We start from the raw sequence: 57,671 nt of genomic DNA, 5'->3' as shown, positions 1-57,671 counted from the left end.
GTGCTGCTGGGCGCCGGTGTCGCCGCCTGCCTGGTGGCCGTGATCGCCAAGTGGGCGCTCGTGGGCCGGTTCCGCGTCCGTGAGTACCCGCTGTGGTCGGCGTTCGTGTGGCGCAACGAGCTGGCGGACACGTTCGTCGAGGTGCTCGCGGTGCCGTGGCTGGTCGGCTTCTCCGGCGGCACGCCGATCATGAACCTGTGGCTGCGCTCGCTGGGCGCGTCCGTCGGCCGTGGCGTGTGGTGCGACTCGTACTGGCTGCCAGAGGCCGACCTGGTGACGCTGGGCGCCGGCGCGTCGGTGAACCGCGGCTGCGTCGTGCAGACGCACCTGTTCCACGACCGCATCCTGCGCATGGACCGGGTGTCCTTGGGTGCCGGCGCCACTTTGGGCCCGCACGGCATCGTCCTGCCGGGCACGTCCGTCGGCTCGAACACGACCATCGGACCCGCGTCGCTGGTGATGCGCGGAGAGGATGTACCGTCGGGAACCCGTTGGCTGGGCAACCCGATCTCCGCGTGGACATGAGCTTCTCCGTACATCACTACGCACTAGAGCTTGACTACAAGCCGCACTCCGCACGTCTCTCAGGGCGTGCGGTGCTGCAGGCTTCATGCACGTCGCTGTCGTCGTTCTCGTTGTCCTTCGGCTCTTTGCGGGTCTCGAAGGTGCTGGTGAACGGCAAACCCGCGCGTTACGGCCATGCGGGCGGCGTGCTGAACATCCGCGCCGCCGTGCGCGGTTCCTTCTCGGTCGAGGTCCGCTACTCGGGGATGCCGGTGCCGGTGTCCACACCGGAATGGGGCGACCTCGGCTGGGACCAGCTCACGGACGGCTCGATCGTCGCCTCCCAGCCCATCGGGGCCCCTTCCTGGTTCCCGTGCCTGGACGAGCCGTCGTCCAAGGCCTCGTACCTGCTGGACGTGACCGCGCCGTCGTCGTACACGGTGGTGTGCAACGGGGTTCTGGTGGACGGCAAGGTGTCCGGCAGCACCACCCGCTGGACGTACTCGATGGCCGCGCCGATGGCCACGTACCTGGCGACCGTCCAGATCGGCCAGTACGTCGAGGCACTGCCCGGCGTCTGGGCACCGGCCCGCCTGCGCCGTCTGGTGGCGCACGACTTCGCCCGGCAGCACCAGATGATCTCGCTGTTCTCGTCGCTGTTCGGCCCCTATCCGTTCGCCACCTATTCGGTCGTGGTGACCGACGACGAGCTGGACGTTCCCGTTGAGGCACAGGGCTTGTCGACGTTCGGCGCGAACCACGTGGACGGCCGGCGCGGGTCCGAGCGGCTGGTCGCGCACGAGCTGGCGCACCAGTGGTTCGGCAACTCGGTGGGCATCGCCGCCTGGGAGCACATCTGGCTCAACGAGGGCTTCGCGTGCTACTCGGAATGGCTGTGGTCCGAGGCTTCCGGTGGCCGGTCCGCGGACGCCTGTGCCGCCGGGGCCCGGGATCTGTTGCGGCGGTCGCCCCAGGACCTGGTGATCGGGGCGCCCGCGCGGGCTGACTGGTTCGACGATCGGGTTTACAAGCGCGGGGCTTTGACGTTGCACGCGCTGCGCCGCGAGATGGGTGACGACTCGTTCTTCGCGCTGCTGCGGGAGTGGTGTGCGCGCAACCGGCACGGGCTGGTGACCACGGAGGACTTCCTGGCGCTGGCCGGGCACCGGGAGTTGCTCGCACGTTGGCTGTTCGAGCCCGCCCTACCTGTTTAGACGACGTCTGCAAGTACCACCAAGTCTTGATCGAATCGCCCTCAACCGCACCCAACCTGCCCGCCCCGGTGCCAGGGCCTGCGCGGGCGGGCCGTCAGTTGGTAGTGGTTACAGGCCTGTTGATGTCGAGTTGGTAGTAGAAAACTGTCGACGCAAGCGTTTGCTGATCACGTCAGCTACTACCAACTTCCCTCGCCAACACCATGAGAGCAAGGGCCTTTCGCGTGACCTGATTCATGGTGTTCCCCTCCCCAGACACCGGGTACCCCGCCTCGATACGGGAGGAGGAACGACGTGCTGTTCGTGGTGCTCGGCTGTTCGATCGCGTTCGCGTTGCTGGTGGTGGAAGTGGTCCATCGGCTGGTGCGGCGCTTCACCCACAGCGGCAAGATGTACCGGCCAGGTCAGGTGTTCGGAGCCCTGCTGGCGACCCAGACAAGCCTGAGCGTGTACCCGATGGACGCGCCGATCACCCTGCACGTGCTGGGCATCGCGCTGATCCTGGCCGGTGCGTGGCTGCTGTCGGCTCTCATCAGCACGCTGGTGGACATCTCGCTTTCGCGGATTCGCACGGACGTCACGGACAACCGGCACGCACGGCGCGTGCACACGCAGGTCACGTTGGTGCGCCGGTTGGCGTTGGTGATCATCGGTGTGTTGGCGGTGGGCGCGATTCTGATGACGTTCCCGGGGGCGCGCGCGGTCGGGTCGACGGTTCTGGCGTCCGCGGCTGTTATTGGTGCGGTGGCGGCGTTGGCGGCGCAGTCGTTGCTGGGCAACGTGATTTCGGGGATGCAGATCGCGTTCAGCGACGCGGTGCGGCTGGATGACGTTGTGGTGGTTGAAGGTGAGTGGGGTCGGGTCGAGGACATCACGCTGACGTACGTGGTGCTGCACCTGTGGGACGACCGGCGGCTGGTGTTGCCCACCTCGTACTTCCTGAAGACTCCCTTCGAGAACTGGACGCGCACGCAGTCGGCGTTGCTGGGAACCGTCGAGCTGGATCTGGACTGGACGGTGCCGGTGGACGCCATGCGGCAGGAGATGCGGTCCATGCTGGAGGGCAACGACCTGTGGGACGGGCGGGTGTCCGTGTTGCAGGTCACGGCCGCCACTCAGGGTTTCGTGCGGCTCAGGGCACTGGTGAGTGCGGCCGACGCCGGGAAGTTGTGGGATCTGCGGTGTCTGGTTCGCGAGCACCTGGTGGATTGGGTGCAGCGCCAGCACAACGGCGCATTGCCGCAGGTCAGGACGCGTGCGGTCACGGGGACCAAGCGGCAGTTGCCCACCGGCGACCAGCACACCGACGCGCGGGTGTTCGGCGAGAGCCTGGACGGGGCTCTGCGCGAGCAAGCGTTTGCGGGGCCCAAGAACTAGCGGCGTGACCCGTTGCCGGGTCACGCCGCCGATGGTCAGATCCTGGCCCAGCGGTGCTTTTTCAGCTCGCAGTATCCGCCGGCACACTGCCCGGCCTGTCGCTCCCAGAAATTCAGGCCCCCCGGCTGGAAGATCTCCGTGATGCCGTAGTAGACGGGGAAATGCAAGCCGAAGATCCCCCACTGGGTCGCGTGCACCGACTCGTGCCTGGCCACCGGGCCGCTCACCCTCGCGGACGGGGTGAGGTACGTGTTGCCGATGGTCACGCCCCCACGTGTCCCGTAGCCCCACCGCATCCGGGTGCAGTGGATCATCAGGCCGGGCGCCCTGGAGCAGCGCCCGCCCCACAGCTTCGCCCATCCCACGGACAACGCGGTGAACGGGAGGTTCCGCGCGAAACGAGCGGCGTAGAAGAGGCGCCTGCCGACGTTGCGGATGGAGGGCACGCGCCACCGCCACTTCAGCGACCACTGGCCGTCGAGGTCGGTGTCGTTCACCGGGTTCGCGCCCACGTAGTCGTAGTCGTTGGCGGAACCGCCCTCCACCGGGTCCATCGCGAGGAACCGACCGAGGACCGGGCTGTACGGCCGGGCACCCATCTGCACGAGCGCGAGCGAACCCGCGTGCTCGTACGGACGCTGGTGCTGCCCGAGCCAGCCGTAGTCCATCTTGCCCGGCTGGTTGTCCGGCACGTCGTTCAACGGCTCACCGAACGGCGCGTAGGAACGCAGGCCGCCGCTCTGCTTGCCGCCCGCGTCCGTGGTGAGGACGAGGTCGCCGCGCACGGACGGGTGGTCCCAGGTCATCTGGGCCGCCGCCGTGTACAGCACGCCACCGGGCAGGCTGATCGTCGTGGAGAGCAGCTTCTTGTTCGCGTCCAGCGCCAGGTCGCTCGAGTCGCCTGCCGCCGTGTAGCTGTAGAGCACGGACGCGATCGTGTCGCCCTGCGTCGTGTCACGACGGACGATCCGGTTGGTCGCGTCGCGCAGGTACGCGACGCTCGCCGGGTCGGTACCGGTGTTGCGCGCCTTGGTGTTGCGGCCCGCACCGTCGAAGTCGAGGTACGTGGTCGTCGCTCCCGCCGTGAACTGGGTCGTGTTGCCCTGCTTGTCGTAGGTGAACCCGGTCATCGGGTTCGTACCGGTGGTGGCGAGCAACCGGTCCTGCGCGTCGTAGCAGTAGCCGGTCAGCACCGGGCCCGCCGCGGTCTCGTCCTGCAACCGCACGCGGTTGGTGTTCAGGCCGGCGTTGCCCACCGTCCCGGATGGACAGCCAGACGGCGCCGACGACGTGAAGTCGTAGGTGTAGTGGTGACCGGGCACCCAGGCCTGGGTCATCCGGCCCGTCGCGTCGTAGACGTAGTTGGCGCCGTTCGGGTTCGGGTCCGCCCCGCCGAGCGACTCGTCGACGATCGTTCCTCTCTTCGTCCGGGTCACCGCCGACACCACCTGCTTGCCGTCCGAGGTCAGCCAGGTGAGCGACGTCGCCCGGCCCGCCTCGTCCTTGCCGATGGCGCTCAGCTTCGAGCCGTTGGCGTAGTCGACGGACGCGAGCTCGCCCGCCGCGTCGTACGTGCTGGTGGCCAGCACGGTCGTGCCCACCTTGGTGGTGAGCAGCCGGTCCGCGTCGTCGTAGGTGAACGAGCTGACGATCGGGCTGTCGGCCGGGTTCGGCGGCGTCGTCGTGGTGCTGACGACCCGTCCGTTCTGGTCGTACTCGATCACGGTCTTCGTGCCGTGCACGTCCGTGTGGCGGACGGTCCGGCCGAGCAGGTCGACCGACGCGGTGACCGTGCCGTTGTGGTCGGCCGTCGTCGACGTCAGCGGGTCACCGTTCACGCCGTACGTGTGGTTGACGGTCCTGGCGCCATCGGTCGAACTCGCCGGGAAGGTCTGCTTGACCACCCGGTCCCTGGCGTCGTACTCCGTGCACTGCCAGTCTCCGGCGACCGCCTTGGCCACCACACGGCCCGAGGCGTCGTAGATCTGCTCGTCGGTGCGCGCCGAGGTCGTCTGCTTCAGCGCACCCGCCTGGTTGACGGCGGGGCTGCCGGGGACACAGGGATTGGCCCTGGTCTCGTTGTCCCCGTAGTAGGTGTTGGTCGTCTGCGCGCCGGTGGGCTGGGACTTGGTGGTGACGCGCAGGTAGCCGCTGCCGGGCGCCTCATACCCGGTGCTCTGCGCCAGTGCCTGCCCGTTCGGGTCGGCGACGTTCGACGTGGCGAGCCCGTAGACCGGGTCGAGGCCGCCGTCGTACCGGACCGCGCCGACCTTGTCCGGCACCCCTGCCGACTCCGCACCGGTCGTCGTGGTGGCGAGGCCGTAGCGAGGACGCAGCAGGTGGCCCGGGACGATCTCCTGCGTGCCGAACGGGGTGGTCCAGTGCAGCTCGATCCTCGAGTAGCCCACGTCGTTGAGGTAGTCGATCCGGATGCGCTTCACCGCGCCCACCGTCGGGCTGGTGGTCTTGGCCTCCCGCCAGGTGGCCGTGTCGACGTGCTTCCAGTCGTCGATCACCAACGCGTCGTCGATCCACATCCGGATGCCGTCGTCCACGAACGCGCGCAGCGTGTACTCGCCGCCCGCCGGGAAGACGATCTCTCCGGTGAACCGGGCGGAGAACACGTCGTTCGGCATGTTCGGCGGATGCCCGCGTTCCCAGCCCCAGTTGGCCGCCAGCGTTCCGTCCGCGGTGCCGACGCCGGTCATGACGACCTTCGGCACCCCGGCCAGCGTGGTGTTGTCGTAGAACGACGCGCTGAGCCCCTTCATGCCCTCGTCGTACTTCGTGGTCGTGGCGGGCACCTTGTCCCAGCACGCACCGGTCGGGATCTGACCGGCGAAGCAGGAGGCGGGTGCGGGGCCGTACTGGCCGACCGGCCGGTCCGCGTAGTCGTACTCCGTGGTCGACATGCGACCGGCGGAGTCCGTGGACGAGAGCATCTTGTCCTTGGCGTTCCAGCTCTGCCGCGTCGTCCGGCCGGTGCCGTCGGTCGAGGTCAGCAACCGGTCGGCGTCGTCGTAGGTGACGCGGCTGGGCTGGGCGTGCCCAGCGGCGGCGATGGACGTCTGCCGGTTCGCCGGGTCGTAGCCGTAGGTGTGCGTCGCGCGCGGCTTGCCAGGTGCCGCTGCCGGCGCGGTCACCTTGGTGGCCTTGGCCTTGCCGGTCGACTGGTCGTACTCGATCTTCGCGGCGATGTCGGTGAGACCGGCTCGCCCAGCCGGGTCGGCCGCGATCCAGTCGTTGATCAGCGAGGGCCGCACCTGGTCGAGCAGGTCGCCGGTGTAGCCGTAGTCGGTGACCTGCGAGCCCGGGTCCTCGATCCGCGACAGGTGGCCGCCGTTGTACCAGATCCGCGTCTCCGTACCGTCCCAATAGGACACTCGGCAGAGCATCTGGGCCGGCGGGGCGGGATCGGCACCGGACGGTGGCGTGGCACCGCCGTAGCAGTCGTCACCGGACCTGTTGTAGTGCAACACGTGCGCGCGGCCGCTGACCGGGTCCTTGATCTGCGTGAGCCGCGCGGGGGTGCCGCCGTCGTAGACGTTCTGCAGCGTGGCGGGTTTGCGCGAGTCCGCGACCGAGTACTGGGTGTCGAGCTTGCCGTCCGCGCGGAACGTGAAGATGGTGCCGCCCTCGTTCAACGTGACCAGACCGGCCGTGTCGAGCGAAAGCACGCCGTCCTCACCCTCGGGTGCGGTGTAGCCACCCGAACTCTTCTTCGTCCACGTGTGCTTGCCGCCCGAGGCGTCGGTCAGCACCACGTTCTGGTCGGTGACCTGTGCCGTGGTGTAGTTGACGCCGCTGCCGTCGAGATCCGCGGACAACGTCCAGCCCTGCGGCAACGCGGGCAGGTCGCTGCTGAACAGCCAGTCGGCCGGCACGATCTGCGGCGGCACGGCCTCGGCGTCGGTGGTGCGGACGAACAGGCGCATCTGCGACCCGCTGGTGATCTCCTGCAGTTCCACCTTGATCGGCACGCGCTGGCCGGCGGTCAGCGCGACCTCGGTGCCCGCGGCCCAGTTCACGTCGCTGGCGCCGTCACCGTCGTAGATCTTGGTGTTGTTGATGAACACCTCGGCGCCGTCGTCGTGCAGGCCGGCGAACTTGTACTTGGCCGTGAAGGGCGCCTGGAAGAAACCCTCCCAGCGCACGACGAACCAGTCGGCGCCCAGCGCGGGCGCGAACGGGGAGTCCGTGCCCCACGAGACGTTGACCTGCGGCTCGGTCCGCACCAGCACGGGCTGCTGGCCGGGGTTGATGATGCCGTTGTGGCTCAGGTCGTTGAAGTACTGCGCGCGCAGCCCCTTGACGTCGCGCTGCTGCGAGTTGTAACTGAACGTCAAGCCCGCGTTGCCGCCGACCGTGACGAACGTCGGCGTGGTCTCGGACGTCTGGACGTTGCCGTTGGCGAGGTTCACCGCGATCGGGCCGACGGTGTCCACAGGGGACGGTCCGTGGTTGCCGATCCGCTGGTCCACCTTGACGTGGCCGACCCAGGTCGGCGTGACCATGGTCGAACCGGAGTAGGCGGACGCGCGCCAGGTGTAGGCGACACCGTCCTGCAGCACGCCCGCGGGCACCTGCCAGTCCGGAGTCGGGAGGCAGCCGGAGTCGACCACGACGCCGGACTGCGCGTCCGAACCGGTGGCGATCTTGAAGCAGTACTTGACCGCGTCGCCGTCCGGGTCGGTCACCGGGCTGACCGAGAGCGTCGGCGTGAGCCCGGTCAGCACGCTGCCGTCCGCGGGCGCGACGAGCGCGGGCGCGGGTGGCGCGGTGCCGGTGTCGACGACCAGGGTGGCGTTGAGGTGCTTGTAGGTCCAGGTACCCGCCTGCTCGGTGCCGGTCATCATGAACGCGACGTTGAGGTCGCGCGCGTTGACCCTGGTGCGCAGGAAGTTCGTGAAGTCGTTGCTGCTGAAGGAACCTTCGTCACCGACGAGCGCGCCCGCGAGGTACTGGCCGAGTCCGTTGATGTTGCGGTCACTCGCGTGGTAGAGCCCGGCGCCCCAGGTCTTGATCGACCCGGTGGTGCTGGTGTCACGGGTGACGTCGAGCCGCGCGCCCACGACGTTCTTGCCGAAGAGCGGCGAGTAGTCGATGAAGAACCAGCTGCGGTTGTACGTGTCGCCCTTGGCCTGGCTGTTGCCGATGCGCAGGCCGCAGTTGTCGCAGGTGTAGCCGTCGGAGCGGTAGGTGTGCGACTCCTTGACGCCGTAGGTGAAGGTCGGGTCGACGCTCACCGGGTACACGCGCTTCGGGTCGTTGAGCCACTTCTCGTCGACGCCGACGGTCAACGACCAGGCGTTCCCGTCCCGTTCGACGGCGTAGGTGCCACCGGTCGTCGCGGGCGCCTGCCCGTCCTTGCCGGAGGAGTCCCAGGTCTCGACCGGCGGGATCACCAGCTTGACCGCGCCCGCGCCGTCGGCGAGCAGCACCGCGCCGTTCTCGACGCGCGGGGTCAGGCCGCCGGTGTCGAGCCGGAACCGCCACGACGACCGGCCCGGCCGCTTGACCTTGATCGTCTCCTTGACCTGGCCGGACTCGACCTCGTAGTCCAGGTCGGTGTCCGGTGCGACGTCGGCGTAGCTCACCCGGTCGCCGTCGACCTTCGCGGTGGCCGGCTTGGCCTGGTCCAGCGCCAGCGCGACCTTGTGCTCGTCGACCTGCACGGACAGCACGGCGCCATCGTTCGCCCTGCCCGCGAACGAGGGGTCGAGCGGATGCCGCTTGGCCTTGGCGCGCTGCGACTTCCCGTCCACCTGCAGACCGGTGTCCACCGGCTGCCACGCGCCGGCGGCGTCGCGCACGTTCAGCGGCGCGGTCGACTGCTTGACGGTCCGGGTGCCGTCCGGGTTCTCGTACTCCTCGGTGAACATCGACCGCGAGACCAGTTTCGACCGCTTGGCGTCGAAATGGCTTGCCTTCGACGTGGCCAGCGGCGTGAAATCGCCCACCTGTTTCGCGGCGGGCTCGTTCCGGCCGGTGGCGCTTTTGAGCAGCGCCACCTCACGCGGATTCTTGGCGATCGGGGCGGCGGATGCACCAGATGGCACCAACACCACCTCGACGGAGGAGAGCAACACGGCCGCCACCACGGCGACCACGACTCTTTTTCCCATGAAGTCCCCCTCTTCAAGGCACACACGTGCGAGCACACGCGGGTGCCGAGGCCCTGTTCAGAGCTCACGCGGGAACATAAAATGACGATCTTGAACAAACATTGAACGGGGATGGGCGTGCAATTCGGTCTCCTGGGCGAGATCAGAGCCCTAAATCAGGATGTAAACGTCGAAATCGGGCACGCGCGGCAGCGGTGGGTGCTTGCCGTGCTGCTGATGCACGTGAACACACCGGTGACCGCGGACCAGCTGGTCGACCGGGTGTGGGGCGACCACCCGCCGCTGACCGCGCGCGGCACGCTGTTCTCCTACCTGACCCGGATCCGCAAGGCCGGCATCGAGATCGGCAGGCAGTCGGGCGGTTACCTCCTCGCGGTCGATCCCGACGACGTCGACGTGCACCGGTTCACCCGGCTGATCGGCGAGGCCAGGGCCGCCTCTGACGACCGGGCGGCCGAACTGTTCCGGCAGGCGTTCGGCCTGTGGCGCGGGGAACCGCTCTCCGGGCAGGACACGCCGTGGGCGCAAGGCGTGCGGGAGTCGTTGCGACGGCAGCGGTTCGCGGCCGAAATGGACCACGCCGACGTGCTGCTGAGGCTGGGTGAGCACGCGGAGCTGCTGACCGATCTGCCCGCCCGTGCGGCCGAGCACCCGTTCGACGAGCGGGTGGCGGGCCAGCTGATGACCGCCCTGCACCTCGCCGGGCGGTCCAGCGACGCGATGGCGCACTACCGGGCGTTCCGCACGCGGCTCGCCGATGAGCTGGGCACCGATCCCGGCCAGCCGTTGCGCGAGCTGCACCAGCGGATCCTGTCCGGCGACCAGCTCACCGCGAGCAACGTGCCCCGGCAGCTGCCCCCGCGCCCCGGCCTGTTCGCCGGCCGCTCCGACGAGTTGGAAGCGTTGTCCGCCAGGCGTTCCGGCACCGCCGTGATCTCGGCTATCGGCGGCGGTGGCGGAATCGGCAAGACGTGGCTCGCCCTGCAGTGGGCGCACGACAACGCCACGGAGTTCCCGGACGGCCAGCTGTACGTGAACCTGCGCGGCTTCGACCCGAAGACGGACCCGCTGCCGCCGACCGCCGCGCTGCGCGGCTTCCTCGGCGCGCTCGGCGTCGCGGCCGACGACATCCCCGGTTCGGTCGACGACCAGGCCGCGCTGTACCGCAGCCGGATCGCGGGCAGGCGGATGCTGGTGCTGCTGGACAACGCGGCGGAGACCGCGCAGGTGACTCCGCTGCTGCCCGGCAGTCCCAGCTGCACCACGCTGATCACCAGCCGCCGCCCGCTGACCGGGCTGGTCGCGACGCACGGCGCGTTGTCGGTGCCGCTGGACGTGCTGTCCGACGACGACGCGGTCGCGTTGCTCGTCGGCCACCTGGGCGAGGCGCGCGTCGCCGCCGAACCCGCCGCCGTCAAGGAGCTGCTGACGCTGTGCGCCGGCCTGCCGCTGGCACTGGGCATCGTCGCCGCGCGCGCCGCCGTGCACCCGTCGTTGTCCCTCGGGTCGATGGCCACCGAGCTGCGGTCCCACCGCCTGGACGGGCTGGACGCGGGCGAGACCGACCTCAACCTGCGCGCGGTGCTCTCCTGGTCGTATCGCGCCCTGCCGCCCGAGGCGGTCACCCTGGTCGGCCTCATCGCCCTCGCGCCGGGTGACGACATCGGCGAGGAGGCCCTGGCGGCGTTGTTCCCGCAGCCCGCGGACGACCTCGTGGCCGCGAACCTGGTGACCCGGTCGGCCGACGCCCGCTACCGCATGCACGACCTGGTCCGCCTGTACGCGGCCGAACGCGCGACCCGCGAGCTCGACGCGGACGTGCGCACCACCGCGTTGCGCCGCGTGGTCGACCACTACCTGAGGACCGCGCACGCCGCGGACAAGCTGCTCGACCCCGACCGCCCGGCCGTCGAGATCGGCCCGCCCGTCGAAGGCAGCCGCCCGGTCGCACTGACGGACGCGCTCGGCTGGCTGACCGCGGAACACCGCGCGGTGCTCGCGTCCCAGCGGCTGGCGGCCGACCAGGGCTGGCACGCGCAGGCGTGGCAGCTCGCCGCCGTGCTGGACACGTTCCACTTCCGCTGGTGCGACTCGGACACGCACATCGCCGCCTTGCAAATCGGTCTGCGTTCCGCACGGGCCATCGGCGACCTGGCGATCGGTGTGCGCGCGCTGCGCAACCTCGGCCACACCTGCGCGTCAGCGGGCCGCACGGACGAGGCCAAGGGCTACCTGCGGCAGGCCGTCGAGCTCGCCGGAGAGCTCGGTGACACCGTCAGCCAGGCGCACGCCAACATGACGCTCGCCCAGGCCGTGGGCAGGGAGGGCGACCTCGTCGGGGCCCACGAGCTCGCCACCGCCGCACTGGAGCTGTACCGCGCCGGCACCGAACCGCACTGGGCGGCCAGCGCGCTCAACCAGCTCGGGTGGATCTCCGCGCTGCTCGGCCGGTTCGACGAGGCACGCGCCCACTGCCTGGAAGCGCTGGCGCTGCACCGCCACCACGACAACCGCAACGGCGAAGGCGAGACGCTGGACAGTCTCGGCTACATCCACCACCACAGCGGTCAGTTCGCCGAGGCGGTCAGCTACTACCGCGAGGCCGTGGCCCTGTTCGACGAGCTGGGCCACAACAACCACGTGGCGCTCAGCCTCGAACGGCTCGGCGCGGCCCACTCGGAGGCGGGTGACCGAGGCCAGGCCGAGAACGCGTGGCGCGAGGCGCTGCGGCTGCACCGCGTCCACGGGCGTACCGCGGAGGCCGACCGGCTGGAAGCGCTGCTGGCGCGTTAGCCGGAGCGGGCAACCGCTGGCCGCGACGATCCGCGCGGGATCCACCACACTGAGCGGATGAGAACCGGGGACCAGGTCGTCCAGAGCCTGCCGTGGCGGTGGCGCGCACAGGGCACGATCTTCGTCATCGGCGGGCTCGGATTCCTGTTCGACGCGTGGGACGTCACGCTCAACGCGTTCCTGATCCCGCTGGTCAGCGCCGAGTGGGGGCTGAGCCTCGGCGAACGCGGGTGGGTCGGCACGGCGAACCTGATCGGGATGGCGGCCGGGGCCTTCCTGTGGGGCTCGATCGCGGACACCATCGGGCGCAAGAAGGCGTTCAGCCTCACGATCCTGATGTTCTCGGTGTTCACGGTGGCCGGGGCGGCGTCACCGGACTTCGTGACGTTCTGCGTGTTCCGGTTCCTGGCCGGGGTCGGCCTCGGCGGATGCATCCCGGTCGACTTCGCGCTGGTCAGCGAGTTCACGCCGACCAGGGTGCGCGGGCGGGTGCTGGCCGCGATGGACGGGTTCTGGCCGCTCGGCGCCACGCTGTGCGGGCTGACCGCCGCCTTCCTCGCCGACCTGGGCAGCTGGCGGGTGCTGATGCTCACGATGGTGCTGCCGGCGCTGCTGCTGTTCTGGATTCGCCGGGGCGTGCCGGAGTCGCCGATCTTCCTGGTCGCCAAGGGCCGTGCCGACGAGGCCAGACAGGTCGTGGACGGGCTGATCGCCCGTACCGGGGCGCCACCGGAGCAATGGCGGCTGCCTGACCCGCAGCAGGCCCAGCGGCTGTCTGCCAGGGCGATGTTCACGCAGCTCAAGGACATCTGGCGGTTCGACCCGCGGCGCACGGGCGCGATGTGGTTGATGTTCCTCGCCGTGTTCCTGCTGTACTACGGCGCCGTCACGTGGCTGCCGAGCATCCTCAAGGCGCAGGGGTACGGCACGTACGCGGCGTTCATGGTCACGACCGGGACCGTGGCGGTGGGCATCGTGGCGGCGTTGATCAGCGCCTGGCTCGTGGACGTGTTCGGGCGCAAGTGGGTCATCGCGGTGACCGCGCCGCTCGCGTCGGTGGCCCTGGTCATGTTCGCCGTGCAGATCAACGTCGACACGGCCGCGAAAGTGTGGATCACGCTCTACGGGGCGTTGATCCAGATCGCGATCCCCGCGCTGTACGCGTTCGCGCCGGAGCTGTACCCGACGCACCTGCGGGCCAGCGGGTTCGGCTGGGCGTCGACGATCAGCCGGATCGGGGCGGGATTCGTGCCGGTGCTGTTCGGGGCGATCCTGTGGCCGCTTCTCGGGCTGCCGCTGACCTTCGCGGCGATCGGTGTCGTGGTGGTGGGCGGCGTGCTCGTGATGATGTTCGTGGTGCCGGAAACCCGGATGCAACCGCTCGCGGAGAGCGTTCCGTCCTAGACGCATGAGAAGACCGCTCGCCGTCGCGTTTTGCGCGCTGGCTCTCGGCAGCTGTGGTACGAACGGGACCTCTGTGCCGACCGTGTTGTCCTCGGAGGTTCCAGTCGTGTCTTCAGCGAAACCGGACGACAACCGGATCGAGCAGGCGAAGCGCGACGGCCACCTCACCGTGCCACTGATGATCTCCGTGCAGCCGGGACGCGACGAGGAGGTCGAGCAGGCACTGACGAAGCTGGGCGCGACCGTCGAGTCGCGGGATCCCAGAATCGGTTACCTGCGGGCCGAGATGCCGGTCGACAAGGTGGAGGACGCTCGTCTCATCAGCGGTGTGTCCAAAGTGGATGTGGACGAACCGCTCGGCAACAGGCTCCCGGAACCATGAACGGCGCTTTTGTGGACCTGAGGTCTACAAAAGCGCCGTTCATGGTTTGACAGGCTGGCTAGCTGACGGACTGGACGATCACGGCACCGCGGCCGACGACGTTCTCGTCCGCCGTGCGCACCTCGAGCTCACCGCGCAGCACGCGACCGGCACCCGGCGCGCCCAGCGCAGTGATGACGCCCGGCACGTCCCACGACGTACCGGCGGCGTGGTCGGCGTTGCTGTCGTTCACGGTCAGCGTGCCGAGACCGGCCGAGATGTAGGCGTCGAAGTAGTCGTACGCCGTGGTACCCGACGGAATCGCGTAGCCGAGCACCTCGACCTGCCACTTGCCGGCGGCCGGGTTGGCGACCGTCACCGACTCCTCGGAGTCACCGTCCGCCGACGAACCCGCCGACACGCAGGTGCCCGTCGAGCAGTTGAACAGTTCCAGGTCGAGGTCGGCACCCGCGTCGGACGGGTTGCCGATCGTCGCGGTGAGCCGCGACGCCCCGGCCGGAACCTGGATGTCGAACCGCTTGGCCTCAAGGCCGATCGACGGGCGGTCCGTCTTGGCGCTGCCGACCGCACCGGCCACGAGCCGGCCGTTGAACGCGGCCTGCGTGTTCGTGACGGTGTAGGTGCGGTTGAGCGGGGTGCCCAGCGTCGCGGACGCGATGGTGTCCGGGTTCGGGCTGATCGACGTGCCGAGCACCGACGCGGTCACCGAGTACGGCGCCTCGGCGGCGTCGGAGGTGCGGCGCGCCTCGACCACGATCTCCCACACACCGGCCAGCGGGCTGGTCACCGTGCGGCTGGTCGGCGTGCCGAGGCCACAACCGGCACCCGCGTCCGGGTTGTAGCAGTTGGTGGACGAGTTCACGTCGAAGCCGACGCCCTGCGGGGTGTAGCGCAGGAAGCGGACCTGACCCTTGCCGGCCTCGGCGCCACCGGCGGTCATGTCGACCTTCAGCGCGGTCGTGCCCTTGGGCACGTTCACGAAGAGGCTGGTCGACTGGTTGCGCGCGATCGTGCCGGACTTGGTGACCGAGAACTTGTTGGCGGCGTTGAAGTTCTCCGCCGCGAACACGGTGTTCAGGGTCTGCACGTCGACACCGGGGGTCTCGACGTCGTCCAGCTGCAGGACGGCGCTGTGCGCACCGGCCGTCGTCGCCTTGATCTTCACCGGGAACTGGACCGGCGTGTTCAGCGGCAGGTCCACGGTCTTGGCGGCCTTGAACGTGCCGTCGTTGCCCTTCCAGGAGACCTTCCAGGTCTCCAGGTGGTCGTGACCGGTCGTGCGGGTCAGCGTGTAGGTCCGGGTGTACTCCTGGCCCGGGGTCACGCCTTCACGGTCGTGGATGCCGACACCGGTGTTCGGGGTGGCCAGCAGTCCACTGAGGACGGTGTTGACCGGAACCGACGCCGTGACCTTGTTCGGCACGCCGTGCTTGTCCAGCAACGACCACGCGGCGTTGGTGTTGAACAGACCGGCGCCCTGCTCGTAGGCACCCAGGGTGCTCACGAAGTTCGCGCTGCGCTGGATCGCGTAACGCAGCTCGGCGCTGGTCGGACGCTGGCCGTCGTGCTCGGCCTTGAACGCGCTCACGAGCAGCGCGGCGGCACCGGTCGCCTGCGGGGCGGCCATCGAGGTGCCGTTGAACATGGCGTAGCCGGCCGGGAGGGTGTAGGTGCCGGCCACCGGGCCGGGAGCCTGCCACCGCGGCGTGGTGGAGATCGCCGAACCCGGCGCGATGATGTTCGGCTTGAAGCCGCCGTCCTCAGCCGGGCCGCGCGACGAGAAGCCGTGCAGGCTCTGCTTCTGCGCGGTCGTCGAGCCGTAGTTGGACAGCCAGGTCGCGCTGGTGATGTACGAACCGACGCTCACCGCGTCCGTGGCGACCGACGGGTCACCGACGGTGTTGGCGCCCGCGCCCGAGTTGCCCGCCGAGATGAACAGCTGGACGTTGTACTCGTTGATCGTGCGGTTGTAGAGCTCCGCACGGGCGTTGTTGCCGTCGTTGAGCGCCGGGAGGCCACCGATGGAGATGTTCACGACGTCGGCGCCGTTGCGCGCGGCGTAGAGGACACCGTCGATGAGGCCGGAGCTGGTGCAGGACGGCGTGGAGAGGCAGGCCTTGATTGCCATCAGCTTCGCGCCGGGGGCCGCACCGGCCATCTTGCCGTCGAACAGCTTGTAGGCCGAGGTGATGCCGGCGACGTGGGTGCCGTGCGCGGCGCCCGCGATGCCGAGGTTCACGTACGGCGTGCCCGCGTTGTCGTAGATCGAGCGGTCGGTCTGCACGACGAACGCGACGCGGTCGACCACGGGGGTGGCGGGGTTGTCGGTGCCGAAGTAGCCGACGTCCTGCTTGACCTTGTAGTCGAGCATCCGCTTGTTGTTGGTGAAGTTGCCGTCACCGTCGGTGTCGACGAAAACTTCCTTCGTCGTGATGTCCTGGATGACACCGAACGCGTCGACGCGGTCGCCGTCGCGGTTGATGTCACCACCGGTCTCGGACGCGGCGGTGCCGAGGTCGCCCGCCGTCTCGCGGAAGAGACCGAACGAGTAGGGGCCGCCCGTCGCCGGCGCGGTCCACTCGCGACCACCGTTGGTGAACTTGCCGACGACACCGGTCTTGGTCATGGTGACCCAGGTGCCGTCGCCGGAGTTGGTGGCGTTCGCGTTGTACCAGTCGACGATCTTGCGCTCGCCGGTGCTGGTCTTCTGCAGGGCCGGGGTGTCCAGGTCGATGCCGGAGTCGATCACGGCGATCGTGGTCCCGCGGCCGTCCCACTGCGGGTGCGCGGTGGCGAACTGCGCCGCCTGCGTGTCCTGCGTCGGCATGTACGGGTTGGTGCGCGCGGTCTTCGAGTCCGGAGCCTTCTGCGGAGCGGGGCTCTCCATGCCGGCCGGACGCGGGTTGTCGAGGGCGATCAGCCCGTCGACGTCCACCGTGCTGACCGAGGCCAGCTTGGCGGCCTTCTCCGCGTTTTCACGCGGGATGGTGACCTTGACGTAGTCGACGTCCTTCTCGGTCTTCTGGACCGTGGCGCCGAGCGCCTTGAGGTCGTTGACGGCGGCGTCGGTCTTGCCGTCCTCGGCGGCGACCAGCAGGTCGACGGTCGCCTTGCCCTCGCGGGCGGCCTCGTCGACGAGCGCGCGGTCCGTCTTGTCGAGCTGCTTGTCCGCGGCGGGTTGCTGCGGAGCGTTCTGCGCGATTGCAGGGGTGGCGGCGAAGCCGAACCCGGCAGTGCCCAGCACCGCGGTCAACAAGACCGTTCCGGTGCGGCGTCTCCAGTTCTTCACGGCGCAAATGCCCTTCGTGGGGTAAAGAGTGCTCCGAAGCACATCTCTTCGCCTCGCGACTGACAATCGGCTTCCTGGAGCATTCTTCAGATCCACATTGGACTGTTCAGTGGCTTGTCCGCGCAGGGTTTTGATGCTGCGCGTTTCCTTGCCGCCGTGGAACGAGCAGTTCCCCTCCAGTCAAGGGCTGATGGAGGGGAATGTCAAGGCGCTGTCAACGGTGAACGTCGTTGCCGTGTAACAGGATCCCGTCAGCGGACGATGGACTGATCGCTATTTCCGCCCATCAGCGAACGCAATCTCGACCGCAGGCGCTGGACGATCCCCTGGCCGGTCGCGAGCGCTTTCGGCTGCGCTCCGCACGACGGGCAGTTGTTGCGGTGCTTGGCCAACGCGCGCTGAAGTTCGCCGATGTGCCGAGCGGTCCGTTCGGGCACGGAATCCTTCTTGACCGAGAGCAGGCTCAGCTCGGTCAGCGGCGCCCTGCCCCGGTCGTGCCGGACCGCGGGAGCGATGGTGTGGAAGAAGATCAGGTTCCGCCGCCGCGCGGGCTCGATGGCGCGGACGTCGCACCACGCGATGGTGGTCTGCCGGTCGAGGCTGCTGGAGTTGATGCCCTCGGGGGTGAGCTTGGTGCCCATCCTGAAGCTGCGCCACGCGACCGTGCCGCCCATGAGGGACCACAGGCCGCCGAAGACGTAGCCGAACCACGGACCGTCCGCCATCGCGATCGGCCCGCTGACGGCGACGGCGGTGCCGAGGCCGAACAGGAACCATCTCCACCTGGTGTGCATGTCTCCATCCTGTTTACCCGAATCGGGCGCTTAACATTGTTCGGTGCCTAACCAGGACCTCCCGCTGCGGGCGGAGTTCCGCGGTCTGCCCGACATCCCTGCCGACCAGGTCGTCACCGGGCTGATTCCGCTCGAACCGCCCCACTTCCAAACGCCTCCCGCGTTGGAGTTGTTGAGTGCGCCCATCTCCTTCGTGACAGGGCAGCGCGGGGTGGGCAAGACGCAGTTGGCGGGCGCGTACGCGCGTCAGCGGGTGCGGGACGGGTGGTTGGTGGCGTGGGTCGGCGCGGAGACCGAGGACCAGATCAAAGCCGGCCTGGCCGAGTTGGCTGATCGGCTGGGGTTGTCCAGGCCGGAGGACCCTGCCGACGTCACGGCCGCACGAGTGCGCAACCACATGCAGACGCGACCTGGACCCGCACTGCTGGTGTTCGACAACGCCGTGTCGCTGGACTCGGTCCTGCGGTACGTGCCGCGAGCCGGAGCCGCCCACGTGGTGATCACCAGCACCGCACGCGGAACGCAGGTCGGGAACGGCGACGTGCTCGTGGACGTGTTCGACGAGAAGACCGCGTTGCGATTCCTCCACGAGGCCACCGGTCTCACCGACGACAGCGCTGCCGCGGAACTGGCGCAGGAGGTCGGCCGCCTGCCGCTGGCACTCGCGCAGGCCGCCGCCAGGATCAAGACGGCCGGCTGGAGCTACCCGGACTACCTCGCCCGGTTCAGGCGATTCCCGGTGGAGAAGCACCTCGGCCGGCGCGACGGTGACCCGTACCCGCTGGGGGCTGCCACAGCCATCCTGGTCGCGCTGGAACCTTTCCAGGGCAGCGAGATCCTGGAGACGCTGGCGCTGCTGGCGCCGGAAGGTGTGTCACGCGGCATGCTCGACCGGGACGCCGACGACGAACTGGCCCAGCTGTACGAGTCGTCGCTCGTCGAGTACACCGCCTGGTCCGGGGTGCGCACCCACAGGCTGGTCCAGAGGGTGATCCGCGACAGCTGCCGTGCCGCGGGTACCTACGACAACGCGCTGGAAAGAACGGCCGACCTGATCAGGAGCTGCCTGGACGGGCTCCGGTTGTACCGGGCCGCCCAGTTGGAGAGCACGACACTGGCTCGCCACGCCGAGGTGTTGTGCGAGAACGCGAAAGGACAGCGCCTGGAGCGCGAAATCACCAGTGTGGCGCTCGAAACGCATCTTTGGGTGCATCGCGCACGCCATCAAGCTGCTCTCGCGTGGGTGGAAATGGTGGTCACCATCAACCCCGAACAGCCGCACGCACACGTCGTGGCGGCGTTTGAGCAGGTTTTCGACGACACGAAACAAGCACTGGGCCTTGACGATCGAGACACGCTCAAAGCAGCCGTCGCACTGGCACGTGCATATGCCCGAGCAGGCAGGCACGAGGACGTCATCGAGATCCTGGACGAGGCCAGAACCGCTCCTGGGTTCTCCTGGAACAGCGGTGACCACTACGGGGAGTCGGGACAGCTCTACAGCCGCGCTGTGCGCGAACGCGATCGCGACATTCCACAGGACTAATGGCTGTTCAGGCGCTACCTTGCGCCCATGGACCTCAAGCTGGTCGCCGACGAGCTCTACGGCCTGCCGCCGAAGGACTTCACCGCGGCCCGCAACGCCGCCGCCAAGCAGGCCGACGACAAGGACCTCGCCAAGGCCATCGCCGACCTGCGCCGCCCCACCGTGGGCGCCTGGGCGGTCAACAAACTGGTCCGCGACGCCCCCGAGGGCCTCGAGGAGGCGCTGGGCCTCTCCACGGCGCAGCTGACCATGCGGGAGCTCGGCCGCAAGCGCAAGGAGCTGATGGAGGCCCTGGTCTACCGCACCCTGGAACTGACAGGGCCGCTCGCGGACGACGCCGTCACCCAGGTCCGCAACACCCTCACGGCGGCCATGGCCGACCCGGAGTCGGCCGAGCAGGTGCGCAAGGGGCATCTCACGAAGGGGCTGGAGTACTCCGGGTTCGGGTTCGCCCTGCCGGCGCCGGAACCCGCGCAGAACGACGGCGAGGACGCGCTGGCCCGCAAGCGCCGGGAGCGGCAGGAGCGGAAGCTGGCCGAGGCGCAGCAGGCGTTGGACGAGGCCGAGCAGGCGCTCGGGGAGGCCCAGGCCGATCAGCTGGCGGCGCAGCGGGCGTTCGACCGGGCGGCTGAGCGGCTGGAGGACGCCAAGCGGGTCGCGGCGGCCGCGGAGAAGGCGCGCAAGGCGGCGGAGCGCAAGGTCAACGATCTGAGCTAGACCGGTCGAGGGGGCCCCACTCGTCCGAGTGCTGGGCGTCGACCAGGTCCGTGCACTCCCGCAGGGCCTCGTCCGCCACCCACGCGAGCGGTTCCAGGCAGCGGACCAGGGGCTCGTTGTCCGGGCCCCGGCCCACTTCGGCCCCGCGCAGCACCCACGCGCGGACGTCGGGGCCGCGCAGGTCGCGCAGGTGGCGGTAGTCGAACAGGCGGCGGGCCACCCACAGTTCGCGGGAGCGGTCGCCCCACCACGGTTCGATCCGCAGCGGGCTCGCGGACAGGCCCGGCAGCTCCACGCCGGTCAACGAGTCGCGTGACGTCGCGGCGGCGTCCGCGGCCGGGCCCTTCGACCAGCGCACGTAGACGTCGTCACCCAGGTGGCCCACCAGGTCGGCGAGTTTCGTGATCGTGGGGAGTTCGGTCGTCACGTTTGGTGACGTACCCGGCCGAACCTGAAGGAAACCTGAAGGAATTGAGCCTGGTCACAGTGAAAGCCGACCGGAACACCACGCTCCGGTTGTACGTTCAACAATGTGGTTGGCCGCGAGCGCTCGAGCTGCGCGCCAGGGCGATCCGACACCCCCAGGTTGGAAAAGCCCTTCCGCAGGCGTCGCGTGCTCGCGCCGCGGTCAACCCGCCGTCGACCGACATGACCGGAGAACCCCCTCACCGGGCAGTGGCGGTCGGCGGCACCTGGATAGTGCGGCGCCCCTCCCCCCAGAGGGCGCCGCGCTACAGGTTGTACTGGTCGTGGCGGGCGTAGAAGGCCTCCATCTCCTCCGGCGGCAGGCCCTTCGCGGCGCCCACCTCCAGGAAGAAGTTCTCGCGGGCGATCCCCGGCGAGAAGAGGATCAGCATCCGGACCGGCGCGTCGCTGTCGTTGCGGAACGCGTGCGGGCGGTTCGGTGGCACGTACAGGAAGTCGCCCTCGCCGCCCTTGATCCACTCGTCGCCGTCGAACAGCGTGATCTCGCCTTCGAGCACGTAGAACGACTCGGAGAAGGTCTTGTGGAAGTGCGGGCGGGCACCGGGCTGCCGGGCGTCCATCCGCCACTCGAACAGGCCGAACTCGCCGTTCGTGACGGACCCGGGGGCCACGAACCTGGCGGACTTGGTGCTGAAACCCACTTCGGAAGCCGGTCGGAAGGTCATCGTCGGTCTCTCCCCAGAAAAGTGAACTTGATTCAGGTCTCGTGCGTGATCAGCGGTGGAACTATGCTCGGCCGATGGCACATGACGCGGATGTCATCGTCGTCGGCGCGGGCCTCGCAGGTCTCGTCGCGACCGCGGAGCTCGCAGACGCCGGCCGCAAGGTCATCCTCCTCGACCAGGAGCCGGAGGCGACGCTCGGCGGCCAGGCCTGGTGGTCGTTCGGCGGGTTGTTCCTGGTGGACACTCCAGAGCAGCGCAGGCTCCGGGTCAAGGACTCGCACGATCTGGCACTGCAGGACTGGATGGGCTCGGCGGCGTTCGACCGCGACAGCGACCACTGGCCGCGGCTGTGGGCACAGGCCTATGTGGACTTCGCCGCCGGCGAGAAGCGCTCGTGGCTCTACAACATGGGCGTGCGCTGGTTCCCGTTCGTGCAGTGGGCCGAGCGCGGCGGCTACCTCTCCAACGGCCACGGCAACTCGGTGCCGCGGTTCCACGTCACCTGGGGCACCGGACCGGGCGTGGTCGAGCCGTTCGAGCGGCGGGTGCGGGAGGGCGTGGCCAAGGGGCTCGTGACGCTCAAGTTCCGGCACCGGGTCACCGGCATCAACGTCACCAACGGCGTGTGCGACGGCGTGTCCGGCGAGGTGCTGGAACCGTCGTCGGTGAACCGCGCCGAACCGAGCTCGCGGACGGTCGTCGGCGACTTCTCGCTGTCCGCGCAGGCCGTGATCGTCACGTCCGGCGGCATCGGCGGCAACCACGACCTCGTGCGCAGGAACTGGCCGGAGCGGATGGGCACGCCGCCGAAGTTCATGCTGTCCGGCGTGCCGGACTTCGTGGACGGGCACATGATGGAGATCGCGCAGAAGGCGGGCGCGTCGATCATCAACGCCGACCGCATGTGGCACTACCCCGAGGGCATCGCGAACTACGCGCCGGTGTGGGGCAAGCACGGCATCCGGATCCTGCCCGGCCCGTCGCCGCTGTGGCTCGACGCGGACGGCAACCGGCTGCCCATCCCGCTGTTCCCCGGCTTCGACGCGCTGGGGTCGTTGCAGCACATCACGACGCACGGCCACGAGCACTCGTGGTTCGTGCTGAACAAGAAGATCATCGGCAAGGAGTTCGCGCTGTCTGGCTCCGAGCAGAACCCGGACCTGACGGGCAAGGACACCCGCGCGGTGCTCAAGCGCGCGTTGCCAGGAGCTGTCGCGCCGGTCGAGGCGTTCGCGCAGAAGTCGAAGGAGTTCATCCAGGCCGGAACCGTTGCCGACCTGGCCCGCGGCATGAACGCGCTGACCGGCGACGACCGCATCGACGCCGCCGCGCTGGAGCAGATCATCGTCGAGCGCGACCGGCAGGTCACGTCCGGACTCGGCAAGGACATGCAGGTCAACGCGATCCGCGCGGCGCGGCACTTCCTCACGGACAAGCTGATCCGCGTGGTCGAGCCGCACCGGTTGCTGGACCCCAAGGCCGGCCCGCTGATCGCCGTGCGACTGTCGGTGATCACGCGGAAGACGTTGGGAGGCCTGCACACCGACCTGTCGTCGCGCGTGCTCGACACCTCCGGCGAGGTGCTGCCAGGCCTCTACGCCGCCGGTGAGGCCGCCGGGTTCGGTGGTGGCGGCGTGCACGGATACCGCGCGCTGGAAGGAACCTTCCTCGGCGGCTGCCTGTTCTCCGGGCGCGTGGCCGGACGTTCGGCGGCCGACGCGGTCAAGTAGTCCCGCGTGGTGGACGCGGGTTGACGGTCCCCCGGCTTGCGGCTGTGCTGGAGGCATGACGCAGATCGGTGTTCTGGTCGGCAACCCGCGGCCGGCCTCGCGCACGCTGCAGGCTGCCCTGGCCCTGCGCGAGGCCCTGGCCGCGACGCTGGGCGTGCCCGTCGACGGACCGGTGGTGGACGCGGCGACGCTCGCCCCCTCCGTGTTCACGGAGCCGGACACGATCAAGGCCGCGCTCCAGACGTTGGGGCAGGCCGACGTGCTCGTGGTGGCCACGCCGACGTACAAGGCCGCGTACACCGGTCTGCTGAAGGCGGTGCTGGACCAGGCGCCCTCCGGGTGGCTCAAGGGCAAGGTCGTCGTGCCGTTGCAGATCGCCGCGTCGGACAGGCACGCGCTGGCCGTCGAGGTGCATCTGCGGCCGGTGCTGACCGAACTGGGTGCGCTGGTGCCGCAGGCGTTGTTCCTGAACGAGGCTTCGCTGCCCGCCGACGTCACGGACTTCGACCTGGACACCGATGTGCTGAAGGCGTTGGTGCGGCGATGAAGGAACAGTTGCGCAACGCGCTGAGGCACCACGCTCAGGCCGTCACGATCGTCACCGCTCATGGCGTGGACGGACCTGTCGGCACCACCGTCAGTTCGTTCACCTCGGCCTCCTTCGAACCGCCGCTCGTGGTGGTGTGGATCGGCGAGGGTGCTTCGGTGTGGCCGGTGCTGCGGACCGCGCCGCTGTTCGCCGTGCACCTGCTGGACGCCGCGCAGACCGGGCTCGCGGACCTGTTCGCGTCGAAGGGCGTCGACCGGTTCGGCCCCGGCACGCGGTGGCAGGCGGACGAGGACGGCGTGCCGTGGCTGCTGGACGCGCCGGTGCGGTTGCGGTGCCGGACTTCCCGGCGGATCGCGGTCGGTGATCACGTGGCGCTGGTCGGCGAACCGCTGGACATCACGTACACCGACATCGCCGCGCCCCTGGTGCGGCACCAGGGGCGCTACACCTCAGTCGCCTAAAGTCCGCAGGATCTCCCGCGCCAGCACGTCGTTCTGCCGGAACGCCGGGGCGTTCGTGTTCGGCCGGGCGAACGCCGCGAACGCCTTCCCGGTCGTGTAAGGCCCCACAGCAAATCGCACCGGATCCTCTTCGCCGTTCTCGTTGATCAGCCTGCCCTCCGCGGACACCCGCACCAGCCCGGCGGCGTCCTCGGAGACGTCACCGACCGCGCGCAACGACCGCAGCACCGGATCGGCTGTGCGGGACAACGAGTGCGTCGGCAGGCGAGCCTCGACCAGGCCGTTGGCGCGCACCACCTCCGGCGTCGTCGGGCTGCCCGCCAGGAACGCGCCGTTGACCGCCTCCACCCACATGTCCGCGCCGACGAACCGCACGATTCCCGCGCGGGACAACGCCAGCAGCTCCTCCAGCCGGTCCGGTGGGGGCCCGGACGCCAGGTAGCTGAAGTAGCCGTGCCACCAGCCGTCGTGCGGCATCACCTGCGCCATCTGGCCGTAGACCGACAACAGGGCCAGGAACGCCCCCAGATCGGCGCTGTGCCGCGGATCCGAGCGCCGGGCCACGTCGGCCTCGACGTAGGACCGCAGGTGCTCCTGGAACTCCTCGGCCGTCGCGAAGGTCAGGCCGGTCAGCGGACGGTCCAGCAGTTCGAAGTCGATCCGGTCGGCCAGGTCCGGGATCGCGAGAGCTTCGAGCTCCCGCATCTCGGCGCTGTACCAGGGCAAAGCGGCGAACGACGTGGCGAACTCGACGAACGACATCCGCACGAGACCGGGATGACCGGTGAAGAGCTCGTGGTAGTAACCCCAGGCGATCTCCTTGGCCATCAACGGCCACACGTCGGCGCGGAAGTCCAGCGAACGACCCTTCAACGCCTCCGCCGTGAAGAAGTGCGGCAGCGACGGCCGGGTTCCCTGCAGCCGGTAGCCGGTCTTCGAGTGGTACGGCACACCGCGCCGCGAGCCCACGAACAGCCGCGGTTCCGCACCCGAAGGCAGATAACGCAACTCGCCGTCTGTTCGCACGTATCGGCCGCCACGGCCCTCGGTCAGCAACACCATGAGGTCGATGAACGCGAGCCCGAACCCGCGCAGCACGACATCTCCGCTCACCTCCGCCAGATCCGCGTCGGCCGAGTACAACGGCGGCACGTGGACCAGGCCGTGCTCGGCCGCGTGTTCGGCCAGCTTGCGGTGTTCCGGCTCCGGTTCGGCGTCCAGGTGACCCAACGCCAGCACGAGGACATCGGCCCGCAGCGATTCCCCGCTGTCCAGCCACACCCAGTTGCCGACGACCTTCAACGCCCGCGCTTCGTGAACGGTCACCGAGATGTTCGGTGGCAGAGATTCCTTGACGTGACCGAAGAACCAGGCGAGGTACTTGCTCTGCACCTGCCGTGACGGGAACGAGGTCGGGTCGACGTCACCCCACTCGGCGAGCGACGGACCAGGGCGTACGGGACCGATGCCGTCGAACGAGGAGTCGGTGAACACCGTCACGTCCTCGGCCATGGAGTTCATGCGCAGCAACGGTGACTGCGCGTGCCGCCACACCCGGCCCGCGCCGGGCGGGTACGGGTCGACGACGTGCACGGCCAGCTCCAGCGACGGCGACTGGGCGGCGATGCGTTCCAGCAGGCCGGCGGCACGAGGGCCGCCGCCGATCACGACGAGTGAGCGCATGCGCGTCTTTTCCGTGGAAGACAAGGAGAAACGTGCCGCGCCCCTCAACGCGAACACCACCACGGTACCCCGCGCGTGCAAGCAAATCCCGCTCTGTGGACGCCGTTGCGACGCCCGATCATCGGGTGTGCACTCGAAGGGCGTCTCCCTCAACGCACCCCGCTCTCACCACCAACTCTGGGGAATCGGTCATGCCAGTTGAGTTTCTCGGGATCGCCGCGACGAACGACGGGTCGGAGACGAACCCGCGGTCGTCCGCCGGCGCGTTCGACAAGGACTACACGCTCAGGCTCGCTCGCGCGCACGAGGAGCACGGGTGGGACCGCGTGCTGTTCGCGTACGGATCGGGGGCGCCGGAGCCCGCGTCGGCGGCGGCGTACCTGGCCAGCAAGCTCGACAAGCTGCAGATCCTGCTGGCACACCGGCCGAACGTGTCCTACCCGACGTTCGCCGCCAAGACGTTCGCGACGCTCGACCAGATCAGCGACGGCCGGCTCACGGTGCACTTCATCACCGGCGGCACGGACCACGAGCAGCAGCGCGAGGGCGACTACCTGTCCAAGGACCAGCGCTACAGCCGCACCCGCGAGTACATCCAGATCGTCAAGAAGGCGTGGCTCAGCCGTGAGGCGTTCGACCACGACGGCGAGCACTACCACTTCGCGGACTTCGTGAGTGATGTCTTCCCCGTGCAGCAACCACGTCCGAACGTGTCCTTCGGCGGCTCCTCCCCCGCGGCGTACGCGGCAGGCGGCGCGGAGGCGGACATCTTCTGCCTGTGGGGTGAACCGCTCGCGGAAACGGCCCAGCAGATCGAGTCCGTCAAGCAGGCGGCGAAGGAGGCGGGCCGGACCGACGTGCCGCGGATCCAGGTCGCGTTCCGGCCGATCATCGCGCCGACCGAGGAACTGGCCTGGGAGAAGGCACACCGCACGGTGGACCGGATCGAGGCGCGCAAGGCGAACGGTCCGTTGAGCCGGCGGCATTCGCTGACGAACCCGGAGAACACCGGCTCCCAACGACTTCTGGCGGTCGCGGACCGCGGCGAGCGGTTCGACCGTGCATTGTGGACACCGACCGCGAAGGCGACGGGCGGTGCGGGCAACTCCAACGCGCTGGTCGGCACTCCCGAGACCGTCGCACAGGCGTTGCTCGACTACTACGACCTGGGCGTGGACATCCTGTCCGCGCGCGGTTACGACCTGCTGGACGACGCGATCGACTTCGGCAGGTACGTGATTCCGCTGGTGCGCGAGGAAGTCGCGAAGCGGGACCGGGCCAAGGCCGCATGACCACCCTCGAAGTGCGCCGCGTCCGGCAGTCAGACCCGGACGCGGCGCCGTTGGTGGTCGAGCTGACCTACGAGTACACGTCCCGGTACGGGCCCATGGGCGCGCAGGAGATGCAACGACCGGCGGACGTGTTCGAGCCGCCGCACGGACAGTTCCTGCTGCTCGTGGAGGCCGGGGAGGCGGTCGCGGGCGGCGCGTTCATGCGCTACGACGACGAAACCGCGGAGCTGAAGCGAATTTGGACGCATTCACGTCATCGCCGGCGCGGACTCGCGCGCCGAGTCGTGGAAGAACTGGAGAGCGAGGCCCGAACGTTTGGATACCGCCGCATCTATCTGACGACCGGACCGCGTCAGCCCGAGGCGAAAGCGCTCTACCTGGCGACCGGGTACACGCCGTTGTTCGACGTTGGGACAGACCCGATGACAATTGGCCCGCTTGCGTTCAGCAAGGAGATTCATTAGTTCAAACGAGTGAACTCGTGGGCAAACCCATGATTCTCGGCCGGGAATCGGGGTTCGGTTGGACACGTACTGAGTGATCAGTAAGCTTGTCCGTTGGACCACACCCGGTGGTACCGCGGATCAGCAGATCACCCCGGTCCCCCACGAATGGCCACCTGAGCTGAATGAACATGGTCGAGAGCCTTGAGCGCGCCGTGCATTGGGCGGCGGCGATCTCCAACACGCTTCTAGTGAGCCTCACCCGCGAGAAGCTCGAGGAACTGCTCGGCGGCTTCGTCGAACAGTTGCAGAGCGGTGGCGTGGACGCGGCTCGGCAGGTCGGCCGGTCCATGGTGGAGAACGACTTCGTCTCGTCGGCGACGCTGGAGCAGTCACTCACCCACCTGGGTGAGCACGCCCCGGTGACGCAGGCCCAGCTGGCCGCGCTCGCCGCCGGGTTCGCCGAAGGGCTGCGCGACCGCACGCTCGACCAGCAGGAGATCAGCCGCACGGCCGCGATCAACACGATGCGCCGGGCCGAGACCGCGGTCAGGGCGAGCGAGGCGAAGTTCCGGGCGATCTTCCACAGCGCGGCGTTCGGGATCGTCGTGAGCTCACTCACCGGCGACATCATCGACGTCAACGAGGCCCTGCTGGCGATGCTCGACTACCGCCACGACGACCTGCGCACGATGAGCGGCCGCGACCTGGTGCACCCGGACGACCGGGTCGCGCTGCGGGAGCTGGCCCAGCAGCTGATCGCGTCCGACCACGACAACATCCGGGTCGAGAAGCGGATGGTCCGCAGCGACGGCGAGACGATCCAGACGCACATGGCGATCTCCCTGGTGCGGGAGCAGGAGGGCGAGCCGCCGTACTTCGTCACGATGATCGAGAACATGAACGAGATGCGCGCGCTGCAGACGCAGCTCGTGCGGCAGAGCCTCAACGACATGCATACCGGCCTGCCCAACCGCGCACAGTTCCTCGGTTGGCTGGAAGGCGCGGTCGGTTCGAAGGGCCCGGAGGCGCTCGCGCTCGTGCAGGTCGACATCGACGGGTTCCGCGGCGTGAACGACGCGTTCGGGCACGAGGCCGGCAACCGGGTGCTGCTGCACGTCGCGAGGCACCTGCGGGCGGTGTTCTCCGAGGAGGTCGGCAAGGTCGCGCGCATCGGCGAGGACGAGTTCGGTGTCCTGATCAAGGACCCGCGCGACGTGCCCGGCGTGATCGCGCTGGTCGAGGACTTCACCGCGCGGCTGGAGGAGCCGATCTGGATCGGCGGCCACGGCGTCGGCGTGACGACCAGCATCGGCATCGTGGCGCGGGCGGCCCGCGGCGGCGACGCGGTGGACCTGCTGAGAGCCGCGGACGTCACCGTGGGCTGGGCGAAGCGCGACGGCAAGGCGCAGTGGGCGTTGTACGACCGCGACCGGGACGCGCGCGACAAGGAGAGCTACGCGCTGGCCGCGTCGATCCCCGGCGCACTGGAGGAGGGCCAGTTCCGGGTCGACTACCTGCCGATCCACTCCCTCGCGGACGGTTCGGTGCTCGCCCTGGAGGCGAAGATCGTCTGGGACCACCCCGAACGCGGCGTGTTGTGCCCGAACATGTTCATGGACCAGTCCTCCGCCAACGGCATGATCGTCCGCCTCGTGCACTGGGCGCTTTCGGAGGCCTGCACCCGAGCCAGCGAGTGGTACGCGGCGCTGGGCCCGCGGACGCCCGTGCTCTCGATCGACCTGCCGCCCCGGCTGTGCCAGGAACCGGAGCTCGTCGCCGAGGTCGCCCGCGTGCTGGAGCGCACCGGACTCCCCGCTTCCCTGCTGCGCTTCGAACTGCACGAGCACCTGCCGGCGTTGCTGAACGACGAACAGATGGACGAGCTCACGATCCTCGCCGAGCGCGGCATCGGGCTCGTGCTGGACCAGATGAACGGCGGCAACGTCGGCGTCGACCGGCTGCGCCAGCTGCCGTTGAGCGGCGTGAAGTTCACCGGCGCCGTCGTGCACGGCCTGGACGCGGGCGCGAACCGGGTGGACGAGAGCGCCTCGGAGGCGTTGCTCCGCTGGGCCAGGATCCTGCGCCTGCCGCTCTACGCCGAGGACGTGCGCACCGAGGCCGAGGCATCCCGGCTGGCCGCGCTGGGCGTCACCGGCGCCCAGGGTTCCCATTTCGGGCCGCCGCTGCCGGCCTCAGAAGTCTCTTCGCTGCTTCTCAGCTAGTTCTTATCAGGGTTTAGTCAGCTTTGCGCACAGCTTGTTCACATGATGGCGGTCCATCGTTGGGAACATGACCGAGCAGAGCTTCCCCGCCATGAGCGGGTCACTGGTGGAACCGCAGCCCGCCGTTACCCCGGCGCCGAAGTTCTGGCGCCGCACGGCCCCCATGCTGACGGCTGCGGCCCTCGTCGCCGGCCTGTTCGGCGGCGTCACCGGCGCGGTGATCGCCTCGCCGGACTCGCCCCCTGCCGCCTCCTCCGTCTCCGCGCAGACTATCTCCAACACGTCCACTCTGGACTGGAGCGCCGTCGCCTCTGACGTGCTGCCCTCGGTGGTGCAGGTGAACGTCGCCAACGGCCTCGGCTCCGGCGTGATCCTCTCCGCGGACGGCAGAATCCTCACCAACAACCACGTCGTCGCCTCGTCCGGCGGCCAGCTCACGGTGAAGTTCAACGACGGCCGCGAACTGCCCGCCACCGTCGTCAACACCGACCCGGCCTCGGACCTGGCCGTGCTGCAGGTGTCCGGCGCCTCGGGCCTCACGCCGATCAAGTGGGCGGACTCGGGTTCGGTGAAGGTCGGTGACGCGGTGATGGCCATCGGCTCGCCGTCCGGCCTGCAGGGCACCGTCACGACCGGCATCGTGTCCGCGCTGGACCGCAAGGTGACCGTTCCCGGCGAGACGCGGCGGTCGCAACCCGTGTCGTACCAGGCGATCCAGACCGACGCGTCGATCAACCCCGGCAACTCCGGTGGCGCGCTGGTGAACGCCGCCGGTGAGCTGATCGGGATCAACTCGGCGATCTACTCGCCGGCGTCGAGCGGCGGTGAGGCCGGCAGCGTGGGGATCGGGTTCGCGATCCCGTCCAACACGGCCAAGCAGATCGTGGGCCAGCTGAGCTAGGAGATCACGTCGAACGTGCGCTTGGCCCCTGGAGCGGAGGCCAAGCGCACGTCGCACGTGATGAGCGTGGCGCGCAGTTGCATGCGGGCAACGGTTTGCTGACGCCGCGGATCACTGCCGGAGTAGCACGCAAGAACCACGTGCCGCTAGGCGGTTCGTACCTCGTCAGGTAGTCGCTGAGGTTCAGCCTCTGCTCAACCTCGACCGTTTTCTCCGCCACGAGATCGCATTCAACACGTGCAACCCGCCTGTTAACGCCTCTTCGGTCACCAGTTGCCCGGAACGTGGGTGGTTCCGCAATCCCGATGGCGGAACCACCCACCGACGATCAGGACAGCCAGTCCGGCCGCAACGGCATGTGCGACCTGGTCCCGTCCAGCTTCACCCCGAGCACCTGGTGCAGCTGGATGTTGTTCCGGTCGAACCCGAGCCGAGACGCGGCCAGGTACAGCCGCCACACCCGAGCCCGAGCCTCCCCGACCTCCTCCACCGCCTCGTCCCAGTGCGCGTCGAGGTTCCGCCCCCAGGCGGCCAGGGTCAGCGAGTAGTGCTCGCGGATGTTCTCCTCGTGCCGCACCTCGAACCCGGTGTCGTGCATCAACGACACGAGGTGGCCGGGCCCGACCAGCTCACCGTCCGGGAACACGTACCGGTCGATGAACGGCCCGGACAACGCCCGCTGCTTGTTGTCCGGCCGGGTGATGCAGTGGTTCAGCAGACGGCCACCCGGCTTCAGCTTGCCGTACAGAGCAGCGAAATACCCTGGCAGCTTGGCCTTGCCGATGTGCTCGGTCAGGCCGATGGACGACACCGCGTCGAAGCCCGTCTCGCGGACGTCGCGGTAGTCGAGGTGACGGACCTCGGCCAGGTCGGACAACCCGGCCTCGACGATCGCCTTCTGGGCCCATTCGGCCTGGTTGCGGGACAACGTCACGCCGATCGCGCGCACGCCGTACTCGCGGGCCGCGTGCATGACCATGCCGCCCCAGCCGCAGCCGACGTCCAGCAGTTTCATGCCGGACTTCAGCCCCAGCTTGCGGGCCACCAGGTCGTGCTTGGCGAACTGGGCTTGCTCCAAAGTGGACTCGATCGACGGGTACACCGCGCAGGTGTAGGCCATCGACGGGCCGAGGATCCACTCGTAGAACTGGTTCGAGACGTCGTAGTGGTGCGCGATGGCCTGCTGGTCGCGGGCCTTGGAGTGCCGCAGGCCGCGCAGGCGGGTCTCCTGCGGTGGCGGCGTCACCTTGTGCGACAACCGGATCCGGCCCAGGAAGCGCAGCAGCTCCACGCGTTGCAGCCACGGGAGCTCCCGCAACGAGAACTCGGACAGCTGGGCGAGGCCGGCGTGCACGTCGCCGAGGATCTCCAGGTGTCCCGTCACGTAGGCGCGGGCCAGGCCCAGTTCACCAGGCGCGGAAGCCAGGTAGGACAGGGCTTCCGGCGTTTTGATGTCGATCGACACCGGAGCGGCGGACGGGCCGGCGCTACTGCCGTCGTAGGCCTCGAAGCGAACGTCGTTGCCACCCGTGATGCGCTGAAAAATGGAGGCCAACCGCATTCATCGTCCCCTGACACACTTGGCGTACAGATCAGGCAGGCGGTTCGTCTGGTCGTACCGTGACTTCACGGACCGGTAGTGCGAACCGTTGTAGTGCCGCCAGAACTCGTCCTCCGTGTAGTAGGAGTCCGAGTACAGCGACTTGTGGCCGCCCAGCCGCGCCACCTCGCGCTCGATCAGCCGGTTGCGGTCACCCATCTTCTCTCCCGGCCGCACCGGGACCTCCGACCAGAACCCGACGTTGACGTACAGCACGTCCGGGTCCATCGGGTACAGCGGCCAGCCCGTGGTGTCGCGCAGGCGGACCGGGCAGACCCACACCGGCGCGATGCCGATCTCGCGGTCGAAGAAGTCGAGGAAGTCGGCCAGGCCGGCGACCGGAATCTCGACGTCCTGGATCACCGGCTCCACGTCGACACGTGGCCGTAACCGCCGATGCTTGGCCACGAGACGGCGGTAGACGTCCGAACGCAGGTAGCGCTTCGGCCACAGGCGACGGACGACCGGGTTCTGCGCGCCGAACGCCCGCGAGCACCAGAACCAGTCGGTGTCCCAGCGCCACAGGTAGTCGTGGATCGTCAGGTGGTCCGTGCGGCGCTGCTGGATGGACCGGTAGTAGATCTGGTTGCCGGTGTAGTCCGACGTGTAGGGCGCGATGTCGGCGTAGTGCCCCAACGTCAGGTACATCTCGCCGCGCGAGAACACCGTGCCGTCGACGAAGTCCGCCGAACCGTCTGCGCAGACCTCCTCGATGACCGTGGCGAGCTCCGCGAACGACCCGAACGGCACGTGCCGCAGCCGGACGTACTGGCGCACCGGCTCGAGCTCGATCTCCAGCCGCAGCGCGTAGCCCAGGGTTCCGTAGGAGTTGGGGAACGCGCGGAACAGGTCGTCGTCCGGTTTGGCGATCACGACCTCGCCGTCGCCGGTGAGGATCTCCAGCTCCCGCACCGACTCGTGTGGCAGGCCGTTGCGGAAGGACGTGGACTCGATGCCGAGGCCCGCCACCGCCCCGCCGATCGTGATGGTCTTGAGCTGCGGCACGACCAACGGCATGAGGCCGTGCGGCAGTGTCGCGGCGACGAGATTCTCGTAGGTGGTCATGCCCTGCACCTGTGCGGTGCGCCCGACCGGGTCCACTGACAGCACCCGGTCGAACCTGCCTACCTCCAGCCCGCCCGACTGATCGGCGCGAAACCGGAAGAGGTTCGACGTCTTCTTCGCGAGCCGCACCGGCGCACCTTCGCGCATAGCGGCGTACTGCGCGGTCAGCGCAGACACGGCCGAGCTGTGCCCATGGTCACTCACCAGAACGACGTTATTCCTCGTCAGCGCCGTTGGCACGCCCAAAAGCCCGAATGGGCCAGCGATCATCGCCGAACCCTGCCGAAAGTTACTACCGAGTAGTAGCGTGCGAGGCATGGCTACGCACGAGGTGACCAACCAGGTTCCGCCGCTGAGCGGTCACGACGTGGCGGACGACCCGGCGCTGCTCAGCTGGGTCGACAACGCCGACCTGCACGACCTCGGCCGGCTCGCGGGCAGCGACGAGTGGCAGGAGCACGGCCGGCTCGCGAACGCGTATCCGCCGGTCCTGCGCACGCACGACCGGTTCGGGAACCGGATCGACGAGGTCGAGTTCCACCCGGCCTGGCACGATCTGATGAACGTCGCCGTCTCGAACGGCCTGCACGCGTACGTCGACGGTCACCACTTGGAACGGGCCGCGAAGTTCTACGTCTGGTCGCAAGTGGAGGCCGGCCACGGATGTCCGATTTCGATGACTTATGCGGCTGTGCCCGCTTTGCGCGTCGAGGCGAACCTGGCCGAAATCTACGAACCTCTTCTCACCACTCGGGATTACGACTTCGGTCTCAAGGCACCGCTCGGCAAGCGCGGCCTGATCGCCGGCATGTCCATGACCGAGAAGCAGGGTGGGTCGGACGTCCGGGCGAACACCACGACCGCCCGGCCGGTCGACGACGGCTACGTCCTCACCGGGCACAAGTGGTTCACCTCGGCGCCGATGTCCGATGTGTTCCTGACGCTCGCGCAGGCGCCCGGCGGACTGACGTGCTTCCTCGTGCCGCGGGTGCTGCCGGACGGCACGCGCAACCGGTTCTTCCTGCAGCGGCTCAAGGACAAGCTGGGCAACAAGTCCAACGCGTCCGCCGAGATCGAGTACGACGAGGCGTTCGCACACCGCGTCGGTGACGAGGGCCGCGGCGTGCGCACGATCATCGAGATGGTCAACATGACCCGCCTCGACTGCGTGCTCGGAAGCGCCGCGGGCATGCGCGCCGGGCTCCGGCAGGCCGCGCACCACGCGGCCCACCGCAAGGCGTTCGGCGAGTACCTGATCGACCAGCCGGCCATGCGCAACGTGCTGGCGGACCTCGCGATCGAGTCCGAGGCGGCCACGACCGCCGCGATGTGGCTGGCTCAGCACCGGCCGCGGCTCGGGCTCGCGGTCACCAAGTACTGGGTGTGCAAGCGCGGGCCGGTGCACGCGGCCGAGGCGCTGGAGTGCCTGGGCGGCAACGGTTACATCGAGGACAGCGGGATTCCTCGGCTGTTCCGGGAGTCACCGCTGATGTCGATCTGGGAGGGCTCCGGCAACGTCGCCGCGCTCGACGTGCTGCGCGCCATGAAGAAGGAACCCGAGTCGGTGCAGGAGTTCCTCGGCGTGGTCAGCGGGGTCGACCAGCGCATCGACAGGGCGTTGAACGAACTCGGCACCGCGTTGTCCGATGTGGACCAGTCGCAGGCGCGCCGCGTCGTCGAGAAGATGGCGTTGATCCTGCAGGGTGCCCTGCTGGTCAAGCACGGGCACCCCGCCGTCGCCGACGCGTTCCTCGGCTCACGGCTCGGCGGCGACTGGGGAGTCGCGTTCGGCACTCTCCCCAGGTCCACCGACTTCGCCTCGATCATCGACCGAGCTGTCCCGAAGCTCTAGCTTTTTCGGCGTCTGCAAGTACCACCAACAGGGCTCTTGGTAGTACTTGCAGACGCCATCAAGCGGGGCAGCCGTTGGGCTGGCGTGGCGAGTCCGGGCCGTAGAGGTCACCGGTCAGGAACACGCACGTGGGCTGCTGGCCGAAGTCGTGGATGTCGGTGAGCTCCAGGATCGTGAAGTTCCGCTGCTCACCGATCCGCGACGCGCTGAAGTCCGTGCGTCCGGTCGCGCCGAAGAACTCCAGCTCGCGGAACTCGGCACCGATCGCACCGCGGTGCGGAGTGTGCACCGGCAGGCCGGCCAGACGTGACTGCGCGTTGCGCACGGCTTCCAGGAAGAGTCCCGCGGCGTCGTAGGCCACCCCCAGGTGCTCGCCGGGCCACGGCTTGACCGGCTTGTCCTCCGCCGGCAGCGAGGACTCCTGGATCTCCTGGTTCAGCCTGCTGTAGCCGGCGCAGAAGGCGTCCAGCGGCAGACCGCCGCGGGTCTGCGGGCTCGGTTTGCCCTCCACGCACGGCTTTCCGGCCAGCACCACCAGTCCCGCCATGCTCACGTACGACACGCGCATCCCGGCCAGCGAGTCCTGCACGCGGCTGGCCTTCTGCGCGATGAACCGGATGATGGCGTCGTCGGCGACGATGCGCGGCAGCCGGTTCTTGTCGTAGCAGTCCCTGCCGATCGCCCGCAGGAACTCGCCGAAGCCCTCCTCACGGCCCGCGTAGAACACCAGCTCGCTGGAGTGGTCCTCGACGCACTGCGACGGCACCTCCTGCGGGCTCCTGGCCCAGGGAACGGCCTGGAGGTTCACCTTCGCGTTCGCCAGCTCCTTGCCGAGCACGTTGACCAGGTCATCGAGGTAGACGTCGCCCTTGTTCAACGGCGGGTGGTAGATCGTCACCTTGGTCGCGGCAACGTGCTGTGCGTACCGCCGGACCAGGTCGGCCTGCCGGACGTTGCCGGGGATCAGCTGGAAGTACATCGACGACCTGGTCGGCAGCGACGCCTCGGTGAGCGTCGTGCCGATGGTCGGCACGCCGAGCGCGCCGAGTTCGGTGATCACGTCCTTGGTCTCCGTGACGCTGCGGTCGAGGCCGACCACGCCGATGATTCCGGCGTCACGCTCCAGCAACGGCGTCAGCATCTCCCGCAGGACCTCGGGAGCCCGCTGCATCATCGCGCCACCGTTCGCGATCACGACGCGCAGCAGCGGTTCCGTCTGGGACGGGACGTTCTGCTGCCGCTGCTTGACCAGCATGCCCTCCAGCTCCTCCGCCCTGGAGTGGTCGGCGTCGGGGTTGGTGTCCTTGTGGGTGAGGCTGGAGAAGTAGACCAACGACACGAAGGGGCGGCTCGGATCGGCCTCGTGCAGCCGTTCGGCCTCCTCGTTCTGCGCGAACACCGCCTGCTGGGTCCAGCGCAGCCGTTCGTTCGACCCGAACACCTGGCTGCTGTTGGCGCTGTAGCCCACGCATTCGAGGTTGCCCGCGACGTCCATCAGCCGCGTCGACACGCCCGGTGAGATGGCGGAGCCGACGATCGAGCAGTTCGCCTGGATGTGGTTCTGCACCGTCACGAACCCCGGCAGCAGCAACACCACGACGACGGCCGTGATGATCGCCTCCAGCCGCCGCGACTTCGCGAGCCACCGCACCGGCGCCGCCTGGAACGCGGGCGTGCTCGTCCACTTCTTCTTGTCCGGCCTCGGGAACGGCAGTCTGATCATCAGGTAGCGGGCGTCCGGCGCGAGCATCTGCCGTTTGCGCGGCAGCTCCTCCCGCCACGTCGTGAGGGCCTCGGCGGCCTCCTCCGGCGCGAGCGGTGTGGTGCCGAGGCGCTGCGACAGCGCCGGCTGCACCGAGCTCGCCGCGATCACCAGCAACGGGTCCAGCTCGCCGGTCTCGTTGCGGACGACGTTGATCAGCTCCAGCAGCTCCCACCCGCCGTTGCCCTCGGTCACCCCGTCGAGCAGCACGGGGATGTAGGCGGTACGCCGGAATCCGGCCCGGCGCGGCAGGAACCGCCGGCGCCGCCGGTACGCGATCCGCAGGTCCTCCAGGAACGCGTGCACGAGCAGCAGCTTGATCTGGTCCTCGTTCTCGGACTCGCGCCGGCCCAGCGTCAACCGCTCGGCGAACCCGAAGAACTCGATGGAGTGGTTGGGCAGCGCGAAGTTCTGCCCGCGCATGAACCACTTGGACTCACGCGCGAGCCCCGGCACCCGCTTGCCGAGCCAGCGGAAGCCCGCCTTGCTGCCGACCCAGGCGACCAGCCCGAGCCCCAGCCTCGTCACGAGGTTCGGGATGAACGCGTCGACGGCCCGGTTCAACGCCTCGCCGTCCTGCGCGCTCCGGCCGGTCCACTGCCGCAGCAGCTCGATGACGCTCGCCCGGTCGTCCCGCCCCGGCTTGCGCGGCAGCCGCTTGCTCGTGAGCCAGTCGACGAGCCGGTAGTGGTCGAACCGGGTCAGCCGTTCGGAACCGACGTGGACCTCGGACAGCCGATGGCTCAACACGTCCAGCAACGGCAGCAGCGGTTTGGTCTCGCGCGCTTCCGGTGGCCATCTTTTGTCCACTTCCGCGCCGACCGCGGACACGTCGACATAGGCGTGCGGGATTGCCGGACGGCCCTCGTCGAGCTTGTGCTCCAGGGCGTGCAGGAATGGCGTCGGACTGGCTTCGCTTTCCAGGTACAGCAGCGGAAGTGGCTGGTCACCGACCACTTCCTCGGTCTTGCTCCGGTAGAAGAACCCCGGCCGGTCACAAAGACCGCGAATGACGTCGAGGAGTACTCGCAATCCGGGGAAAACGGGTTCTGTCCGGCTACCTGTCATCTGCACCCTCACACTCGTGCGGAAGGCAGATGACGGTAGCCGGACAGAGCGATTCGAACCGGCGCTTTTCGATTATTTAGATGGAACGGACTAGAGGCCGAGTTCGCGGGCGATCAGCATCTTCTGGACCTCGGAGGTGCCCTCGCCGATCTCCAGGATCTTGGCGTCCCGGTAGAACCGGCCGACCGGGTACTCGTTCATGAAGCCGTAGCCACCGAAGATCTGCGTGGCGTCCCGGGCGTTGTCCATCGCCGCCTCGGACGACACGAGCTTCGCGATGGCCGCCTGCTTCTTGAACGGCTCGCCGCGCAGCATCCGGGACGCGGCCTCGTAGTAGGCCAGCCGCGCGGTGTGCACGCGGGCCTCCATCTCGGCGATCTTGAACTGGATCGCCTGGTACGTACCGATCTTCGCACCGAACGTCTCGCGCTCGTGGGCATAGCGCACCGACTCGTCGACGCAGCCCTGGGCCAGGCCGACCGACAGTGCGGCGATGGCGACGCGGCCCTCGTCCAGCGTGCGCAGGAACTGGGCGAAGCCGCGGCCGCGCTGGCCGAGCAGGTTCGCGGCGGGCACCCGGCAGTCCTGGAACGACAGTTCGCGGGTGTCCGAGGCGTTCCAGCCGACCTTGGAGTACTTCTTCGACACCGTGAAGCCCGGGGTGCCGGACGGGACGATGATCGACGAGATCTCCTTGCGGCCGTCCGGGAGCGTGCCCGTGACGGCGGCGACGGTGACCAGGCCGGTGATGTCCGTGCCGGAGTTCGTGATGAACGCCTTGGTGCCGTTGATGACCCACTCGTCGCCGTCCAGCCGCGCGGTCGTCGCCAGCGCACCGGCGTCCGAACCGCTGCCGGGCTCGGTCAAGCCGAACGCGCCGAGCTTCTCACCCGAGGTCAGCGACGGCAGCCAGAAGGCCTTCTGCTCGTCGGTGCCGAAGCGGTAGATCGGCATGGCGCCCAGCGAGGTGGCCGCCTCCACCGTGATCGCGACGGACGAGTCGACGCGCGCGAGCTCCTCCAGCGTCACGCACAGCGCGAAGTAGTCGCCGCCCATGCCGCCGTGCTCCTCCGGGAACGGCAGGCCGAGCAGGCCCATCGCGCCCATCTTCGCGACGATCGGGTACGGGAACTCGCAGCGCTCGTAGTAGTCGCCGATGACCGGGGCCACCTCGTCGCGCGCGAACTCCTCGACGGTCTTGCGCAGGTCCTCGTACTCGCTCGGGAGCCTGAAGTCCAACATCGGTGTCACTCCTCGTGAGAGACGACGAGGGCCAGCACCTGGTCGAGTGCGACCTGCTGGCCTGCCTGAACGTTCACTTCGGCGAGCACGCCGTCGACCGGTGCGGTGACGGTGTGCTCCATCTTCATGGCCTCGACCACGAACAACGCTTGACCGGCGGTCACTTCCTCGCCCTGCTGGGCGCGGACCACCAGCACGGTGCCGGGCATCGGCGACTTCACCGGGCCACCGGACGCGGCGGCGCCACCGGACGCGCCCACCAGGAACTCGGCCTCGGTCAACGCCCAGGAGGCGCCGTCGTGGCCCAGCCACAGCACGTCGCCGTCGCGGGCCATCGAGTACCGGCGCGATCCGACGAGCAGATCGGAGCCCTCGCGACGAGCCCGCGCGCGCACCGGTTCTCCAGCGCCCACAACAACTTCGTCACCGCGCACACGCACGTCGACGTCGTTGATCCGCCAGGTCGTCCAGGCGTGTTCGCCGACGCGCCACCCGCTCAGCTCGTCCCACGGGTCGTCGCCGTGCGGTGCCAACGACCGTTCCAGACCGGCCGCCACGTACACGTCGTCCGGAATGCCCTGCGAGGTCAACGAGTCCAGCTTCCGCTCCACCAGACCCGTGTCCAGCGCACCGGAACGAACGTCCTCGTCGCGCAGAAGTGCGCGCAGGAACGGGATGTTCGTCGTGACGCCGAGCAGCACCATCTGACCGAGCGCGTGATCGAGGCGCCGGAGAGCTTCCTCGCGGGTACGGCCGTGCGCGATCACCTTGGCGAGCATCGGGTCGTAGTCCGAACCGACGACAAGTCCTTCGTACAGCCCGGAGTCCACGCGGACCGACGTCGGTTCGCTCAGCGCCAGCACCCGGCCGCCGGTCGGCAGGAAGCCGCGCGACGGGTCCTCGGCGTAGACGCGCGCCTCGACCGAGTGGCCCCGCAGCTCGACCTCGAGGTCCAGCACCTCACCGGACGCGACGCGGAGCTGCCACTCGACGAGGTCGACGCCCGTGACCATCTCGGTCACCGGGTGCTCGACCTGCAGCCGGGTGTTCATCTCCATGAAGAAGTAGTCGCCGGACGCACCGTCCACGATGAACTCGACAGTGCCCGCACCGACGTACCCGACGGACTTGGCCGCGTCCACGGCCGCCGAACCCATCGCCTCGCGCACCTCGGGCGTGAGGAACGGGGAGGGCGCTTCCTCGATGATCTTCTGGTGCCGCCGCTGGAGGCTGCACTCGCGTTCGCCGAGGTGGATCACGTTGCCGTACGAGTCGCCGAGCACCTGGATCTCGATGTGCCGCGGGTTCGTGATGAACCGCTCGATCAGCAGCGTGTCGTCACCGAACGACCCGCGCGCCTCCCGCCTGGCCGACTCGATCGCCTCGCGCAGCGCGGATTCCTCGTGCACCAGCCGCATGCCCTTGCCGCCACCGCCGGCGGAAGGCTTGAGCAGCACCGGAAAACCGATCTCCAGGGCCGCGTCGACGATCTCGTCGTCCGACATGCCCTCCTTCGTGCGCCCCGGCACCACCGGCACGCCCGCGGCCGACACCGTCAGCTTCGCGCGGATCTTGTCGCCCATCGCGTCGATCGCCGACGCGGGCGGTCCCACGAAGACGATTCCCGCTTCCGCGCAGGCCGCCGCGAACGCGGTGTTCTCCGCGAGGAAGCCGTAGCCGGGGTGGATCGCCTGCGCGCCAGTGGACACAGCCGCGGCGACGATCTTCTCGATGGACAGGTAACTCTCGCGGGCCGCCGCCGGCCCGATCCGCACGGCCTCGTCGGCCAGGCGGACGTGCAACGCGTCGGCGTCCGCGTCGGAGTACACGGCGACGGACCGAATCCCGAGCGACCGCAACGCGCGGATCACCCTGACCGCGATCTCCCCGCGGTTCGCCACCAGAACGCTGTCGAACATGATCACATCCGGAAGACGCCGTAGGAAACATCGTCGATGGGGGCGTTCGCCGCGCTGGACAACGCCAGCCCGAGCACCGTGCGGGTGTCACGCGGGTCGATGACACCGTCGTCCCACAGCCGCGCGGTCGAGTAGTACGGGTTGCCCTGGTCCTCGTACTGCTGGCGGATCGGCGCCTTGAACGCCTCCTCGTCCTCCGCGGACCACTCGTCACCGAGCTGGTCGCGGCGCACCGTCGCGAGCACCGACGCCGCCTGTTCGCCGCCCATCACGGAGATCCGCGCGTTCGGCCACATCCACAGGAACCGCGGCGAGTACGCCCGGCCGCACATCGAGTAGTTGCCGGCACCGAAGCTGCCGCCGATGATCACGGTGAACTTCGGCACCCGCGCGCAGGCCACCGCGGTCACCATCTTGGCGCCGTGCTTGGCGATGCCGCCCGCCTCGTACTCTCGGCCGACCATGAACCCGGTGATGTTCTGCAGGAACACCAGCGGGATGGACCGCTTGTCGCACAGCTGGATGAAGTGCGCGCCCTTCACGGCGGACTCGCCGAACAGGATGCCGTTGTTGGCGACGATCCCGACCGGATGGCCGTGGATGCGGGCGAAGCCGGTGACCAGGGTGGCCCCGTACTCCTTCTTGAACTCCTGGAACTTCGAACCGTCCACGATCCGCGCGATCACCTCGCGCACGTCGTAGGGCGTCCGGGAATCCGTCGGCACCACACCGTAAAGATCGTCCGTGACGACCGGCGCCTCGACCGGTGCGACGTCCCACGGCCTGGGGACCCGCGGGCCGAGCGTGGAGATGATCGAGCGGACCATCCTCAACGCGTGCGCGTCGTTCTCCGCCAGGTGGTCGGTGACGCCGGACGTGCGCGAGTGCAGATCGCCGCCGCCAAGATCCTCAGCGCTGACAACCTCGCCGGTCGCGGCCTTCACCAGCGGCGGGCCACCGAGGAAGATCGTGCCCTGGTTCCGCACGATGATCGCCTCGTCGCTCATCGCCGGCACGTACGCGCCACCGGCGGTGCACGACCCGAGCACGGCCGCGATCTGCGGAATGCCCTTCGCGGACATCGTCGCCTGGTTGTAGAAGATCCGGCCGAAGTGCTCGCGGTCCGGGAACACGTCGTCCTGCTTGGGCAGGAACGCACCGCCGCTGTCGACCAGGTAGATGCACGGCAAGTTGTTCTGCAGCGCCACTTCCTGCGCGCGCAGGTGCTTCTTGACGGTGATCGGGTAGTAGGTGCCGCCCTTGACCGTGGCGTCGTTGGCGACGATCACGCACTCGCGGCCGGACACCCGCCCGACGCCGGTGATGATGCCCGCGGCCGGTGCCTCGTCGCCGTACATGCCGTTCGCGGCGAGCGGCGACAGCTCCAGGAACGGCGAGCCGGGGTCGACCAGCGTGTCCACCCGCTCGCGCGGCAGCAGCTTGCCGCGATCGACGTGCCTTTGGCGTGCCTTCTCCGGACCGCCGAGCGCGGCGGCGGCGAGCTTGCCGCGCAGCTCGTCGACGAGCGCGGTGTGCTCCTTGGCGTAGCGGTCCGACGGCTCGGCGGCGCTGCGCAGGACGGGCGCGTCCATGAGCTCCCCATGACGTTAGCGGGCGTTAACATCCTCATGTTAGCGCCCGCTAACCTGGCGGTCCACACGAACGGCTGGAGAGTGACCCGAACGCAGGTCAACGACCCTTTCAGGCACTCTCACGTTCCGGAATAACCTAGCCGATGACCGCCCGAAGCGCGGGCAGGTAGCCGCTCTGGTGACCGGCCCGGTTCGGGTGGTACGACTCCTCGACCGGCCAGCTCAGGCTGTTGAGCCACCAGCCGGACGAGCAGATCTCGTGCCCGGTGAACACCCCGCGCACGTCGATGTAGCCGACCCCGGCTGCGGCCGCCCGCGCGCTGATGGCGTCGTGCAGCGCGTCCGAACCGCCGTTGATCGCGGCCCGCTTGGTGTCGCTCAGGCCCACGCTGCAGGTGCCGGGGACCTTGTAGATGCGCGGATAGCCGAGCACGACCACACGCGCCGACGGGGACTTCGCCCTGATCGTGCCGTAGACGTTGGTGAGCAGCCCGGGAAGCGTGTTCGCGATGTAGGTCTTCGACTGGTTCACCCGGTTGACGCAGTCCTGGTCCGAACCGAAGGTGCACGTGGTGATGACATCCGTGAAGCCGGCGTCGTTGCCGCCGACCTGCACGGTGACCAGGTTCGTGGCCGACGTGACGGCTGCCGCCTGGCTGACGACGTCGCCCGTCTTCGCTCCCGAACAGGCGACGGACTTGAAACTCGCGGGCGCTGTCGCCGCCGCCCACAGGGCCGGATAGGCGAGCGGGCCGCGCTTGCAGCTGCCGCTGGCACCGTCATAACTGCCGGTCCCGAGCCCGGAGGCGTACGAGTCGCCGAGCGCGACGTAGTTGACGGGGGCCGCGCTGGCGGGGTTGGCGAGCGCGATGACGGCCGCGGCGGCGGTGACCACCGAGGCGATGAAGTGAGCAGGACGCATCGAAGACTCCCGAAGGGGCCGCAGGGGGTGATGCATTGCACGCCAATGGTTACTCGCGAGTAAGACCCGTGTGAAGTATTCGTCAATAGTCAACAATCAGGGCTTGCACCTGCGGAAATTCAACCCATCGGACGACCGTCGACCGCACTGCCGGAAGTGCACGCGGGGAGCTTTCGTTCACCATGAGCGCACGAAAGGCCCCAGCGTGCGCTCCAGCAGCGGCGGAATTGTCGGGCCCGGACGTCAGGTAAACGGCTGCTAACCTCCTCCCGTGGCCGATAAACCCTCACGTCGGGACCAGATCCTCAACGCCGCGGCGGAACTGTTCGCCCGGCACGGCTTCCACGGGGTGGGCATCGACGACATCGGCGCGGCCGTGGGCATCTCCGGCCCGGCGCTCTACCGCCACTTCCGCAGCAAGGACGCGATGCTCGGCGAGATGCTGACGTCGATCTCCGAACGCCTGCTGGACGGCGGCCAGACCAGGGTCGAAGCGGCGTCGAGCGCCGAGGAGGCGTTGCGGGAGCTGGTCGGCTGGCACGTCGACTTCGCGCTGGACGACCCGGCGCTCATCACCGTGCAGATGCGCAACCTCGCCAACCTCACCGACCCGGACCGCCGGCGCGTGCGGGCCTTACAACGCCGGTACGTCGAGGTGTGGGTGGAGACGATCCGGCGGACCGTGCCGGACTTCGACGAGCCGACCGCGCGGGCGGCTGCGCACGCGGTGTTCGGGCTGATCAACTCGACTCCACACAGCGCGCACCTCGACCGCGACCAGATGGCCGCGCTGCTGTCCCGGATGGCGCTGGCCTCACTCACTCCGGCGGTCGTGACCTCCTAACGCAGGTGCTAGCCATGAACGGCGCTTTCGTGGACCTGAGGTCCACGAAAGCGCCGTTCATGGCACACGCCGGCTGGGCGGCTGAACTGGCGAATTGGCGATCAGCCGAGACCCTTCCGTAACCTGGCGCGACAATGGGCGCGCGCACACTCCTCCTCCGACTCCCGGCATGGTTCCGGTTCACGGTCATCGCACTCGCGGTGTTCGTCTGCGGAGTGATCGCCTCCAGACCGGCCAACGGGGACGACGGGGTGCCGCTCAGCGGTGACGTGGTCGCCGCCGCGAACGCCGTCGACGCGTTCGTGAAGCCCTCCTCGACCCACGACCCGGCCGTCAACCTGCCGTCGGACTTCGCGCGGCAGATGGGGCGCGATCCCAAGACCATTGCGGCGCCGGACGGGACGTTACGGGTGGTCGACGCCTCGGGCGGGTGCTCGGGGCCGGCCGGCGACACCGAGTGGGACTTCAGCGCCGGGTGCCGCGCACACGATCTCGGCTACGACCTGTTGCGTTATGCCGAGGCCAAGGGGCATCCGCTCGGGCCGGACGCGCGCAAGGCGCTGGACGACCGGCTCACGGCCGACCTGCACATGCAGTGCCGGATCAACCCCCGCGGCTCGGAGGCGAGCTGTCACGCGGTCGCCGAGACCTACGCGATGGGGCTGAAGTTCAACTCGTGGCGGCAGCGCTGGGGGCCGCCTGGCCACGAACCGGTGGTGGCGTGGGCGTTCGGCAGTGCGATCGTGGTGTTCCTCCTGCTCGCCCGCCTGCACGGCCGTCGCCGCGAGGACGGCACCGCGAGCCTGCCGCACGCGGACGCCGGCACCGCGAACTCGCTGCCGCTGGAGCTGGCGCACGCCGAACAGGACCGCTACGCGACGTTCCTCCGCCTGTTCAGCCTTGTGCTCCTCGTGCTCGGCGAGACCGCGGCGACCCTCGCGCACCTCAGAGGCGTCGGCACGCCGTGGTTGTGGGCGTTGCAGGCGGTGCCGCTGTTCTTCTTCGCGGGCGGGCACGCGAACCTGCGCAGCTGGCAGGCGCACGAGGGCGGCTTCGGCTGCTGGGTGTCGAGCCGGACGTCGTGGCTGCTGCGGCCGGTGCTCGCGTTCGTGCTGCTGTGGGTGGTGTTGTTCGCGGCGCTGAACCTGCTGGACGTCAAGGTCGACGCGTACAGCCGGCTGATCACGCATCCGTTGTGGTTCCTCGGGGTCTACCTGCTCGCGGTGGCCGCGACGCCCGCCGCCGCGTGGCTGCACCAGCACTACCGGCGCACCACGCCGTTCGTGCTGATGCTCCTGACGATGGTCGTCGAGGTCGCGCGCACGTCGACGGACTGGAAGACCGGCGGGTACGCGAACCTGATCATCGGCGCGTTGCTGATGCAGCAGATCGGGTTCTTCTACGCCGACGGCACCCTGATGAACCTGTCGCGCAGGGTTCTGGCCGCGCTGGGCGCGATCACGTTGCCCGCGCTGGTGTTCTTCAGCGACTACCCGCGCTCGATGATGGTGCTCGGAGTGGCGCAGGTGTGCCTCGCGCTGCTGGCACGCGACCGGGTCGCCGCACGGCTGCAGGGCCGTTCCTGGCACGTCGTGAACTTCGCCCGCCGGGCACCGATGACGGTGTACCTGGCGTACCTCGCCGGGGTGGGCGCGCTGGTCGGGTTGCTCGGGTTCACGCAGGCGCCGATCTGGCTGGTGCTGGTGCTGGTGCCGCTCGTCCTGCTGTTCCACCGGTTCGAACGGCGCCTGGTGAAGTTCCCGCGCCTGTCCCACGAGTCGCACCGGACCAGGCTCGCGACCGGCATGGGCGTGGTGTTCGGGACGCTCGGCGTGCTCGGGTTCGTGGTGAGCGGGTTCCTCGGCGACGGGATGCTGGTGCTGCTGCCGGTGGACCCGCTGCAGAACGTCATCCACCTCCTGCTCGGCTGGTACCTGATCCACACCGCCCGCACCGGCAGCTGCGACACCCGGTTGCCGTGGCTGCTCACGGCGCTGGCGTGCGTTCCGCCGATGCTGGCGCTGGAACCGGCTCAGCCGGTGGTGGTGCTGCACGTCGTGGCGATCGGCCTCGCAGTGCTCGCAGCCATCCCCAGGTCACTGCCGCGCACACCGGCAGCCACAGCACTCGTTGCCACACCCAGCCCGGATGATCTGGTGGTTGCTGGAGCCCCGGCAGCACCAGCGACACGGTGACCAACGCGCTCTGGTGCGCCAGGAAGATCCCGAGCGCTCGTTCGTTCAGCCACCGCACGGGTTTCGTCGTGCCGACCCGGGTCAGCAGCGGCGCGATCGTGAGCACCAGGCCGATCTGCGCGAACGCCAGTGCGAGCGTCGCGTAGTTCGGCGGGTTCAGGTTCGACACGGCGGCTCCGGGGATGCCGACGGCCGAGACCGGGTAGCCACCGAACGACGTCAGCAACGCGTACCCCAGCACGCCGAGCACCAGCAGCGGCGGACCGGGAATCCTCCTGCGCGCCAACGAGTACCCGAGCTGCCAGGCCGCCCACCACACGGCGTACGGGACGACCAGCACCAGCACGATCGGGACGAGCACACCCCACGAGTACTCGTCCAACTTGCGCACCAACGGTTTCATCCCGAGCAGGACCAGGTGGACGCCGAGGAACCACAGTGGCGTGGTGACCAGGTAGCCGATGTTGTACGCGGTGCCCTGGTCGACTCCGCGCATCGACAGTCCGAAGAGGACTGCGGTCCACACCCCGAGCATCAGCAGCGTTGGAATCGCCAACTGCTTCAACCGGACCAGAAATGGCGTCTGGGAGTGTGCTGCCGCGAACCCGCCCACGAAGAAGAACAGGCCGAGCGTTTGCAGCACCCACGAAAGCGGTGTGAGGCCGGGCAGGTGCTTGAGCGGACTGTCGATGTACATCCCGGTCGGCGTGTCCACCAGCGAAGTCACCAGCCAGTGGCCCAGCACAACGGTGACGACGGCGATCGCGCGAACGGCGTCGATGAACGGATTCCTCACAGCGTCTCCCCCGAACCCGAAGCAATCCGGACGAGCGCGTTCAACGTCTCGCTGCCCGGCGCGTAGTACGTGTCGTGCTTGCCGCCCTCGAACCGCAACACCTGCGCACCGAACGAGTCCGACGCCGGATCGGTCCCGTGCCCGAGGTCGAAGAGCCGGACGTTGGGCACGAACCTCATCCAGTCGCCGCTGGACCGGAGCGCCCAGACGTGCGCACGCGTCCCCAACTCCGCCACCGATTTCGCCCGCACACCAGGACTTCCGGTGAACACGATGTCGTCCACGTTCAGCGCGTGCGCCGCGAGCGACACCACGATCGAGCCGTAGCTGTGCCCGAAAACGTGGATGCGCGCGTTGGTGTGCAACGCGTTCACGAACTCCACGAGCGCAGAAGCTCCTTGACGTGCAAGCCCTCCGGTCGCCGCGTCGACACCAAGGCCCTGCGGGGTCCGGTAACCGAGCCAGGCGATCACCGCGAGGTCGTCGCGGTGCGCCTGCTGGTACAGGTTGGTCGCCATCGCCCCGACGGTCCGGTCGAACCGGTCGACGTCCACGTCGGATCCCGGCACGACGATCACGACGTCACGAGCGGTGGCGAGGTCACCGACGATGGCGACCCGGCGGGCGACGTCGGCACGCCACTCGGCGATCGACGGCGAGATCGACGGAACGGCGATCAGCAGGAGGAACAGGACGGCTCGGCGCATGAACCGAAACTAAGAAGACGACACCCTGCCGATCGTCCCTCTGACGTGCTGTTTTACCGCTGCTACCCCGGTACTACGAGGCCGGTCTCGTACGCCGCGATGACGGCCTGGGCGCGGTCGCGGAGGCCGAGTTTGGTGAGCACGCGGCTCACGTGCGTCTTGACGGTCTGCTCGGCCAGCACCAGATGCGCGGCGATCTCGGTGTTCGACAGGCCCTGCGCGACCAGCACGAGGATCTCGGTCTCGCGTTCGGTCAGGACGGAGAGCTGCGCGGGCCGGACGCGTTCGCTGCGGCGGGACTTCACGAAGTCCTCGATCAGCCGCTTGGTGATCGAAGGCGCCAGCAACGCCTCGCCGGCGGCGACCACGCGGACGGCGTTGAGCAGCTCACGGGCGGGCGCGTGCTTGAGCAGGAACCCGCTCGCGCCGGCCTGCAACGCCTCGTAGACGTAGTCGTCGAGGTCGAACGTGGTCAGCACGAGGATCTTGGTCCCCAGCGAGCCGTCGAGCAGCAGCCGCGTGGCGGTCAGGCCGTCCATCTCCGGCATGCGCACGTCCATCAGCACGACGTCCGGCTGGACGTTGCGCGCGAGTGCGACACCCTCGACGCCGTCACCCGCGGCGCCGACCACCTCGATGTCCTCCTGCGCGTTGAGCAACGCGGAGAACCCCTCGCGCACCATCTCCTGGTCGTCCACCACGACCACCCTGATCACTTGTCCCCCAACGGAATCCTCGCGCGCACCATGAAGCCGCCGTCCTCGGTCGACTTCACGGTCAGCGTGCCACCGTGCACCGCGACGCGTTCACGCATGCCCACCAAACCCTGCCCACTGCCGCCGCCTGTGGACGGTCCCCCGGCGGTGTTGATCACCAGCACGTCCAGCAGGCCCTCGTTCTTGTGCACGTGGACGGACGCCTTCGAGCCCGGCGCGTGCCTCGTGGCGTTCGTGAGCGCCTCCTGAACGATCCGGTACGCGGTCAGCCCGACCGCCTCCGGCACGTCGTCCACGTCGACCTCGGCCTCGTCGCCGGGCCTCGCCAGCTCGGGGATTCGGCTGATGCCGGGCTGCGGTTCACGTTCCGGCCCCTGCCCGTTGGTCCTGAGCACGCCGAGCAGTCGTTGCATGTCGGTGATGGCTTCCCGCGCAGCCTGGCCGAGCTCCCTGAACTCCTGCTCGGCCTTCTCGCTCAACCCCTGGAGGCGATAGGGCGCGGTCTCGCACCTCACGACCACCATCGACATGTGATGCGCCACGACGTCGTGCATCTCGCGCGCGATGCGGGCACGTTCCTCGAGGGCCGCTTTGGAGTTGCGCTCCTCTTCCAGCTCCCGCTCGGCGCGCCCACGTGCACCGAGGAGGTAGACGACGGCCGCGATCACGGGCACGGCGAACGCCCACGAGGCCTCCTGCCGTTCGACGAGCGGAACCAGCAGCGTGCTGATCAACGTCACGGTGGTGACGATCGGTCCCGAGTAGAAGGCCGCCACCGCGACGAAGAGCGGAACCGTGGTCCAGTACTGGAAGGGCGCGCCACCGTCGCCGCCCATGAGCAGGGCGACGAAGTAGTACCCGGCCGCGGCCAGCCGCCAGGCGTAGAGCGGGGACCAGATCAGCAGCACGTACGGCAGCAAGGTGACGAAGAAGATGGGCACCCACCACGCGACGACGTGTGCCCGGTCCTGGGGCATGACCTCGTCGCCCACGTACTGCGCGCTGGCGATGATCGCCCAGATCAACCCGTAGATGATCAACGCGGCGTGGGCGGGAACGCGGAGCCTGCCGAGCGCCTTCGTGAGCACTCGGGTGCGATCGGGACCGAGAATCGTCCGGTACAGCGTGCGGAACACCACCCGATGCTAGGTGGATTCGCTGAATCCCACATTGACCTGCGGAGTGACATACCCCGGTAGCACTCTGATCAAGATGGGGCATTGCGAACGCGTCACACCGCGCGGTAGGCAGTACCTGTGAGACCACCACAGGATCCAGATCGCTGGGCACGGCTGACCGCCGTGGCCGGTGAGGCGCTGGCTGCGGCCAGGGCCGGTGAGGACGCTGTGGCGGTGGACCTCGTGACCGGCTACCTCAGCGGGTCGCCCGAGGGCAACGAGGAGATCCGTGAGCTGGTGCTGTTGCTGTTCGCCGAGTGCAGCAGCATGGTCGGCGCGCTCGGTTCCGGTGGCGCCACGCCGGTGAAGATGCAGGTCTTCGACGAGGAGGGCCGCGAGGTCCAGATCGACGACGCGGACCCGCCCGTGCGCACCGCGATCCGGGCGTTGCTGGCCGAGGTGCACGGAGATCAGGACGCGGCCTCGGAGCAGATCGAGATCGCCCTGGCCAACGGGGCACCGCAGGAGCTCGCGACGGTCGTTTTACAAGCCCTGCGGTGGACCCTGAAGCTGGCGATCGAATGCGAGACGCGCGACCTGCCCGTCGCGCCGTGGATCACCGCGTCACTGGACGACCAACCCTGACGTGCAGCAGCGCGTCCACACCGTCCATCAGGTGCTGGTCGAGCGGGAAGTAGGCCCACACCTGCTCCGCGTCCGTGCGAACCGCGCCCTGCGGCTTGTCCTCGGTCATGCCCCAGGTCGTGAACCGGCTCTGCAGCCGGCCTTCGAGGGTGGCTTTGTCCGGTTCACCCAACCCGAACGTGTCGTTGCGCCCGAGCGTGCCCCCGATGACCGTGTACTGGTCACCCAGGATCGGCGCCACCAGTGCGCCCGCGGAGAACCACTCGATCCGCTCGCCGCCCATCTCCATCGAGCTGTTCGTCCGCTGCAGGTGGGAGTTGTGCGCGAACACGAACGTGGGACCACGGCCGGCCTCGATCCGGCGGATCGCCAGCAGGTTGCGGGCCATCACGCCGTCGCGCATCTGACACAGCCGGTTGAGCCGCACTCCCAACGGGTTCGGCTCGGCACACTCCCGGTGGTACTGCAGCAGGCTCAGCGCGGCCGTGAGGTGCGTCTCCGCGCGCGTCCAGGCGTCGTCGGTGGTCCTGCGCTCGTACAGCCGCTTGAGCATCCCCGTGCCGATCTCGCGCAGCCAGATGGCCTCTTCGGACTGACCGGGTGACTTGGTGAGGTCCAGCACCGCCTCGTCGCGGCTCCACTTCTCGTCGTCGATCGTGAGATCCACGTCCTCGCCCAGGTAGTCGCGGGCGTGTTCGAGGTAGAGCCGCGGGCTGGGCGCGCTGGTCGTCTCGGTCTGGAAGTCGAAGCCGTGGAACGCCAGTCGTTCTCCTGCCGGTTTGTCCGCGTTGTACTCGCGCATCCACGCGACCAGCTCGCGGTTGGCCGGCCACTGCCCGAAGTTGTGGGAGAAGCCCTGCTCCATGATCGTGTCGAGGTCGCCGGGGCCGCCCCGCACGTAGTCGTCGACCAGGAGTCCCCTGACACGGCAGGTCTCCAGGGTGATCGAGCGGAAGCCCAGCGCGGCGAGCTGCTCGAACAGCTCGTTGCGGATCCAGGTGTGGGCGTGCTCGAGGTGCGTCGGCTCGCCGAACGCCAAGAGCTCGGTGAAGGGACTGGTGAAGTCGCGAATGTCCTGGCTCATGTGGTTCAACCGTAACATTGAAACTTCGGTTGAAACTTTCGCGCTTTTTCAGGCTTTGAGTGGCGCTAAAGTCTCAACCGTGCGTCCAGCCGACCTCGCCCGTGAACACGGTATCTCGACGCAGGCCGTGCGCAACTACGAGCAATCCGGCTTCATCCCGCCCGCCGACCGCACCCCGTCCGGCTACCGCGTCTACACGCCGGTGCACGCCGCCGCCCTGCGCACGTTCGTCGCGCTGGTTCCCGCCTACGGACACGCGCTGGCCGGCCAGATCATGAACGCGATCCACACCGGTTCGCTGGACGACGTGCTGCTGAGGATCGACCGCGGCCATGAGCAACTCCTCCGCGACCGCGAAACCCTCGACTCGGTCAGCCGCGCCGTGCAGGACCTGACCGGCTTCGAACCGGTCCTGGAACCGCGCACGATCGGAGAGCTCGCCCGTCGCCTCGACGTCACCCCCGCGACCCTGCGCGCGTGGGAGGAGGCCGGAATCCTCGCTCCCGCACGCGAATCGACCGGCTACCGCACGTTCAGCGCCGAGGACGTGCGCGACGCCGAACTGGCCCACCTGCTGCGGCGCGGCGGTTACCCGTTGACCCGGATCGCCTTGGTGGTGCGGCAGATCCGGACGGCGGGCGGCACCGAGACGTTGGGCGCGGCCCTGACCGACTGGCGTCACCGCCTCACCGCGCGGGGCCTGGCCATGCTCGCCGCCTCGGCACGACTCAACGACTACCTGAGTGCGCGGGCACAAGTTCCGTGACGAGCGCACCCACCTGTTCGCTCTCGATCAGGAACGCGTCGTGCCCGTACGGTGACGCGATCACCCTGAGGTCGTCGGCGCCCGGGATGCCCGCCGCCAGTTCTCGTTGCTGCGCCAACGGATAGAGCCGATCCGAGTCCACCCCGGCGACGATCGTGCGCGCCTCGACCCTGCGCAGCGCCGCCCTGATCCCACCCCGGCCACGTCCGACGTCGTGCGAGTTCATCGCCTCCGTCAACGTGACATAGCTGTCCGCGTCGAACCTGCGGGTGAGCTTCGCCGCGTGATGGTCCAAATAGGACTCGACCTCGAACCGTCCGTCCTCCTGCCTGCCGCGCCCGAATCTCGCCTGCAGCTCCTGCTCACTGCGATAGCTCAGGTGCGCGATCCGCCGCGCGATCCCCAGCCCTTCCACCGGGCTGGCCCTGATCGCGTGCACCTGCGCCGACGCCAGCCCGATCTGTTCCGCCGACGCCGCGGCCGTGGTCGCCAGCAACAGCAACGACCGCACCCGTTCCGGTTGCCCGACCGCCCACTCGACCGCCCGCATCCCGCCCATCGACCCGCCGAGCACCGCGGCCCACCGGTCGATGCCCAGGAAGTCCGCGAGGTGCACCTCGGCCTCGACCTGGTCCCTGATCGTGATGTCCGGGAACACCGGGTACTGCCACGGCCCCGTGCTGCCCTGACACCCGCCCAGCACGTTCGGCGCGACCACGAAGAACCCGTCCAGCGGCTTCCCCTGCCCCACCAACGACTCCCACCAGCCCGGCGTCGGATGACCCGGCTCCACGCCCCCGGCGACATGGCTGTCACCGGTGAGGGCGTGGAGCACGAGCACCGCGTTGGAGGCCTCCGCGTTCAAGGTCCCCCACGTCTCGTACGCGAGCTGGAAACCCGGCAACCCGGCGAGCGGTTCGGTGTGGCTGAACCACTTCCGCCGCCCGTTCGGGTCGCCGAAGCGCCAGCCGCCCACTACAACTCGGACTTCGCGGCGGTGAAGCCCGCCTCCAGGTCGGCCTTGAGGTCCTCCAGCCCCTCCAGTCCGACCGACAACCGCACCAGTCCGGGCGTGACACCCGTGACGAGCTGCTCCTCGGGCGTCAACTGGCTGTGCGTGGTCGAAGCCGGGTGCACGATCAACGACCGCACGTCACCGATGTTCACCAGCTGGCTGAACAAACTCGTGCCGTCGACGAACGCCCGTCCGGCCTCGGCACCCCCGCGCAGCTCGAAACTGACCACCGCGCCCGCGCCCTTGGGCAGGTACTTCCGCGCGTTGGCGTGGAACGGTGACGAAACCAGCCCCGCGTAGTGGACCTTCTCGACCTCGTCCCGCTCCTCCAACCACTCCGCAAGCGCTTGCGCGTTCTGCACGTGCCGCTCGATGCGCAGCGACAACGTCTCAATCCCCTGGATCACCAGGAAACTGGTCAACGGCGCGATCGCCGCCCCCGTGTCCCGCAACCCCTGCACCCGCAACTTGGCCGCGAACGCGCCATGCCCGAGCACCGGCCAGTACCGCAGGCCGTTGTAGCTCGGGTCGGGCTCGTGGAAGTCCGGGAACTTCTCCGCGCCGTACTCGAACTTCCCACCGTCCACCACCACGCCGGCGATGGCCGTCCCGTGCCCGCCCAGGTATTTCGTGGCGGAGTGGATGACGATGTCCGCACCGTGCTCCAGCGGCTTGAGCAGGTACGGCGTGGGCACCGTGTTGTCGACGACCAACGGGATGTCGTTCTCGTGCGCCACTTGCGCGATGCCCTCGATGTCGAGCACATGGCTGCGCGGGTTGGCCAACGACTCCCCGAACAACAGCTTAGTGTTGGGCCTGATCGCCGCCCGCCACTCGTCCAGGTCGTCGGGATCGTCCACAAACGACACTTCGATGCCCAGCTTGGGCAACGTGTAATGGAACAGGTTGTACGTGCCGCCGTACAGCGACGCACTGGACACCAGGTGATCCCCGACCTTGGCCAGGTTCAGGATCGCAGCGGTCTCGGCCGCCTGCCCGGACGCGAACGCGACCGCCGCCACCCCGCCCTCGAGCGCGGCGACCCGCTGCTCCAGCACGTCCTGCGTCGGATTGTTGATGCGCGTGTAGATGTTTCCCGGCTCCGCCAACGCGAACAGGTCCGCGCCGTGCTGCGTGTCCCGGAAAACGTACGAGGTGGTCTGGTAAATCGGCGTGGCGCGAGCACCAGTGGCCGGATCGGGCGCGGCGCCCGCGTGAATCTGCGCAGTCTCAAAGGACCAGGACATGGCTGTGCTCCAGTTGTTCGCCGTTTTGGGGTCGGATCAACGGAAGCGACGACAAGCCATGCTGGTGACGCGCACGTAGTCCACGTGGCGCCGGCTAACCAGCAGCTTGGTCATGCCGACGAAGGTAGGGCCCCGCCCGGCCGCTCCAACACCCCGTCCACCAGGTGAGACCGCCTAGGCTGATCGCATGCGCACAGCTCTGGTCGGCTACGGACTAGGTGGGGCGGCCTTCCACGCCCCGTTCATCGAGGCAACCCCCGGCCTGAACCTCTCAGCCGTGGTCACCTCGAACCCGGCCCGCCAAGCCGAGGTGGCAGCGCGCTACCCGGCCGCCCGCCTGCTGTCCACTCTGGACGAGGTCTGGTCCGGCAACTTCGACCTGGTGGTCATCACCACCCCGAACCGCTTCCACGCCACCCACGCCCGCCAGGTCCTGGAACACGGCCTCAACGTCGTGGTGGACAAACCCTTCGCCGCCTCAGCCGCCGAAGCCAGAGCCCTGGCCTCCATCGCCTCGTCGAAAGGCCTGATGCTCGTCCCGTTCCACAACCGCCGCTGGGACGGCGACTTCCTGACCGTCCAGAAACTCCTGTCCGCCAAGACCCTGGGCACGGTCCACCGGTTCGAGTCCCGCTTCGAGCGGTACCGCCCGGAGATCAAGTCGTCCTGGAAGGAATCCGGCGACCCGGCCGACCTGGGCAGCATCCTCTTCGACCTGGGCACCCACCTGGTCGACCAGTCCGTGGCCCTCTTCGGCCGCCCCTCGTCGGTGCACGCCGAAATCGCCACCGTCCGCCCCGGCGCGCGAGCCGACGACGACGTCTTCCTTTCCCTGACCCACGACGGCGGCGTCCGCTCCCACCTCTGGATGAGCGCCCTGGCCGCCGACCTGGGTCCGCGCTTCCGCGTCCTCGGCCACGACGCCGCCTACGTGAAGTACGGCATGGACCCGCAGGAGGAGTGCCTCAAGGCGGGCGAAACGCCGGCCGGCCAGGGCTGGGGCGAGGAACCCGAATCTGCCTGGGGCACGCTGGGCGGCCGGCCTCACCGCACCGAACCAGGCGCCTACCAGGACTTCTACGCCGCAGTGGCCACCGGCACCGCCCCGGTGTCACCTCATGACGCAGTCACCGGCCTAGAAGTGATCGAAGCGGCCAAACAATCGGCCGCCACAGGCGACTCGATCAGCCTCTGACCGCCGAACCGGGGGGCTATTTCGTTCCGCTGGCGGTTGTCGTGCGGGATGTGGCCAGCCAGGACAGGCCGAGACCGGCCAGAGCGAGGACAGCGCCGGCCAGGCCGGTCCAGCGCAACGCGCCCACGGCGACGATGCCGCCGCCGAGTGCGGCGCCGAGCGCGTTGGCGAGGTTGAACCCGCTGACGTTGACGGCGACCGACAGGGTGGGTGCGTCCGCGGCGTGCTGAAGGATCAGGCCCTGCAACGGCGCGATCGTGGCGGTGGCCAGCAAACCGAAGGCGAGCACCGCCACGATGGCGGCCGGCTGTGAGGGGACGGCGAACGGCAGGACGGCCAGGATCACCGTCAAGCCGAGGAACACGATCCGCACCGTCATGGTCGGTGAGATGTCGGTGAGCCGGCCGGCGGCGAGGTTGCCCAGCAGGCTACCGACGCCGTAGGCGAGCAGCAGCGCGGACGCCATGCCACCGGAGAAGCCGCTGACCTGAGTCAACAGCGGCACGAGGTAGGTCAGCACGGTGCCGACTCCGGCGAACCCGATGGCGGTCGTGGTGATGGCGAGCAGCACCGGACGCCGCAGCAGGACCCGAAACTCGGACCGGGCGCCGTTGGTCGGCGCTGGTGTGCGCGGCATCGCCACGGCCAGCACCGCACCGCCTGCCGCGGCGATGACCGCGACGACCAGAAACGGTGTTCGCCAGCCGAACGCCTGGCCGAGCAGGGCCCCGAGGGGAACCCCGAGCACGGTCGCGACGGTGAGTCCGGAGACCACGGTGGCGATGGCGCGCCCGGCACGGTCGGGTGGCACGACGGTCGTGACCACGACCATGGAGATGGCGAACAGCGTTCCTTGGGACAGCGCGGCCACCACGCGGCTGGCCACCAGCAGACCGTAGGAGGTCGCCGCCGCGCTGAGCAGGCTCCCGGCGACGAACAGCGCGATCAGCCCGAGCACCAGACCTTTGCGGGGCATCCGCGCGGTGAGCACGGTGAGCAGCGGACCGCCGATCACCACGCCGAGGGCATATGCGGTGACGAGCTGGCCAGTGCTGGCCGTGGAAACGTGCACGCTGGCCGCGATCTGCGGCAGCAGGCCGCTCACCAGCAGTTCGGCCGTGCCGATCGCGAAGATGCACAGGAGGAAACCGGCCATGATCGGGACGGCACGCCCCGTCGCGGCGGGTGCCGGAGCGCCAGGTGAGGTCGTTGTGGATGCCATGACGCGGACCGTAAACTCTCACATCGATGTGAGAGTCAATGTGGTGTGGCGGGGGTCGCAGTGTCGGTGCAGACGATCAAGATCGGCGAGTTGTCCCGGCGTAGTGGCGTGAGCCAGCGGCTGTTGCGCTACTACGAAGAGCAGGGGCTGCTGCACCCGCAGCGCCGACCGAGCGGATACCGGGAGTACCTGTGCTCCGACGTCGCCGTGGTGCGCCGGATCCGAGGCCTGCTGGCCGCCGGGCTGTCCACCGCGACGATCTCCTCGGTGTTGCCGTGCATCCGCGAGGACGACGAGCGACTGGTGCCCACCTGCCCGGACCTCGTCGCACAGCTGCGCCAGGAACGCGACCGGATCGACCAGGCCATCGAGGACCTCACCACGTCCCGCCAGATCCTGGACACCGTGATCACCGCGGCGCCGTCAACCCGCGCACGGCGCTGACCCGCTAGGTCGCGTCCTCAACCCCGCACCAACGGCGGATACAACACCCCTGCCGCCCCCCGCCGATACAGCGC

General features: G+C 68.8%; 42 protein-coding genes and 1 pseudogene (1 of these 43 running past the window's edge). 22 read left to right on the top strand and 21 right to left on the bottom strand.

Annotated features, from left to right (window positions below):
* The 3 genes from B0F77_RS12010 to B0F77_RS12000 form a co-directional block, all read left to right on the top strand.
* Positions 1-525, top strand: the 3' portion of a protein-coding gene (locus tag B0F77_RS12010) for a Pls/PosA family non-ribosomal peptide synthetase (protein ID WP_086662932.1). It extends 3,213 nt beyond the left edge of the window; only the last 525 of its 3,738 coding nucleotides appear in the window; the start codon falls outside the window, past its left edge; the stop codon is at positions 523-525.
* 71 nt (positions 526-596) lie between these two features.
* Complete coding sequence (locus B0F77_RS12005) at positions 597-1,718, top strand: M1 family metallopeptidase (protein WP_245847983.1); 1,122 nt, start codon at positions 597-599, stop codon at positions 1,716-1,718.
* A 294-nt stretch (positions 1,719-2,012) separates the two neighbouring features.
* Positions 2,013-3,095 (top strand): mechanosensitive ion channel family protein, encoded by a 1,083-nt coding sequence (locus B0F77_RS12000; protein ID WP_245847981.1) that lies wholly within the window; start codon positions 2,013-2,015, stop codon positions 3,093-3,095.
* A gap of 35 nt (positions 3,096-3,130) precedes the next feature.
* Here the strand turns inward: B0F77_RS12000 and B0F77_RS11995 are convergent, their stop codons facing one another.
* Positions 3,131-9,220 (bottom strand): PA14 domain-containing protein, encoded by a 6,090-nt coding sequence (locus B0F77_RS11995; protein ID WP_211293754.1) that lies wholly within the window; start codon positions 9,218-9,220, stop codon positions 3,131-3,133.
* A 111-nt stretch (positions 9,221-9,331) separates the two neighbouring features.
* Here B0F77_RS11995 and B0F77_RS11990 point away from each other — a divergent pair, with 111 nt between their 5' ends.
* The 3 genes from B0F77_RS11990 (at position 9,332) to B0F77_RS11980 (ending at position 13,799) form a co-directional block, all read left to right on the top strand.
* Complete coding sequence (locus tag B0F77_RS11990; protein ID WP_086662931.1) at positions 9,332-12,013, top strand: AfsR/SARP family transcriptional regulator; 2,682 nt, start codon at positions 9,332-9,334, stop codon at positions 12,011-12,013.
* 57 nt (positions 12,014-12,070) lie between these two features.
* Complete coding sequence (locus tag B0F77_RS11985) at positions 12,071-13,417, top strand: MFS transporter (protein ID WP_086662930.1); 1,347 nt, start codon at positions 12,071-12,073, stop codon at positions 13,415-13,417.
* A 106-nt stretch (positions 13,418-13,523) separates the two neighbouring features.
* Entirely contained in the window at positions 13,524-13,799 is a 276-nt protein-coding gene (locus B0F77_RS11980) for a hypothetical protein (RefSeq protein WP_143466686.1), read from the top strand.
* A 58-nt stretch (positions 13,800-13,857) separates the two neighbouring features.
* Here the strand turns inward: B0F77_RS11980 and B0F77_RS11975 are convergent, their stop codons facing one another.
* Together B0F77_RS11975 and B0F77_RS11970 are read right to left on the bottom strand one after the other, a co-directional pair.
* Positions 13,858-17,088, bottom strand: coding sequence for a S8 family serine peptidase (locus B0F77_RS11975; protein WP_086662928.1), 3,231 nt, complete (start codon positions 17,086-17,088; stop codon positions 13,858-13,860).
* Positions 17,089-17,339: 251 nt separating this feature from the next.
* A complete protein-coding gene (locus B0F77_RS11970) occupies positions 17,340-17,882 on the bottom strand; it encodes a hypothetical protein (protein ID WP_086662927.1) in 543 nt (180 codons plus the stop codon).
* A gap of 43 nt (positions 17,883-17,925) precedes the next feature.
* Between B0F77_RS11970 and B0F77_RS11965 the strand changes: the two genes are divergently transcribed.
* Both B0F77_RS11965 and B0F77_RS11960 read left to right on the top strand, forming a co-directional pair.
* On the top strand, positions 17,926-19,428 hold the full coding sequence (locus B0F77_RS11965; protein ID WP_086662926.1) for a P-loop NTPase family protein: 1,503 nt from the start codon (positions 17,926-17,928) through the stop codon (positions 19,426-19,428).
* Positions 19,429-19,455: 27 nt separating this feature from the next.
* Entirely contained in the window at positions 19,456-20,145 is a 690-nt protein-coding gene (locus B0F77_RS11960) for a hypothetical protein (protein WP_086662925.1), read from the top strand.
* On the opposite strand, the gene B0F77_RS11955 is transcribed toward B0F77_RS11960, so the two are convergent.
* Positions 20,129-20,572, bottom strand: coding sequence for a DUF6098 family protein (locus B0F77_RS11955; protein ID WP_086662924.1), 444 nt, complete (start codon positions 20,570-20,572; stop codon positions 20,129-20,131). The genes B0F77_RS11960 and B0F77_RS11955 overlap by 17 nt on opposite strands.
* Positions 20,573-20,876: 304 nt before the next feature.
* A complete protein-coding gene (locus tag B0F77_RS11950; RefSeq protein ID WP_086662923.1) occupies positions 20,877-21,296 on the bottom strand; it encodes a cupin domain-containing protein in 420 nt (139 codons plus the stop codon).
* A 74-nt stretch (positions 21,297-21,370) separates the two neighbouring features.
* On the opposite strand from B0F77_RS11950, the gene B0F77_RS11945 reads away from it, so the two are divergent.
* Genes B0F77_RS11945 through B0F77_RS11935 form a run of 3 tightly spaced genes read left to right on the top strand, consistent with a single transcriptional unit; the run spans position 21,371 to position 24,037 of the window.
* Entirely contained in the window at positions 21,371-23,026 is a 1,656-nt protein-coding gene (locus B0F77_RS11945) for an FAD-binding dehydrogenase (RefSeq protein ID WP_086662922.1), read from the top strand.
* Positions 23,027-23,081: 55 nt separating this feature from the next.
* Positions 23,082-23,573, top strand: a complete 492-nt coding sequence (locus B0F77_RS11940; protein ID WP_086662921.1) for an NADPH-dependent FMN reductase — start codon at positions 23,082-23,084, stop codon at positions 23,571-23,573.
* A complete protein-coding gene (locus tag B0F77_RS11935) occupies positions 23,570-24,037 on the top strand; it encodes a flavin reductase family protein (RefSeq protein ID WP_086662920.1) in 468 nt (155 codons plus the stop codon). The genes B0F77_RS11940 and B0F77_RS11935 overlap by 4 nt, the downstream gene beginning before the upstream one ends.
* Here B0F77_RS11935 and B0F77_RS11930 read toward each other — a convergent pair.
* Complete coding sequence (locus tag B0F77_RS11930) at positions 24,026-25,720, bottom strand: FAD/NAD(P)-binding protein (RefSeq protein ID WP_086662919.1); 1,695 nt, start codon at positions 25,718-25,720, stop codon at positions 24,026-24,028. The two genes, B0F77_RS11935 and B0F77_RS11930, sit on opposite strands and share 12 nt — an antisense overlap.
* 191 nt (positions 25,721-25,911) lie before the next feature.
* Between B0F77_RS11930 and B0F77_RS11925 the strand changes: the two genes are divergently transcribed.
* The 4 genes from B0F77_RS11925 to B0F77_RS11910 all read left to right on the top strand — a co-directional run bounded on the left by B0F77_RS11925 (position 25,912) and on the right by B0F77_RS11910 (position 30,581).
* On the top strand, positions 25,912-27,012 hold the full coding sequence (locus B0F77_RS11925) for an LLM class flavin-dependent oxidoreductase (RefSeq protein ID WP_086662918.1): 1,101 nt from the start codon (positions 25,912-25,914) through the stop codon (positions 27,010-27,012).
* The gene (locus B0F77_RS11920) at positions 27,009-27,476 is read left to right on the top strand and encodes a GNAT family N-acetyltransferase (RefSeq protein ID WP_086662917.1); all 468 of its coding nucleotides are present in this window, start codon (positions 27,009-27,011) and stop codon (positions 27,474-27,476) included. Before B0F77_RS11925 ends, B0F77_RS11920 begins: the two co-directional genes overlap by 4 nt.
* 170 nt (positions 27,477-27,646) lie before the next feature.
* On the top strand, positions 27,647-29,680 hold the full coding sequence (locus B0F77_RS11915; RefSeq protein ID WP_158102671.1) for a putative bifunctional diguanylate cyclase/phosphodiesterase: 2,034 nt from the start codon (positions 27,647-27,649) through the stop codon (positions 29,678-29,680).
* 67 nt (positions 29,681-29,747) lie between these two features.
* The gene (locus tag B0F77_RS11910) at positions 29,748-30,581 is read left to right on the top strand and encodes a S1C family serine protease (RefSeq protein WP_086662915.1); all 834 of its coding nucleotides are present in this window, start codon (positions 29,748-29,750) and stop codon (positions 30,579-30,581) included.
* A gap of 328 nt (positions 30,582-30,909) precedes the next feature.
* Here B0F77_RS11910 and B0F77_RS11905 read toward each other — a convergent pair whose 3' ends face one another.
* Together B0F77_RS11905 and B0F77_RS11900 are read right to left on the bottom strand one after the other, a co-directional pair.
* On the bottom strand, positions 30,910-32,142 hold the full coding sequence (locus tag B0F77_RS11905; RefSeq protein WP_086662914.1) for an SAM-dependent methyltransferase: 1,233 nt from the start codon (positions 32,140-32,142) through the stop codon (positions 30,910-30,912).
* Complete coding sequence (locus B0F77_RS11900; protein WP_245847991.1) at positions 32,143-33,393, bottom strand: FAD-binding oxidoreductase; 1,251 nt, start codon at positions 33,391-33,393, stop codon at positions 32,143-32,145. It lies immediately after the preceding gene.
* A 169-nt stretch (positions 33,394-33,562) separates the two neighbouring features.
* Here B0F77_RS11900 and B0F77_RS11895 point away from each other — a divergent pair, with 169 nt between their 5' ends.
* Positions 33,563-35,098 carry an acyl-CoA dehydrogenase family protein gene (locus B0F77_RS11895; RefSeq protein WP_086662912.1) on the top strand — a complete coding sequence of 512 codons (1,536 nt, stop codon included), beginning with the start codon at positions 33,563-33,565 and terminating at the stop codon, positions 35,096-35,098.
* A 58-nt stretch (positions 35,099-35,156) separates the two neighbouring features.
* Here the strand turns inward: B0F77_RS11895 and B0F77_RS11890 are convergent, their stop codons facing one another.
* The 5 genes from B0F77_RS11890 to B0F77_RS11870 all read right to left on the bottom strand — a co-directional run bounded on the left by B0F77_RS11890 (position 35,157) and on the right by B0F77_RS11870 (position 43,603).
* Positions 35,157-37,892 carry a hypothetical protein gene (locus B0F77_RS11890; protein WP_245847979.1) on the bottom strand — a complete coding sequence of 912 codons (2,736 nt, stop codon included), beginning with the start codon at positions 37,890-37,892 and terminating at the stop codon, positions 35,157-35,159.
* 126 nt (positions 37,893-38,018) lie between these two features.
* Positions 38,019-39,170 carry an acyl-CoA dehydrogenase family protein gene (locus tag B0F77_RS11885; RefSeq protein WP_086662910.1) on the bottom strand — a complete coding sequence of 384 codons (1,152 nt, stop codon included), beginning with the start codon at positions 39,168-39,170 and terminating at the stop codon, positions 38,019-38,021.
* A gap of 5 nt (positions 39,171-39,175) precedes the next feature.
* Positions 39,176-41,089 (bottom strand): acetyl/propionyl/methylcrotonyl-CoA carboxylase subunit alpha, encoded by a 1,914-nt coding sequence (locus B0F77_RS11880; protein WP_086662961.1) that lies wholly within the window; start codon positions 41,087-41,089, stop codon positions 39,176-39,178.
* 2 nt (positions 41,090-41,091) lie between these two features.
* Positions 41,092-42,681: a carboxyl transferase domain-containing protein gene (locus tag B0F77_RS11875; protein ID WP_086662909.1), complete on the bottom strand. Its 1,590-nt coding sequence runs from the start codon at positions 42,679-42,681 to the stop codon at positions 41,092-41,094.
* Positions 42,682-42,817: 136 nt separating this feature from the next.
* On the bottom strand, positions 42,818-43,603 hold the full coding sequence (locus tag B0F77_RS11870) for an SGNH/GDSL hydrolase family protein (protein WP_086662908.1): 786 nt from the start codon (positions 43,601-43,603) through the stop codon (positions 42,818-42,820).
* Between the two features lie 271 nt (positions 43,604-43,874).
* Between B0F77_RS11870 and B0F77_RS11865 the strand changes: the two genes are divergently transcribed.
* Both B0F77_RS11865 and B0F77_RS11860 read left to right on the top strand, forming a co-directional pair.
* Entirely contained in the window at positions 43,875-44,447 is a 573-nt protein-coding gene (locus tag B0F77_RS11865) for an SACE_7040 family transcriptional regulator (RefSeq protein ID WP_086662907.1), read from the top strand.
* 134 nt (positions 44,448-44,581) lie between these two features.
* Complete coding sequence (locus B0F77_RS11860; RefSeq protein WP_086662906.1) at positions 44,582-46,642, top strand: phospholipase A2; 2,061 nt, start codon at positions 44,582-44,584, stop codon at positions 46,640-46,642.
* Here the strand turns inward: B0F77_RS11860 and B0F77_RS49695 are convergent.
* From B0F77_RS49695 to B0F77_RS11840, 4 genes and pseudogenes are all read right to left on the bottom strand, one after another.
* Positions 46,602-47,369 (bottom strand): annotated as a pseudogene (locus B0F77_RS49695) (acyltransferase family protein); the annotation flags it as partial. The gene B0F77_RS11860 and the pseudogene B0F77_RS49695 sit on opposite strands and share 41 nt — an antisense overlap.
* A gap of 65 nt (positions 47,370-47,434) precedes the next feature.
* Positions 47,435-48,145: an alpha/beta hydrolase gene (locus B0F77_RS11850; protein ID WP_086662904.1), complete on the bottom strand. Its 711-nt coding sequence runs from the start codon at positions 48,143-48,145 to the stop codon at positions 47,435-47,437.
* Positions 48,146-48,207: 62 nt separating this feature from the next.
* Positions 48,208-48,861, bottom strand: a complete 654-nt coding sequence (locus B0F77_RS11845; protein WP_086662903.1) for a response regulator — start codon at positions 48,859-48,861, stop codon at positions 48,208-48,210.
* The gene (locus tag B0F77_RS11840; RefSeq protein WP_086662960.1) at positions 48,858-49,997 is read right to left on the bottom strand and encodes a sensor histidine kinase; all 1,140 of its coding nucleotides are present in this window, start codon (positions 49,995-49,997) and stop codon (positions 48,858-48,860) included. Before B0F77_RS11840 ends, B0F77_RS11845 begins: the two co-directional genes overlap by 4 nt.
* A 120-nt stretch (positions 49,998-50,117) precedes the next feature.
* On the opposite strand from B0F77_RS11840, the gene B0F77_RS11835 reads away from it, so the two are divergent.
* Complete coding sequence (locus B0F77_RS11835; RefSeq protein ID WP_086662902.1) at positions 50,118-50,624, top strand: hypothetical protein; 507 nt, start codon at positions 50,118-50,120, stop codon at positions 50,622-50,624.
* Here B0F77_RS11835 and B0F77_RS11830 read toward each other — a convergent pair.
* On the bottom strand, positions 50,596-51,708 hold the full coding sequence (locus B0F77_RS11830; protein ID WP_086662901.1) for an erythromycin esterase family protein: 1,113 nt from the start codon (positions 51,706-51,708) through the stop codon (positions 50,596-50,598). The genes B0F77_RS11835 and B0F77_RS11830 overlap by 29 nt on opposite strands.
* Before the next feature lie 79 nt (positions 51,709-51,787).
* Between B0F77_RS11830 and B0F77_RS11825 the strand changes: the two genes are divergently transcribed.
* Positions 51,788-52,474, top strand: coding sequence for a TioE family transcriptional regulator (locus B0F77_RS11825; protein ID WP_245847977.1), 687 nt, complete (start codon positions 51,788-51,790; stop codon positions 52,472-52,474).
* On the opposite strand, the gene metX is transcribed toward B0F77_RS11825, so the two are convergent.
* Together metX and B0F77_RS11815 are read right to left on the bottom strand one after the other, a co-directional pair.
* The gene (gene metX / locus B0F77_RS11820; protein WP_086662900.1) at positions 52,437-53,450 is read right to left on the bottom strand and encodes a homoserine O-acetyltransferase MetX; all 1,014 of its coding nucleotides are present in this window, start codon (positions 53,448-53,450) and stop codon (positions 52,437-52,439) included. The genes B0F77_RS11825 and metX overlap by 38 nt on opposite strands.
* A complete protein-coding gene (locus tag B0F77_RS11815) occupies positions 53,450-54,736 on the bottom strand; it encodes a bifunctional o-acetylhomoserine/o-acetylserine sulfhydrylase (protein ID WP_086662899.1) in 1,287 nt (428 codons plus the stop codon). The genes metX and B0F77_RS11815 overlap by 1 nt, the downstream gene beginning before the upstream one ends.
* A gap of 187 nt (positions 54,737-54,923) precedes the next feature.
* Between B0F77_RS11815 and B0F77_RS11810 the strand changes: the two genes are divergently transcribed.
* Positions 54,924-55,931 carry a Gfo/Idh/MocA family protein gene (locus B0F77_RS11810; protein WP_086662898.1) on the top strand — a complete coding sequence of 336 codons (1,008 nt, stop codon included), beginning with the start codon at positions 54,924-54,926 and terminating at the stop codon, positions 55,929-55,931.
* Between the two features lie 16 nt (positions 55,932-55,947).
* On the opposite strand, the gene B0F77_RS11805 is transcribed toward B0F77_RS11810, so the two are convergent.
* Complete coding sequence (locus tag B0F77_RS11805) at positions 55,948-57,153, bottom strand: MFS transporter (protein WP_245847975.1); 1,206 nt, start codon at positions 57,151-57,153, stop codon at positions 55,948-55,950.
* Positions 57,154-57,228: 75 nt separating this feature from the next.
* Here B0F77_RS11805 and B0F77_RS11800 point away from each other — a divergent pair, with 75 nt between their 5' ends.
* A complete protein-coding gene (locus B0F77_RS11800; protein ID WP_086662958.1) occupies positions 57,229-57,597 on the top strand; it encodes a MerR family transcriptional regulator in 369 nt (122 codons plus the stop codon).
* The last annotated feature ends 74 nt before the right edge of the window (positions 57,598-57,671 follow it).

The organism is Lentzea kentuckyensis (genome assembly GCF_002150765.1).
In the GTDB taxonomy this organism is placed as follows: Bacteria; Actinomycetota; Actinomycetes; order Mycobacteriales; family Pseudonocardiaceae; genus Lentzea; species Lentzea kentuckyensis.
The sequence above is the reverse complement of the archived record's forward strand: the minus strand, read 5'-3'. Positions and strand labels throughout refer to the sequence as shown.

What these genes read in the sequence shown, in the direction of transcription:
- B0F77_RS11925 (WP_086662918.1), top strand. Translation starts at nt 25,912, where the DNA reads ATGCCAGTTGAGTTTCTCGGGATCGCCGCGACGAACGACGGGTCGGAG.
- B0F77_RS11875 (WP_086662909.1), bottom strand. Translation starts at nt 42,681, where the DNA reads ATGGACGCGCCCGTCCTGCGCAGCGCCGCCGAGCCGTCGGACCGCTAC.
- B0F77_RS11850 (WP_086662904.1), bottom strand. Translation starts at nt 48,145, where the DNA reads ATGCGCCGAGCCGTCCTGTTCCTCCTGCTGATCGCCGTTCCGTCGATC.
- B0F77_RS11900 (WP_245847991.1), bottom strand. Translation starts at nt 33,393, where the DNA reads ATGCGCGAAGGTGCGCCGGTGCGGCTCGCGAAGAAGACGTCGAACCTC.
- B0F77_RS11960 (WP_086662925.1), top strand. Translation starts at nt 19,456, where the DNA reads ATGGACCTCAAGCTGGTCGCCGACGAGCTCTACGGCCTGCCGCCGAAG.
- B0F77_RS11810 (WP_086662898.1), top strand. Translation starts at nt 54,924, where the DNA reads ATGCGCACAGCTCTGGTCGGCTACGGACTAGGTGGGGCGGCCTTCCAC.
- B0F77_RS11940 (WP_086662921.1), top strand. Translation starts at nt 23,082, where the DNA reads ATGACGCAGATCGGTGTTCTGGTCGGCAACCCGCGGCCGGCCTCGCGC.
- B0F77_RS11990 (WP_086662931.1), top strand. Translation starts at nt 9,332, where the DNA reads ATGGGCGTGCAATTCGGTCTCCTGGGCGAGATCAGAGCCCTAAATCAG.
- B0F77_RS11920 (WP_086662917.1), top strand. Translation starts at nt 27,009, where the DNA reads ATGACCACCCTCGAAGTGCGCCGCGTCCGGCAGTCAGACCCGGACGCG.
- B0F77_RS11860 (WP_086662906.1), top strand. Translation starts at nt 44,582, where the DNA reads ATGGGCGCGCGCACACTCCTCCTCCGACTCCCGGCATGGTTCCGGTTC.
- B0F77_RS11905 (WP_086662914.1), bottom strand. Translation starts at nt 32,142, where the DNA reads ATGCGGTTGGCCTCCATTTTTCAGCGCATCACGGGTGGCAACGACGTT.
- B0F77_RS11880 (WP_086662961.1), bottom strand. Translation starts at nt 41,089, where the DNA reads ATGTTCGACAGCGTTCTGGTGGCGAACCGCGGGGAGATCGCGGTCAGG.
- B0F77_RS11895 (WP_086662912.1), top strand. Translation starts at nt 33,563, where the DNA reads ATGGCTACGCACGAGGTGACCAACCAGGTTCCGCCGCTGAGCGGTCAC.
- B0F77_RS11910 (WP_086662915.1), top strand. Translation starts at nt 29,748, where the DNA reads ATGACCGAGCAGAGCTTCCCCGCCATGAGCGGGTCACTGGTGGAACCG.
- B0F77_RS11885 (WP_086662910.1), bottom strand. Translation starts at nt 39,170, where the DNA reads ATGTTGGACTTCAGGCTCCCGAGCGAGTACGAGGACCTGCGCAAGACC.
- B0F77_RS11950 (WP_086662923.1), bottom strand. Translation starts at nt 21,296, where the DNA reads ATGACCTTCCGACCGGCTTCCGAAGTGGGTTTCAGCACCAAGTCCGCC.
- B0F77_RS11815 (WP_086662899.1), bottom strand. Translation starts at nt 54,736, where the DNA reads ATGTCCTGGTCCTTTGAGACTGCGCAGATTCACGCGGGCGCCGCGCCC.
- B0F77_RS11915 (WP_158102671.1), top strand. Translation starts at nt 27,647, where the DNA reads ATGGTCGAGAGCCTTGAGCGCGCCGTGCATTGGGCGGCGGCGATCTCC.
- B0F77_RS11995 (WP_211293754.1), bottom strand. Translation starts at nt 9,220, where the DNA reads ATGGGAAAAAGAGTCGTGGTCGCCGTGGTGGCGGCCGTGTTGCTCTCC.
- B0F77_RS11930 (WP_086662919.1), bottom strand. Translation starts at nt 25,720, where the DNA reads ATGCGCTCACTCGTCGTGATCGGCGGCGGCCCTCGTGCCGCCGGCCTG.
- B0F77_RS11870 (WP_086662908.1), bottom strand. Translation starts at nt 43,603, where the DNA reads ATGCGTCCTGCTCACTTCATCGCCTCGGTGGTCACCGCCGCCGCGGCC.
- B0F77_RS11805 (WP_245847975.1), bottom strand. Translation starts at nt 57,153, where the DNA reads ATGGCATCCACAACGACCTCACCTGGCGCTCCGGCACCCGCCGCGACG.
- B0F77_RS11970 (WP_086662927.1), bottom strand. Translation starts at nt 17,882, where the DNA reads ATGCACACCAGGTGGAGATGGTTCCTGTTCGGCCTCGGCACCGCCGTC.
- B0F77_RS11830 (WP_086662901.1), bottom strand. Translation starts at nt 51,708, where the DNA reads ATGAGCCAGGACATTCGCGACTTCACCAGTCCCTTCACCGAGCTCTTG.
- B0F77_RS11945 (WP_086662922.1), top strand. Translation starts at nt 21,371, where the DNA reads ATGGCACATGACGCGGATGTCATCGTCGTCGGCGCGGGCCTCGCAGGT.
- B0F77_RS11935 (WP_086662920.1), top strand. Translation starts at nt 23,570, where the DNA reads ATGAAGGAACAGTTGCGCAACGCGCTGAGGCACCACGCTCAGGCCGTC.
- B0F77_RS11985 (WP_086662930.1), top strand. Translation starts at nt 12,071, where the DNA reads ATGAGAACCGGGGACCAGGTCGTCCAGAGCCTGCCGTGGCGGTGGCGC.